Below are 56,599 nucleotides of genomic sequence, written 5' to 3'. Positions count from 1 at the left end.
ACCACCATCTGCGGGACACGCGTGTACGACTGCCGATCGGCGGGCCCGACCTCCAGCGTCTCCGACATGCTGTCCCAGGCGTCGGACGTGTCTCTGGAGCCCTCCGCCCAGCGCTCGGCCGCCATCTCGTGCAGCACCAGCAGCCGGTCCGCGTCGTCACCGCAGGCTTCGGCGATCGCCTCGACGGCCCCACGGGGGGGCAGTGACCCGCCGTTCAAGTAACGCTGCCACGATCTACCGCTGTACCCCGTCGCCGCGGCCAGCTGCCTCGTGCTCAGCTCGCTGCGGTCCTTCAACCTGCGTAGCCGCACGATCAACTGCCGTACGTGCGGATGCAGTTCCGCGGGCAGCTCATTCCAACGCGACACGTTCCCCCCACTACGTTCGGGATTTCCCCGTGTCGGCGCCATTGTGCACCACCTGTCAGGTCGAACACACGGGGTTGGTGCTGATCGTCTGGGCGGGACGTCCCGCCCAGACGGCTCGGCGCACCACGTTCCAGCAGGTCAGCGTGCGGGGTTTCGGCAAAAACGCCACTTCACCGACAGCGGTGCCGGTCGACCACCCGCCCATGACCCGGCTGAGCCGGGCCCAGAGGGACTCCGAGATCTCCCGGACCCCACAAGCCCTTGCCGACGCGGGCGACGGCAACCCCGGCTGTTCCGGCCGCCCTGCGGGGAGACCGACTCGACGCTGAGGGCCGTCGAGGCCACGTACGGGCTCACCGCGCGCCGCTCCCGGTCCGTCCGCCGTGAGCCGGTCGGCCGTACGCCGTGTGTCAGAGGCGTTCCGGCGTGCGGATGCCCAGCAGGGCCATGCCCCGGTGCAGGGTGCGGGCCGTGACGTCGCAGAGGAACAGGCGGTTCTCCACCTGCTCCGGGGACTCGGCCTTCAGGACCGGGCACTTGTCGTAGAACGTCGTGTACAGCGACGCCAGCTGGTAGAGGTAGGCGGTCAGCTTGTGCGGGGCGTACTCCCTGGCCGCCTCCGTGACCGCCTCCCCGAACGCGTCCGCGTGCAGGCCCAACGCGCGCTCCGCGTCGGACAGGTCCAGCTCCGGGTGCGCGGCCGGGCGGACCTCGCCCGCCTTGCGCAGGATCGACTGGATACGGGCGTACGCGTACTGGAGATACACGCTCGTGTCGCCGTTCAGCGAGACCATCTGGTCCAGGTCGAACTTGTAGTCCCGGTTCGCCGACGTCGACAGGTCCGCGTACTTCACCGCGCCGATGCCCACCTGCGTGCCGCGCTCGGCGATCTCCTCCTCCGAGAGGTCCTGCGCCTTCTCTCGGACCACCGTCGACGCGCGGTCGATCGCCTCGTCCAGGAGGTCGACCAGCCGGACCGTCTCGCCCGCACGCGTCTTGAACGGCTTGCCGTCCTTGCCGAGGACCGTGCCGAAGGCCAGCTGGACCGCCGTCACGTCCTCGTTCAGCCAGCCGGCCCTGCGGGCCGTCTCGAAGACCATCTTGAAGTGGAGCGACTGCCGGGCGTCCACCACGTAGAGGAGGGTGTCCGCCTTCAGGTTGAAGACGCGGTCGCGGATCGCGGACAGGTCGGTCGCCGCGTAGCCGTAGCCGCCGTCGGACTTCTGCACGATCAGCGGGACCGGCTTGCCGTCCGGGCCTTTGACGTCGTCGAAGAAGACGCAGAGGGCGCCCTCCGAGCGGACGGCCACACCGGACTCCTCCAGCAGGCGGCAGGTCTCCGCGAGCATGTCGTTGTAGCCCGACTCGCCGACGATGTCCGGGTCCCGGACCTCCATGTCCAGCTTCTCGAAGACGGAGAAGAAGTAGATCTTCGACTCGTCCACGAACTTCTGCCAGACGGCGAGCGTGTGCGGGTCACCGGCCTGGAGGTCGACCACCCGGCGGCGGGCCCGCGTCTTGAACTCCTCGTCGGAGTCGAAGTGCTTCCGCGCGGCCTTGTAGAGGCGGTCGAGGTTCGACATCGCCTCCTCGCCGCTCACCTCGCCGGCCTCGTGGTCCAGCTCGTGCGGGTGCTCGTCCAGATACTGGATGAGCATGCCGAACTGGGTGCCCCAGTCGCCGATGTGGTGCCGCCTGACCACCGTCTCCCCGGTGAACCCCAGCAGCTGGACGACCGAGTCGCCGATCACCGCCGAGCGCAGGTGGCCGACGTGCATCTCCTTCGCCACGTTCGGCTGCGCGTAGTCGATCACCGTCGTGCCCGGCCGGTCGGCGAACGGGACGCCGAGGCGGCCCGTGTCGTCCGCGTACCGCGCGGCCAGGTTCTCCGTGATCGCCCGGTCGGCGATCGTGACGTTCAGGAAGCCGGGGCCGGAGACCTCGATGTCCCTGATCGCGCCGCCCGACTCGAGGCGGGACACGACCTGGGCCGCCAGCTCGCGCGGGTTGGCCTTGGCCTTCTTGGCGAGCGCCAGGATGCCGTTGGCCTGGAAGTCGGCCCGGTCGCTTCGTCGCAGCAGCGGGTCCGCGGAACCGGCCTCCGGCAGGGCGGCGGCGATGGCGGACGCGAGGTGCTGCTGGACGGAGTCGCTGAGGGACGTGACCGAGGCCATAGGAAGGGGTGCCGTTCTCCTCGTGGGGATCGTGGGACACGCCCAGTATCCCATGGGGGGTAAAGCCGTTTTCGCGGTCACGCAACGGTCTGTGACAATGGGCCGTCACCCGTGACAATCCGGTGTCACCCGTTCAGAAAGAAGGACGTGCCGATCGTGGCTCAGAGCACCGAGACCACCGACTGGGTCTCCCGTTTCGCGGATGAGGTCATCGAGGAGTCGGAGCGTCGGGCCCCGGGCAAACCGGTCGTCGTCGCGTCCGGGCTCTCGCCGTCCGGCCCCATCCACCTGGGGAACCTGCGCGAGGTCATGACACCGCACCTCGTCGCCGACGAGATCCGCCGCCGCGGCCACCGGGTCCGGCACGTGATCTCCTGGGACGACTACGACCGGTACCGCAAGGTCCCGGCCGGGGTCGACGGCGTCGACGAGTCGTGGGCCGAGCACATCGGCAAGCCGCTGACCTCGGTGCCCGCGCCGAAGGGCTCCCCGCACGCCAACTGGGCCGAGCACTTCAAGGCCGCCATGATCGAGTCGCTGGCCGCGCTCGGCGTCGAGTTCGACGGCATCAGCCAGACCGCCCAGTACACCTCGGGCGTCTACCGCGAGCAGATCCTGCACGCCATGCGGCACCGCGGCGACATCGATGCCGTCCTCGACCAGTACCGGACGAAGAAGGCTCCCAAGGGGGCCGACGCTTCCGGGAGGAAGCAGCAGAAGCCTGTGGACGAGGCCGAGCTGGAGGCCGCCCAGGGCTCCGGCGCCGCGTCCGAGGACGACGGCAGCTCCGGCGCCGCCGGTTACTTCCCGTACAAGCCGTACTGCGGCAACTGCGAGAAGGACCTCACCACCGTCACCTCCTACGACGACGACTCCACCGAGCTGACCTACGCCTGCACGGCGTGCGGCTTCTCCGAGACGGTCCGGCTCGGCGAGTTCAACCGCGGCAAGCTGGTCTGGAAGGTCGACTGGCCCATGCGCTGGGCGTACGAGGGCGTGATCTTCGAGCCGAGCGGAGTCGACCATTCCTCGCCGGGGTCGTCGTTCCAGGTCGGCGGCCAGGTCGTCGGCATCTTCGGCGGCAAGCAGCCCATCGGTCCCATGTACGCGTTCGTCGGCATCAGCGGCATGGCCAAGATGTCGTCGTCGCGCGGTGGTGTGCCCACACCGGCCGACGCCCTGAAGATCATGGAGCCGCAGCTGCTGCGCTGGCTGTACGCCCGACGCCGCCCCAACCAGTCCTTCAAGATCGCCTTCGACCAGGAGATCCAGCGGCTCTACGACGAGTGGGACCGCCTCGACGCCAAGGTCGCCGACGGCTCCGCCCTGCCCGCCGACGCCGCGGCCCACGCGCGCGCCGTCGGCACCGCCGCCGGTGACCTGCCCAGGACACCGAGGCCGCTGCCGTACCGCACGCTCGCGTCCGTCGCCGACATCACCGCCGGGCACGAGGACCAGGCGCTGCGCATCCTCGGCGAACTCGACCCCGAGCAGCCGATCCGCTCGTTGGACGAGGTGCGCCCGCGCTTCGACAGGGCCGAGGCGTGGATCAACACGCACGTCCCGGCCGACCAGCGCACCATCGTCCGCGCCGAGCCCGACCACGCGTTGCTGAGCTCCCTGGACGAGTCCTCCCGGCAGTCCCTGCGGCTGCTGCTCGACGGGCTCGCCGGCCAATGGTCGCTGGACGGGCTGACCCACCTCGTGTACGGCGTACCGAAGGTCCGGGCCGGCTTCCCCGCCGACGCCACGCCCAAGGAACTGCCGCCGGAGATCAAGACCGCCCAGCGGACCTTCTTCGCGCTGCTGTACCACCTGCTGGTCGGCCGCGACACGGGTCCGCGCCTGCCCACGCTGCTGCTGGCGGTGGGGCAGGACAGGGTGCGGGCCCTGCTCGGCGCGTAACACGGCACAGGGGAGAGCCCCGGTCGGATTCCCGTCCGACCGGGGCTCTCCCCTGTGCGTGAGGCGTCCCTCAGGCGATGTGGTTCTCCTCCAGCTCGGCCGAGTGGCGCAGCTGGAAGCGCTCGTTCATCGCCTTCAGCTCCGCCGGCCGCAGCGTCCGGCCGTACGTCGCCTGGATGTTGTCGCCCAGAACGCGCGGCGTCGGATAGCTGCCGTCTATGGACTGACGGAAGACCTGGTAGTAGTCCTCTTCACCCGGCTCCGTGCCGCCGCCCTCGCCGAGGTCGCGGGTACCGCCCGGGCGGCCGGTCGGTACCGGGAACGTGCCGGTGTCCTCCGGGGACGGCTCCTGGACCGGCGGCTCCTCGTAGCGCCGCTCCTCCATCTGGAAGCGCTCGTACCGCTGCTGCTCCTCGTACCAGTGCGCGTACTGCTCCGCCGGGTCGTACGTCGGGTCGTACGTGCCCTGGTACTCGACCTCACGCGGGACGAACCACGGGCTGCGGTCCTCCCCGGGCGCCCCGTCCGCCCCGGGCGCGTCGTCCGTCCCGGGCGCCGCCTGCTCCTCGTTTTCCGCGTCGACCTGCGCCGGGGACGGCTGCTGGGACTCCAGCTCCGGGCGGCGGTCCGCCGGGAGCGCGGCGGGGTGCTGCTGCGGCGGCTGGTGCGTCCGGGACGGGGGCTGGACCTGAGGCTGGGGCTGCGGCGGGATGAGGGCCGGTTCTATGCCCGCCGCCGCCAGGCCCGCGGGGGCGGTGTCCGCCAGGGGCACCCCGTAGCGGGCGAGGCGCAGCGGCATCAGGGACTCCACCGGGGCCTTGCGGCGCCAGGCACGGCCGAAACGGGAACGCAGGCGGGCCTGGTAGACCAGCCGCTCCTGCTCCAGCTTGATGACCTGCTCGTACGAGCGCAGCTCCCACAGCTTCATCCGCCGCCACAGCAGGAACGTCGGGAGCGGGGAGAGGACCCAGCGGGTGAGGCGGACGCCCTCCATGTGCTTGTCCGCGGTGATGTCCGCGATCCGGCCGATCGCGTGCCGCGCCGCCTCCACCGACACCACGAACAGCACCGGGATCACCGCGTGCATGCCCACGCCCAGCGGGTCCGGCCAGGCCGCCGCGCCGTTGAACGCGATCGTCGCCGCCGTCAGCAGCCACGCCGTCTGCCGCAGCAGCGGGAAGGGGATGCGGATCCAGGTGAGGAGGAGGTCCAGGGCGAGCAGGACGCAGATGCCCGCGTCGATGCCGATCGGGAAGACGTAACTGAAGTGCCCGAAGCCCTTCTTCAGGGCGAGCTCGCGGACGGCCGAGTACGACCCCGCGAAGCCGATGCCGGCGATGATCACGGCACCGAAGACGACCACGCCGATGAGAATGCGGTGCGTCCGAGTCAGCTGCAGTGGCGCGGCCACCTGTACTCCCCTCCCTCGCGTGCGGTGTGCGCGCAACAGAGTGGCACATGCGTGCGGGCGGCGCGTTGCCGGGGACGGGCGGAGTCCGCTTCACGCGGGGGCCGGACTCCCGCAACGCGCCCTGCCGGGCGGCGGGTTGTGGCCCGGTGGGGCCTTTGCGGACCTCGAAGGGGTGGCGGGGGCCGGAGGCATCGAGGGGCTGCTTGACGGATCTCGAAGGGCTGCTTGACGGGCCTCGCAAGGTCATGGAAAGGGCCTCGGAGTGGTCCGTCGGCCCTTTCGCGTCGTCCGTCAGCCCTTCTTGGAGGGCGACTTGGAGGAACGGCCCGCGGTCGCCGACTTCGAGGCCGACGGGCTCTTGGCGGACGGGCTCTTCGAGGACTTCGAGCCCTTGCCGCTCGCGTCCTTGCCGCCGCCCGCCGGGTCGTTCGCCGACTCCACCGCGGCGACCGCCTCCTTGGCGGCCTTCTGCGCGGCCTTCACCAGCGTGCCGGCGTCCGGTGTCTTCTCGCCCGCGAGACCCGCGCCGTTGTAGTCGACCGTCACGACGACGTTCTCCACACGGGCCACGACCGTCTGCTGCTTGAAGGTGCCCTCCTTCTTCTTCAGGCCGTAGCGCACGGTCGTCGCCTCGTCGCCGATCCCCGACGCCGGCTCGGACGTGTGGTCCCTGGCGCCCTCGACGGACTGCGCGTCCCGCACCTGCTTCGCGTAGTACTTCTTCGCCAGGTCGTCGCCCGCGCCGCGCGTGACGTTGGACTCGAAGCGCAGCAGCGACACGTTCAGCCAGCGGAACTGCGAGCCCTTCACGCCGTTGTTGTCCAGGCTGCTCCAGGAGCAGGAGCCGCGCACGGTCACATCGTCGGACGTGCCCTCCTTGCCGGACTTGGCCTTCGGGACGAGGTCCTCCAGCGTGTCCTTCTTCAGGGCGTGGCACGGCTCGGGGAGCTTCTGGAACGCCGCCGGCCGCACGGTCGGGGACGGGCTCGCCGACGCCGAGGCCGCCGCGGAGGCCTTGTCCCCGTCGCCGTAGCCCGAGTCGGAGCCGGAGCCGGAGGAGCAGGCCGTGGCGACCAGCAGGACGGGGAGGCCCGCCGCGCCGACAAGGACGCGGGTGAGGCCCTTCGCTCGCCGGCCGGACTGGTCTCGCTGTGCTCGTCGCTGCATGGTTCCTTCACTCATGACGCTGGTGATTCCTGCGGGTCGGAACGGGTCCGAGAGGTCACGGTACGCGGTGAAGCCGGTCCGGCGTCCTTGTTCTGGAGCTTTCCGGAGCCGCGTGAAGGGGCCGTGAAGGGGGGTCAGCCGGACAGCGAGTCGTCCAGTCGCGCGGCCAGTTTCCGCGCCCTGTCCTGCATTTCCTTGCTGTCCGGGACCACGCCGACGGTCGCCGGCTGCTCCGCGTACTCGATCGTCACGATCACGTTCGACGTGCGGAACGCCACAGTCACCGTGCGCTCCTCGGCCGTCGAACCGGAGCTGCTGAGCACGTCGTCGAGGAACGCCTCGTCGCCGAGGTCGTCGAGGACGCGGGGCCGCAGATCGGCGAGGGGGACGGAGGGGGAGGCGGACGGGGAGCCGGAACCGGAGGGGGACTTCCCGCCGCTCGCGGGGGCCTTGGTGCCGGACCCGGACGGGGACTTCGTCGCGGGTCGCGTGGCCGGTCCGGTGGCCGTCGGGGCCGGGAGGTCCGCCGCCTCCCGCCGCGTCGCGAAGATGGTCTCGGCCTGACTGTCGTCGCTCACGGCGCTGTCGTACGACACCACTCGCTCGAAGTCGACGAGGACATGGTCGGTGGCGTCCGTCGACTCCACCTTCCAACGGCAGCCCACCTTGCGGTCGGTGTCGTACGTGAGCGTCGCCTCGCCTTCGTACGCGCGCTCGCGCCGCTCCCCGTCGGCGAGCTGCCGGATGCCGGGCAGCAGGGAGTTGAGGGTGTCGCGGCCCACAGCGCCGCAGGGCTCGGGGAGCGTGCGGTACCTGCCGGGCTCGGCCGTGGCCGAGGCGGTGCCGGGGTCGCCCGGGTTCGAACCGTGCGAGGTGGCGCCGTCCCCCGAGCCGCCGGTGCATGCGGCGAGCAGGGCCGCGAGGAGGGCGGCGACGCCGGGTACGTACGCCTTCCGTTGCACGGTCGGCTCCTCTCCACGGTTCCTACGGCGGTTCTTGCGGTGTCGGCGCAGGGGCCCCGGTGGTGCCGGTCGCCCGGTGCCCGCAGTGTCCCCGCTGGTTATTCGCTTGCCGCGCGAGGGCGGGCGCTGCAGACAATGTGTATCGCACGCACTGCCGTGACCGCCGGTCCGTTGTCCCATTCGTCGACCCTGGCGCCGGTTTTGCGCTTCTTGACTTCTGTTGCTGTTTCGGGGGAATGAGGACGACATGTCGTACGTGGAAATGCCGGGCGCGAAGGTGCCGATCCGGATGTGGGCGGACCCCGCGTCCATCGAGGAAGCGGCACTGCAGCAACTGCGGAACGTGGCGACGCTGCCGTGGATCAAGGGCCTCGCCGTGATGCCGGACGTGCATTACGGGAAGGGCGCGACCGTCGGGTCGGTCATCGCGATGCAGGGTGCGGTGTGCCCGGCGGCGGTGGGCGTCGACATCGGCTGCGGCATGTCCGCGGTCAAGACGTCCCTGACGGCGAACGACCTGCCCGGTGACCTGTCCCGCCTGCGGTCGCGGATCGAGCAGGTCATCCCGGTCGGGCGGGGGATGCACGACAGTCCCGTCGACCCGGGTCGGCTGCACGGCCTGGCCACGTCCGGGTGGGACGACTTCTGGGGGCGCTTCGACGGGGTCGCGGAGGCGGTGAAGTTCCGCGGGGAGCGGGCCGGGAAGCAGATGGGAACGCTGGGCGGGGGCAACCACTTCGTCGAGGTCTGCGTGGATACCTCCGGTGCGGTGTGGCTCATGCTGCACTCCGGTTCCCGCAACATCGGCAAGGAACTCGCCGAGCACCACATCGGCGTCGCGCAGAAGCTCCCGCACAACCAGGGCCTGGTCGACCGTGACCTCGCCGTCTTCGTCGCGGACACCCCGCAGATGGCGGCGTACCGCAACGACCTGTTCTGGGCGCAGGAGTACGCCAAGTACAACCGCACGATCATGATGGCGCTCCTGAAGGACGTCATCCGCAAGGAGTTCAAGAAGGCGAAGCCCGCCTTCGACACGGAGATCTCCTGCCACCACAACTACGTGGCGGAGGAACGCTACGACGGCATGGATCTGCTGGTGACCCGCAAGGGAGCGATCCGCGCGGGTTCCGGCGAGTACGGGATCATCCCGGGCTCGATGGGCACGGGGTCGTACGTCGTGAAGGGCCTCGGAAACCCGATGGCCTTCCACTCGGCGTCGCACGGCGCCGGGCGGCGGATGAGCCGCAACGCGGCGAAGCGCCGGTTCACGACGCAGGACCTGGAAGAGCAGACACGGGGCGTGGAGTGCCGCAAGGACTCCGGTGTCGTGGACGAGATCCCGGGCGCCTACAAGCCGATCGAGCAGGTCATCGACCAGCAGCGGGACCTGGTGCAGGTCGTGGCGAAGCTCAAGCAGGTCGTGTGCGTGAAGGGCTGAGGGACCGGGGGGCTGAGGGGCGGGGCGGCTGCTTTCCCGTGGCCGACGGCTACTTCGCGTGGGTCACCGCGTAGATCATGACGAAGGCCACGAGGTGGATGCCGAAGAGGAAGTAGCCGAGGTACCACCACAGGTAGCGCTCGTTCCTCCCCTCCTCCTCCAGGCGGCGCCGGTCCCGGGCCGACTCCGCCCCAGTCCCGTGCGACGCCGCCCGCGGCGTGTGGTCCGGCATCACGACTGCCGGTGGACCTTGGTGTTCGACGCCTGGGCCCGCGGGCGGACCACGAGGAGGTCGATGTTGACGTGGCTCGGCCGGGTCACCGCCCAGGCGATCGTGTCGGCGACGTCGTCCGCGGTGAGGGGCTCGGCGACGCCCTCGTACACCTTGGCCGCCCGGTCCGCGTCGCCGCCGAAGCGGGTCAGGGCGAACCCCTCCGTCCTCACCATGCCGGGCGCGACCTCGATGACGCGGACCGGGCGGCCGACGATCTCCAGGCGCAGCGTCTCGGCCAGGACGTGCGCGCCGTGCTTGGCGGCGACGTAGCCCGCGCCGCCCTCGTACGTGCCGTGACCGGCCGTGGAGGAGACGACCACGACCGTGCCGTCGCCGCTCGCCTCCAGCTTGGGCAGCAGCGCCTGGGTGAGGTTCAGGGTGCCGATGACGTTCGTCTCGTACATCTGCCGCCAGTCGGCAGGGTCGCCGGCCTCGACCGGGTCGGCGCCCAGTGCGCCGCCCGCGTTGTTGACCAGCACGCCGATCGTCCTGAACGCCGTCGCGAACTCGTCGACGGCGGCACGGTCCGTGACGTCCAGGGGGTACGCCGTCGCCTGGTGGCCCGCCGCGTTGATCTCCTCGGCGAGCGCCTCGACGCGGTCCTTGCGGCGGGCGGTCACGACGACGCGGTAGCCGGCCGCGGCGAGCTGCCGGGCCGTGGCGGCGCCGATGCCGCCGCTCGCGCCCGTGACGACGGCGATGCGGGAGGCGGCGGACGGTGCGGCGGTGGCCATGGCTGCTCCTGATTCGTACGACCGGGGTCGCCGCCCAGGGTAAGTCAGCCGGTCGTTCAGGCGCCCTGGCGCGGCGCCCACATGATCAGCGCCATGCCCGCGAGGCAGACCAGCACGCCCGCGGCGTCCCAGCGGTCGGGCCGGTAGCCGTCCGCGACCACGCCCCACAGGACCGACCCGGCGACGAAGATCCCGCCGTACGCGGCGAGGACGCGGCCGAAGTGGGCGTCGGGCTGGAACGTGGCGACGAAGCCGTACGCGCCGAGCGCGAGGACACCGCCCGCCGCCCACAGCCAGCCGCGCTGCTCGCGCACGCCCTGCCAGACCAGCCAGGCCCCGCCGATCTCCAGGAGCGCGGCGAGAACGAACAGCGCGGCGGAGCGGAGGACCGTCGGCATCAGCATGGGGGCAGCTTCGCACGGGTGGCGCGTCGCGTTCAGCCGGGCACGGGGGGTCGGCGGGGGAGGGAGGCGCGCGACGTTGAGCCGGGTACGGCGGGTCCGCGGGGTGAGTGGGCGCGCGTCTCGCGTTTGAGCCGGGTACGGCGGGTCGGCGGCGTGAGAGGGCGCGCGTCTCGCGTTGAGCCGGGTACGGCGGGTCGGCGGGGTGAGAGGGCAGTAAGAAGCCGGGGCGGTCAGGGGTCCGTCACGCGGCCGGCCGCGGCGGCTTGGCAGACTGGACCCGTGCCTCACACCGTGCTGCTCGCCGAAGACGACCGCGCCATCCGGCACGCCCTGGAACGTGCCCTGACCCTGGAGGGCTACGAGGTCACCGCGGTCGCCGACGGTGTCGAGGCGCTGGCACAGGCCCACCGCGGCCGGCCCGACGTGCTGGTGCTGGACGTGATGATGCCGGGCATCGACGGCCTCCAGGTGGCCCGGGTGCTGCGCGCCGAGGGCGACAGCACGCCGATCCTGATGCTGACCGCGCTGGTCGAGACCGCCGACCGGATCGCCGGCCTCGACGCGGGCGCCGACGACTACGTGGTCAAGCCGTTCGACGTCGAGGAGGTCTTCGCACGGCTGCGGGCCCTGCTGCGCCGTACGGGGGGCGGGAGTGGTGCCGGGGACGGGGGCCGGCCCGATGCTCCCGAGTCCCCCGGCACGCCCGGCACCCCCGGCACGCCGGACGGGGCGCCGCCCGCCGCGCCCGGCTCCGTGCCGCCCGGCGCGCCCTCCGGCGCCTCTCGCGGTGCGTCTTCCGGCGTCGCCGGGGAGCAGCCCGCCCGGCCCCACCTGCGCGCCGCCGGACTGCGGATGGACCCGCGGGCGCGGCGCGCCTGGCGCGGGGAGCGGGAAGTGGAACTGACCCGCACGGAGTTCGCGCTGCTGGAGCTGCTGGTCCGTAACGCGGGCGTCGTCCTGGACCACTCCACGATCTACGACCGCATCTGGGGCTACGACTTCGGTCCCGGTTCGAAGAATCTCGCCGTCTACGTCGGCTATCTGCGCCGCAAGCTGGACGAGCCGGGAGCCCCGCAGCTGATCCACACGGTGCGCGGTGTGGGTTACGTGCTGCGGGAGGACTGAGTGGGCGGCGGCCGGGGCGTCGGCTGGTCCGGCGGCCGGCCCGGGGGCCGGTTCGCGCGGCTGCTGGGGCGGCGGCGCTTCCGGCTGCTGTCGCTGCGGACCACGTTCGCCGTGTCGTTCGCGGCGGTCACGGCCGCCGTCACCGTCCTCGTCGGCATCCTCTCCTACAGCGCCGCCGCCCGGCTGGTGCGCGTGGACCAGCAGACGGTGTTCGACGAGGTCGTGCAGGACGTACGCAACGAGGTGCGGCAGGCCCGGATGACGCCGGGGGACTTCTCCTCCTCCGCGCCCGGACACGACCTGCTGCGCCCGGCCCGTACGGACGTGCAGGTGCTCGGGCCGGACGGCGCCGTCCTGGACCGGGGCAATCCGGGGCTGCCGGTCACGGTCGCCGACCGGGCCGTCGCGGGCCACGCCACCGCCGGACGGCTGACCGCGCACATGGACGTCGGCGTCGGCGGCGGCGTCTACCGCGTCGCGACCGTCGCCCTCGGGGGCGGCCGGGGCGCGGTGCAGGTGGCGCAGTCGTTCAGCGACACCGAGGACCTGCTGCGTTCGCTCCAGCAGCGCACGCTCGTCACGACCACCGCGGTGGTGGTCGGCGCAGGGCTGTTCGGCTGGTGGCTGGCGCGGCGCATCACCCGCCGCCTCGTGGTCCTCACGTCCGCGGCCGAGGACGTCGCCCGCACCCGGCGGCTCGACATCCAGGTGCCGGTGACCGGCTACGACGAGGTGGGGCGTCTCGGCCGCGCCTTCGACCGCATGCTGGGCCGGCTCGCCCAGTCCGAGGAGGACCAGCGGCGGCTGGTGCAGGACGCGGGCCACGAGCTGCGTACGCCGCTGACGTCGCTGCGTACGAACATCTCCCTGCTGCGCCGCATCGACGAACTCCCGCCCGCCGCCCGCGAGGAACTGGTCGCCGACCTGAAACAGGAGGCCCGTGAACTGACCGACCTGGTCAACGAGTTGGTGGACCTGGCGGCGGGACAGTCGGACAGCGAACCGCCGCAGCGGGTCGACCTCGCGGACATCGCCGAGGACGTGGCCGGTCTGGCGCGGCGGCGCACCGGCCGGGAGATCGTGGTCCGCGCGTACGGCGACACGGCCGCCGAGGGCCGGCCGGGCCTGCTGACGCGGGCCGTGTCCAACCTCGTGGAGAACGCGGCCAAGTTCGACCGGGAGGGCACGGCGCCCATCGAGATCGCCGTCGCCGGCCCGGCCGGTGACGGGATCCGGCCTCGTCCGCACGGGGGGACGCCCGGCGGCCCGGTCCGCGTCGAGGTGCGCGACCGAGGGCCCGGCATCACCGACGGTGACCTCGGTCATGTGTTCGACCGTTTCTACCGTGCCGCCGACGCGCGTTCCCTGCCCGGCTCGGGCCTCGGACTGTCCATCGTCCGCGAGGTGGCGCTGGGCCACGGCGGGGCCCCGTTCGCGTTCCGGCGGGACGGCGGCGGCGCGGTGATCGGCTTCACCGTGGGCGGCGGCGACGCGAGGACGGAGGGGGAGGGCGTGCGCGGTTCCGGGTGAGGGGCGCGGGGACGGGGCGTGAGCAACCTCACCAGTGCCGTTCCGGGCAGGGGAGTGCACAGTTCTGGCTGAGCCGCGGTGGACGGGCGAGCCCGGGAGAGTGAAGTCGATCGCTCCCGAGCAGACATGCGGAGGGGGCGGGCGGTCCGTCCGTCCCGTGACCGAAGGGGAGGGCCGACAGCGTGCTGAGCGACGACGAGGCCGCCGCGCTCGCGGCGATCGACGAGAAGGAACTCGTGCGGACCCTGCAAGAGTTGATCACCATGCCGAGCGTGACCGGCAGTCCCGCCGAGTCCGAGCTCCAGCATCAGCTCGCCGGGCGGCTGGAGTGGCTCGGCATGGACGTCGACCTGTGGTCCATGGACCTGCCCGAGCTGTACGCCGACCCGGGCTTCCCCGGTGCGGAGGCGCCGCGGGACGAGGCGTGGGGCCTGGTCGGCACGACCCCGGACGGTGGCGCCGACGGGCCGACGCTGGTCCTCCAGGGCCACGTGGACGTCGTACCGCCGGGCGACCTCGGGGCCTGGGAGGGCGACCCGTTCGTGCCGAGGATCACCGGGGACGTGGTGCACGGGCGGGGCGCCTGCGACATGAAGGCCGGTCTCGCCGCGAACCTGGGCGCGCTCACGGCGATACGGTCGGCCGGGATACGGCTGCGCGGCCGCGTCGCCGCGCACTTCGTCGTCGGCGAGGAGGACGGCGGGCTCGGCGCGTTCGGCACGCTGCGGCGCGGACACCGCGGTGACGCCTGCTTCATCTCCGAGCCGACCTCGGGCGCGGTCATCACGGCCAACGCGGGCGCGCAGACGTTCCGGCTGTCCGTGCCCGGCCGGGCGACGCACGGCAGCACGCGCGACGAGGGCGTCAGCGCGGTCGACGCGTATCTGCCGCTGCACCGTGCGCTGGCCCGCCTGGAGGCCGAACGCAACCTCGACCCGGACCCGCTGATGGCCCGGTACCGCATCCCGTACGCCCTGTCGGTCGGTACGGTCCGCGCCGGCGACTGGGCGAGCAGCGTGCCCGACCTGCTGATCGCCGAGGGGCGCCTCGGGGTGCGGCTCGGAGAGGACCCGGCCGAGGCGCGCGACGCCTTCGAGCGCTGTGTGGCCGAGACGTGCGCCGCCGACCCCTGGCTGCGGGACCACCCGGCGACGGTGACGTGGCCGGGCGGGCGCTTCGCCAGCGGCCGCCTGCCCGCCGGGCACCCGCTGACGGACCTCGTGCGCTCCGCCCACGCCGACACCGCCGGAGGCCCCGCCCTGCCGGAGCGAGGGGCGCCGTACGGCAGTGACCTGCGGTTGTACTCCGCGGCCGGCATCCCGACCCTCCAGTACGGGCCGGGCGACGTCCGGGTGGCGCACAGCCCCCGGGAGGCGGTGGCGGTACGCGAACTGGTGGAGGTGACGCGGGCGCTGGTGGTCGCGGTGCTGCGGGTGGTGGGGACGCGGTGAGGCGCCCCGGGCGTCCGGGCGGGGGCGGGTGACGTGACGTGGGGGCGGGCCCGGCGCTGTCCGGGGTGGCCGGCCCGCTGATCGCGGCGCCGGTGCCGGTGGCGCTGGTGCGTGTGCCGCCCCGGCGGCGGGAGTCCGGCGCCGCCGCCCGAAGTACGGCCCGGGGGGACGCCGCCCCCGCCATGTCGCGTGCGGCCCGGTCGTCAGCCGACGGCCGGGCTGCGGCGCTCCACGAGGACGACGTCCCGCCACCGGCCGTGGTGGTGGCCGACCCGTTCGCGGACTCCGACGACACGGAAGCCGGCCCGCTCGTGCAGGGCGAGGCTCGCGGTGTTCTCCGGGAAGATCCCGGACTGGATCGTCCAGATCCCCGCCGCCTCCGTCGACGTGATCAGCGCCTCCAGCAGCGCGGCGGCCACTCCGCGGCCCCGGGCGGCCGGGGCGACGTACACCGAATGCTCCACGACACCGGCGTACGCGCGACGGTCGGAGACCGCGGAGACCGCGACCCAGCCGAGCACCGCCCCACCCTTGTCCTCGTCGTCCGCGTCCGCGTCCCTGTCCGCGTCCAGGACGACGAAGCGGTGCTCGGGCAGCTTTGCCGCGTCGAACGCCCGCCAGGCGGGGGCCGTGGTCTCGAATGTGGCGTCGCCCTCGTCGATGCCCGCCTGATAGATCGCCAGGACCTCGCCGGCGTGCGCGGGGGACATGGGGATGACGTGGTGCGGGGGCGGCGAGGACTCCCGGGTCACGGGCGTTCCGGCATGAACGAGGGAGGTGAGCGCCGTGGCCGTTCGCGCCGGCCGGGGCATCACACCGGCCGTCGGGAGTGCCGGTGGGACCGCCTACGCACGGTGAAGAGGCAGGCGAGGCTGCCGAGGCCCCACGCGATGAGGAGGGCTCCCCACAGGGGCATGGTCACCATCGGAACGAGAAGGCGGATCTCGACACTCGTACGGTTCTCGAAGATGAAGACCAGGGCGATCGCGGTGATCAGGACGAACGGTACGAGGCGGCGGACGCCGGGGCGCGAAAGGAACGGCTCTTGTGCCTTGTCTGTGCTGCTCTGAGTCATGAGATGTCTCTCCATCACGTTGCCCCCACGTCCAGCGTCCCCGTGCGGCGCGGGGCACGCCACCGAAGTGACCGCCTCGTCCCGCCGGCCTCTGCCTCCCGGCCGTGGGCCCCTCGCGCCGGCCGCGGGTCGCGGGCGCAGGCCCGCCCGGTGGCGCCGGACGGGCCTGCGGGAGGCGGCAGCGCGGACAGGCGGGCGGGCGCGGCACGAGCCTCGCCGTGGACGCCTGCCACGCCTGGTCCGCCCGGACCGCCACCCCGTGACCTCACGTGTCGCCCCTTCCTCGCTGCCGCCCGGCGAGTCCGGTGTTCCCTGGACAGGTCCTGGCTAGAGATTGCCGCCGTGCCGCACCACGCACAAGGCCCAGATGATGAAGCCGGAGATGGCGATCATGATGACGGACCACACCGGGTAGTACGGCAGGGAGAGGAAGTTGGCGATGATCACGAGTCCGGCGATGGCGACGCCGGTGACGCGCGCCCACGTCGCCGTCTTGAGCAGACCGGCGCTGACGAGCACGGCCAGTGCACCCAGAACGAGGTGGATCCAGCCCCAGCCGGTGAGGTCGAACTGGAAGACGTAGTCGGGCGTGGAGACGAAGACGTCGTCCTTGGCGAGGGCCATGATGCCCCGCAGGACGTCGAGTACACCGACGAGGAAGAGCATCACGGCCGCGAAGACGGTCAGACCGGTCGCCCATTCCTGTTTCGCGCTTTGCCCCGAGTGGGTGTGTGTCGCCATCATCGTGGACCTCGTTTCGTGGGATGCGGATACTTCAGCGGGCGGAGACGCCGGTGCCGGACGTGCCCGCGTGGCCCGCCGGACCGTGCCCGGTCAGGACCAGTTCTTTCGCCCTGTGGAACTCCTCGTCCGTGATGGCGCCCCGGTCCCGGATCTCGGAGAGCCGGGCCAGCTCGTCGACGCTGCTGGTCCGGCCGTCGGCCACGGTCTTCCTGAGGTAGGCGTCGAAGTGCTCCTGTTGCGCACGGGCCTGTGCCGTCTCCCGGCCGCCCATGTTCTTGCCGCGTGCGATCACGTAGACGAACACACCCAGGAAGGGCAGGAGGATGCAGAACACCAGCCAGCCGGTTTTCGCCCAGCCGCTCAGTCCGTCGTCCCGGAGGATGTCGGCGATGACGCGGAAGAGCAGGATGAACCACATGATCCACAGGAAGATCATCAACATGGTCCAGAAGGCTCCCAGCAGCGGGTAGTCGTATGCCAGGTAGGTCTGTGCGCTCATGTCCGTCCTCCGTCCGGGAGCCCGGCAGTCGTGCGGGGCTGGCTTCAGAGTGGTCCCAGGACCCACCGTGCTGCCTCACCCGGTGCGGGTGAGTGTGGTCGCCGGTGGGCGTCCCTGCCCGCAAGCGGCGGCCGTTCACGGCTCTCGCCCGGTGCGCGGACGGGTCCGCCGGTCCGGCAACCGCCGCGAGGACCACCGGGACGATCAGGGCGGCCGACGCGATACCGGGGACCAGTGCCACCGCGGCGACCGTGGGGTTCCGGAGCAGCAGGGCCGGCGATCCTGCGGAGGGCCGGGGTCACGGCCGCTCCTTCCGCGGTCGTCACGGTCGCCGAGGTCGGGCCGTGGCGGCGGGTGCGCCCGGTCCGCGGGGGGTGAGTAGCGCGGAGCGCGGCCCGCAGGCCGAGGGCGACAGCACGGCCAGCGGCGGCCCGGGCAGCGGGCCGCAGTGCACGGAACTGACCGTTCCAGGATCAGGGCCGGCGCCCGGGCCCGGGTCACCCGTCAGGGGTGATCCCGCGATGCCGTCGGGGCAGCGAGGTGGGAAACGGGAACGATCGGCCCACTGGGCCCGGACGAGCCGAAGAGACGTGAGATGAGCGATACGACCACAGACGACGGGGGCCGCGGCGCGCCCGGGCCGTCCGCCCTCGGCCGGCTCCGTTCCCGGCGAGGCGCTGCGGTCGTCGCTCTCGTACGTGCCACGTTCATCGTCGTCGGCCTGGTGTCCGCCTACTATCTGCTGCCCCTGGACGAGCGCCGTACGGCCGGCGCGTCCCTGCTGCTGGTGGGCGGCCTGCTGGCGGTCTTCCTGGTGTTCGGGTGGGAGGTGCGGGCCATCACCCGCTCGCCCCACCCGCGCCTGAGAGCCGTCGAGGGACTGGCCGCCACGCTGGTGCTGTTCCTGGTCCTCTTCGCCGGCTCCTACTACCTGCTGAGCCGCCTTGCGCCCGGCTCCTTCAGCGAGGCACTCACCAGGACGGACGCGCTGTACTTCGCGCTGACCACGTTCAGCACCGTCGGCTTCGGAGACATCACGGCGCGCTCCCAGACGGGGCGGATACTCACGATGGCGCAGATGGTGGGCGGCCTGCTGCTCTTCGGCGTCGCCGCCCGGGTACTGGCGAGCGCGGTGCAGACGGGGCTGAACCGACAGCGGCGGGAGTCGGCGGCCCAGACCCGGCCCGGCGCCGGTCCCGCGGAGCCGGAGACCGGACCATGACCTCACGGCCGGGGGTCGGCGCACCGCACCGGACCCACCGCTGATCACCCCGCTCGGGGATCTCCCGGCCGACCCCCTGTGAGCCGGCCGGGAGGAGGACCGGCAGCGGCATCTTCCGCGGCCGGACCCACGGCACCGGCTTCGACGGGAGGGGCCGGGACTGAACGAACGCGGAGACGGAGCCCTGCGGGTGGCCCGCCGCTCCGACCGGATCACCGACGAGCAAGCCGTGGGGCCGGCCCGCCGAGGAACGGCCGGGGCGGCGCACACCGCCAGTGGCGTCACTCCGGCAGCTGCCGCATTTCCATGACGCGCAGGCCCAGTGACTGGCAGCGCGTGAGCAGCCCGTACAGGTGGGCCTCGTCGATCACCGTGCCGAACAGGACTGTCTGGCCGGACATCACCACGTGTTCGAGTTCGGGGAACGCGTTGGCCAGCGTCTCCGACAGGTGTCCCTCGACGCGGATCTCGTAGCGCACGAGTGGCACCTCCACCGGACGGGCTCGGGACACCGCCCGGTTGGTCAATGCGGACGGTGTCACTGTGACGATCGTCCGCCCTGTCGCGTCCCGGCGACCTCACCCGGTACAGGTGACTCGGGCCCGCCGGGTCCAGTGCGACACCGCGTTCTCGACGACGACGATGGGTGGGCCGAGCAGTACGCCGGCCGACGCGTTGGTGGCGACGAGCCGCCCCGGGGCTCCCGCGCAATGAGCAGCGGTGAGCCCGGTGACGGACCAGCCCACCCGCACGGCGACGGTGACGACGCAGGCCGCGGGCAGGGCTCAGCCCGCCGGTCCGGTCGTCCCGGCCGGGCCGGCGCCCGGAGCGGACCCGGACGGACGGCCCGCCCGGGCGGTCGGCAGACGGGTGGTGACCAGGAAACTGGCGAGCGCGACGCCGCCCGTCGCCAGGATCGCCGCCTTCAGCCCGTCCAGCTGAGCGGAGGCGTAGGAATCGGTGACGGCCTCGACTTCCGGCGGTGGCAGTCCGGCCCGCTCGGCCGCGGCACGCACCTGCCCGGTGGAGACGAAGGTGATGCCGGCCTCCAGGCGGACCCCGACCTGTTCGCGGGTCGCGGGGGACAGCCGCGGGTCGTCCGCGACCTGGTGGGTGAAGGCGTTGGCCAGCGCGCCCACCAGGATCGAGCCGATGAGCGCGGTGCCCAGCGCGGAGCCGAGATTCTGGGCCGTGAACTGGAGCCCCCCGGCCTCGCTGCGCTCGTCCTCGCCGACGCCGGACTGGACGATGTTGCCGAGCTGCGAGGCGAGGAGTCCGACGCCGACGCCCAGCACGGCCATCGCCCCGGCGAACTGTGCGTCGTCGATGACCGGATCGACGGTGGCCAGGAGCCACACGACGGCCGCCGTCAGAATCGCCAGGGCGAGCCGCACCACCCGGCGTGACCCCACCCTGCGCCCCAGCGAGGATCCGCACAGGGAGGTCACGAGCATGGTGGCGGACACGGGAAGCAGGCGCAGCCCGGTCTGGAAGGCGTCGAAGCCCTGCACCACCTGGAGGTACAGCGGGATGGCGAAGAACAGGCCGAGGAGGATGAGGTTCTGGCTCAGGAGGGTCGTCAGGCCGGCCCGCAGCACGGGCCTGTCCAGCAGAGCCAGGTGTACCAGAGGGTCGGCGCCCCGGCTTTCCCTCCGCCGCTCCCAGAGCCGGAAGACGGCCAGTACGGCGGTCCCGGCGCCCACGACGAACAGGGTGGGGGCGAAGCCGAGGACCGTGAAGGGGGGATTGCGTGGCTCCACCCAGCCCCAGGTGCTGCTCTGCAGCACCCCGAGCACGCCCAGCCCCAGCCCGGCGGCGGAGAGCAACGCGCCGACCCCGTCCAACCGGGGCGGCGTTCCGGCCGGGGCGGGTGTCGCGATCACCCGTCGGCACAGCAGCACGGCCACGACGACCAGGACCTCGCCGGCGAAGACCAGCCGCCAGGTGAGGTACGTCGTCATCCAGCCGCCGAGCAAGGGGCCGACCGCGATTCCCGCCCCGGCGAGGCCGCCGACGACCGCGTAGGCGACGGCCCGGTCCCGTCCGCGGTACGACTCCGCGACGAGGGCGGTCATGGCCGGCAGCACCATGGCCGCCCCGAGCCCTTCGACGACGGACCAGCCCAGCGTGAGGATCCACAGCGTGGGCGCCACGGCGGTCACGGCCGACCCGACACCGTAGACGGCGAGTCCCGCGAGGAACATGCGGCGCCGCCCCAGCACGTCGCCGAACCTGCCGCCGATGAGCATGAAAGCCGCCATGACCAGGGCGTACAGGGTGATGACGGCCTGGATCGCGGTGACCTCCGTGTCGAAGTCCTCGACCAACCGGCTGATGGACACGTTCATGACGGAGGTGTCCAGGACCATCAGGAACTGGGCCGTACCGAGGACCGCCAGGGCCCGCCAGCGCTTCACGTCGTCCCACCTCGCTCGGTCGGCCCGGTACGCCGGGCCGGGGACGTCCGCGCGGCCACCAGCGACCGCGCCGCTCCCGTCACCGCGTTCCGGCGTACGTTCTTTCCATCGGACCCGACGGCGGCGCAGGGTGCCTCACCCCTCGCGGGGGAGGGCCGCTGCGGCCGGCGACATGGACGGGGCCGCCCGCCGCGCGGTCCTTCGCCCGGCGGGCCGTGGTGCTGCGGCGGGCGGGGCCACGGACAGGGCACGTCCGCCGCGAGCGAGGCCGGCGCACGCGTCCCGGACGCTCTGTCACAGCAGGCCGAGGTCGCGCGCCCGGTGCACCGCGTCGCTGCGCCGGTTCACCGCCAGTTTCCGGTACGCGCTCTTGAGGTGGGTCTTCACCGTGTTGACCGACACGTACAGATCGGCTGCGATCTCCTCCGTGGTCATCATGCGGGCCAGCCGCCGCAGGACATCACGCTCGCGTCCGCTCAGCTCCACCGCCACCAGGGGCACGGGGCCGGCCCCGTGCCCAGGCCGTTCACCGTGCCGTCGCGGTCGGCCGACCTCGAGCCAGCCCTCGGCCAGTTCGTGCAGCGGGGCCGTGGCCAACAGGGGCTTGATCCAGTCCCCCGTCTGGAGGAAGGGGCGCCGCAGGCGCTCCCGCCGGGCGTCGAGAAGGGCCCGCGCGAGGAGTCTGCGGGCGGTGGCCGCATCTCCCGACTCCTGGGCGGCGCGGGCCTTCACCAGCGCCGTCCCCACGCCCACCGCAGGGCCGGTGCGTCCCTCGGCGCGGATGGTGCCGAGCAGGTCGACGGCGGCCCGGGGACGCCCCGCGGCGACCTGGATCGCCGCGGCTTCCACGGCGCACACCGGTTGATCGCCGCGGACGCCGTGGAGCACCCGGGCGGCCTCGTCCGGCCGTCCTTCGGCCAGGCGGGCGGCAGAGAGGACCACCGCCGCCTGGCTCTCCGCCCAGGGGGACACCACGGCTGTCGGAAGGGCGGGCGCCGCCGCCTCCACGGCGGCGGCGGCTTCACCGCTGTCGAGGAGGAGGCGCGACGTGGCAAGGGCCCGCCCCGCCGTCGGCACCGGATCGTGCACCCGGGCCGGGAGCGGGGCCGTCTCGTCGAGCAGGGCCCGGGCTTGGTCCAGTTCCTGGCGGTCCACGGCCACGGCGGCCAGGACCAGCCGGGCGAGGCTCACGCCGGGAGGCCGCGGCAGGCCCGCCCGTTCCCCCTCCGACACCGCGGCCAGGGCCCTGCGTTCCGCCCGGCCGAGCCAGCCGTTCAGGTAGTCGAGCAGGGCCAGGTGCCCCATCGACTCCGCCCGGGGCAGCGCGGTGGCAGCTCCGCCCGGGGCACCGGCCACCGTGGTCAGTACGGCACGCGCGTCGTCGAAACGCCCTGCCCAAAGCCGCGCCGAACCCACGTGTGTCATCAGCAGCGCGGTCAGTTCCGGGTGCTTGTTCAGCAGGCGCTCCGGCAGGTCCTGCCGCAGTGCCGCGGCGGTCGCGGCGGCCCGCTCGGCCCTCGGCGGGCATCCGGTGAGCCGGGCGGCGAGCGCTTCCAGCAGCGTGCAGCTCAGCCGGGCAGCCGCCAGGTCGGGAGAGTCGTCGGCGTCGGACAACTGCTTCTCCGCCCGGCGCAGGTGGGGCAGGCCGTGATCGAGGTCGCGCCGGGCCAGGGCGCCGGCCGCCCGCACGAGGTCGCTCGCCGGGCTTCCGGCGCCGGGTGCCATGCCGGCGAAGAGCCGGGCCAGGTCGCTGGAGTGCAACCCGGTGAAGAGGTGGCCGATCGCGAGGTCGTCGATGAGGGCGCCTGCGGTGAGGTCCCAGTCGCCACCGGCGGCACCGTGGGCGAGGGTCTCCGGGACGAAGCCGGAACGGCGCAGCCACCGCGCGGCCCGCACATGCAGTTCCTGCTCCACACCGGGCATGCGTTCGTGCAGGTGAGCCCGGAGGATCTCCCGGAAGAGCGGGTGCAGTCGATACCAGGAGTGCCCCAGCCGCTCGATGAAAGCGTTCTCCCGGTGCAGCTCGGCGAGCAGCAGTTCGGCGTCGGTCCGCAGGGTCAGGGCGTCGGCCAGGTCCGGACAGAAACGGTCCAGGACGCTGACGCGCAGCAGGAGGTCCTGGGTCGCGCTTGTCCTTCCTTTGAGAACCTCGGCCAGCAGAAAGTCCGCGACCGTGCTGTGGTCCGCCTCGAACTCCTTCAGGTACCGCTCGGGATCGGCGCTCTCCCGGGCCGCCAGGGCGGACAGGCGAAGCCCGGCGGCCCAGCCCCGGGTGCGCTCCACCAGGGCGGACGTGGCCTGCACGGAAAGGTGCAGGCCGTGAAGCCGCAGCAGCTCGTCGGCTTCCGCGGGAGTGAAGGACAGCTCGGAGCCGCGGATCTCCGTCAGCGCGTCGGTGGCCCGGTAGCGGTGCAGGGGGAGCAGCGGTTCGGTACGGGTGACGAGGACGAGACGCAGCCCCTGCCCGGCGTGGTGCGAGACGAACTCCAGCTGTTCCGCGATCTCGGGAGTGTTCATCCGGTCGTACTCGTCGAGCACGAGGACCGTGGGGTCGTCACGGGCGTTCAGCTCGGCGGAGAGCGCGGCCAGCAGCCCTCGTCCGACGCCGATCGAGTCCGCGGGGGCGCCGGCCACCCGCACCCCGCAGGCGCGCAGGGCCTCGAAGACGTAGGCCCAGAAGGTTCCGGGCTGCCGGTCTTCCGCCTCCACGGTCAGCCAGGCGACCGGCTCCCGCAGCCCGGCGGCCCAGTCGGCCGTCAAAAGGGTCTTGCCTGCCCCGGCCGCGCCGTTGACCAGCGTCAACGGCGTCGTGAAAGCCTGGTGGAGATGCCCGACGAGCCGCTGCCGCCGCAGGAACGTGGCCGGCCGCGCGGGAAGGGCGAACCGCGTGCGCAGAAAGGGATCCCCAGGGGGGTCGGCGTACGGGACGGCCGGGTTCGGGGCGTTGTCGTAGTACTCGGCCATGGTGCTCACCACCCTGTCCGTCTGCGTCACGTCGCGGGCGACGCTGTCCCTCCCCCCAGCTTCCCAGCACTCCCCGCCCGGTGCGCGACACGTCGCCCGGTGGCGGCCCTGTCACGGCCCGTACGGAGACCCGGCGCCGATCGGACCCGGCGAGCACGGGCCACAGCGTGCTCCGGTTCCCCGCGGGCGCGCGGCAGGGTGTCGTCCTCGGCGGCCGGAGTGCCGGCCTCCTCGTTCCGCGCGACGTCCCCCATGGTTCAGCGTGGTGCACGACACGGCGCGACCGGCACCCCGTCCGCCTTCGCCAACCGTCCTGTTCCCGGGGCGGCTTGTGCCGCGAGCACACCGGAAGCCCCGCAGCAGAAGTAGTCGTAGGTTCGTCCGGCGTGCCCCTGGGTGGGCCGGACGGGCAAGGTCCGGTCGATCACGACAGACCGTTCGGGCCGGCAGCGAAAAGGGCGAGCTCCGAAGACCCCGCCCGCAACCAGCAAAGCCCCGGCTCAGGGCCACACCAGGCAATAGGGCTGGTGCCCCGCCTCATGGAGGCGATGTGAGAAGTCCTGCCACTCGTGCAGCAACTGGTACACGTTGAACGCGTCCCGCGGCCCCCCGCGGTCCGGCACCGTGGACCAGATGAAGGCCGCCGCGCCGACCGTTTCCTCGCCTATGCCGCGCAGGGGGTCGACGACCGTCATGGGGAGTTTGACGACCGCGTAGTCGGGGTGGAGGACGACGAGCTCCAGGGGCGGCACGCGGTGGAGGGGGACGCCCTCTATGCCGGTCAGCACCATGGCGGCCATGGTCTCCGGCTTGATCTTGGTGAACATGCCGTTCATGCCGAGCTCGTCGCCGCCGAGTTCCTCCGGGCGCATCGAGATCGGGACACGGGCCGCGGTCGCGCCGTCGGGCGCACCGAAGTACTTGTACGTCACCCCCACCCGACCACCATTCCTGCCCCCCGTCGCCGGAGTCCCCGGACTTCCCGGCATTCCCGGAGTCCCCGGGCGCTCCGCCCTGCGGTCGATCAGCCGGTCTGCCGGCTCGGGCTCGCCCGGTACACCGTGTGTCTGACGTGCTTCGGTCGTTTCCTCCGCGTCGCGCCGGTGCCTGCCCCGCCGGGCACGTCGAGGACCCAGGTCGTCAGTCCCCTCGCCCAGTCCGCCACCGCGATGCATATCTCCACCCGACTGCTTTTCTAGGACGCGTGTCCCCCGCCGCGCAACCCGATCATCGTGTCAGTGACCTCCCCCACGTCCGTCCGCCGAAACGTACGCCGAAACATCAGTCCGTGGGGGGCCGCACGCGCGCGACGGCGGGTCATGAACACCATGCCGGGACGTCACGTCCCGCGTGACATCTCCGTATCGGACCCCAGTCTCGCAGATCAGCGGGGTCCCGGCCCGGGACTGGGGAAGGTCCGGGAAGCGCGGGGGCCTACTCTGATGAGGTCACTGGCAAGGGGGAGTCCGAAAGCAGTCGGGCCGGCGTCCGGAAGTAGTCGGCCGGGGTTCGGTCTCCTTCGGAGAAGGCCGTAAAAGGTTCGAAGAAGGTCGGAGAAGTCGCAGGTCATGAGCGAATCGGCATATCCATACGAAGCACCGGGCTCGCAGGCTCTGTTCGACCGTGCGGCGGCCGTCACGCCCGGCGGCGTGAACTCCCCGGTGCGGGCCTTCCGTGCCGTCGGCGGCACGCCCCGGTTCATGGTGTCCGGCACCGGTCCGTATCTGACCGACGCCGACGGGCGCGAGTACGTCGACCTGGTGTGCTCCTGGGGTCCGATGATCCTCGGGCACGCGCACCCGGAGGTCCTCGCCGCCGTGCAGGCGGCCGTCGCGCGCGGGACGTCCTTCGGCACGCCCGGCGAGGGCGAGGTCGCGCTCGCCGAGGAGATGACCGGCCGGGTCGGGCCGCTGGAGCAGGTGCGCCTGGTGTCCAGCGGGACCGAGGCCACCATGTCGGCGATCCGGCTCGCGCGCGGGTTCACGCAGCGCAGCAAGGTCGTCAAGTTCGCCGGCTGCTACCACGGGCACGTCGACTCGCTGCTCGCCTCGGCCGGCTCCGGCGTCGCCACGTTCGCCCTGCCGGACACCCCGGGTGTGACCGGGGCCCAGGCCGGCGACACGATCGTCCTGCCGTACAACGACCTGGACGCCGTGCGCGCCGCCTTCGCCGCGCACCCCGGTGAGATCGCCTGCGTGATCACCGAGGCCTCGCCCGGCAACATGGGCGTCGTGCCGCCGATGCCCGGCTTCAACCAGGGCCTGGCGGACCTGTGCGCCGAGCACGGCGCGCTGTACGTGTCCGACGAGGTCATGACCGGGTTCCGGACCAGCCGCGCCGGGTGGTTCGGCGTCGACGGGGTGGTGCCCGACCTCATGACCTTCGGCAAGGTCATGGGCGGTGGCTTCCCGGCCGCCGCGTTCGGCGGTCGCGCCGACGTCATGGCGCACCTCGCGCCCGCCGGGCCGGTCTACCAGGCAGGCACCCTCTCCGGGAACCCGGTCGCCACCGCCGCCGGGCTCGCCCAGCTGCGGCTGCTCGACGACGCCGCCTACGCGAGGATCAACGCGGTGTCGGCGCAGATCCAGTCGCTGGTGTCCGAGGCGCTGAGCAAGGAGGGCGTCGCGCACACCGTGCAGAGCGCGTCCAACATGTTCTCCGTCTTCTTCACCGACCGGCCCGTACGCAACTACGAGGACGCCAAGGCGCAGGAGTCGTACCGCTTCACCGCGTTCTTCCACTCGATGCTGGCGCAGGGCGTGTACCTGCCGCCGTCGTCCTTCGAGTCCTGGTTCGTCTCCACGGCCCACGACGAGCAGGCCGTGTCCAAGATCGCCGACGCCCTCCCGGCGGCGGCCCGCGCGGCTGCGGAGGCAACGGCGTGAGCGGGGCCAACGAGACCAACGGGACCAACGAGACCGAGGTCAAGAAGAGGGACGCCGAGCGCACCGTCGTGCATCTGATGCGCCACGGTGAAGTCGCCAATCCGGACGGGATCCTGTACGGGCGGCTGCCCGGCTACCACCTGTCCGAGCTGGGCCTGCGGATGGCCGACCGGGTCGCCGACCACCTCTCCTCGCGCGACGTCACGTACGTCGTGGCCTCCCCGCTGGAGCGGGCGCAGGAGACCGCGACGCCCATCGCGAAGGCGCACGGCCTCGATCTCGACACCGACGAGCGGCTCATCGAGGCCGACAACGTCTTCCAGGGCAAGACCTTCGGCGTCGGCGACGGCGCGCTGCGCAGGGCGGACAACTGGAAGCACCTGTTCAACCCGTTCAAACCGTCCTGGGGCGAGCCGTACCTCGACCAGGTGGTGCGGATGATGGGCGCGCTGCACTCCGCCAAGGACCGGGCGCGCGGGCACGAGGCCGTGCTCGTCAGCCACCAGCTGCCCATCTGGATCGTGCGGTCCTACGTCGAGAAGCGACGCCTGTGGCACGACCCGCGGCGGCGGCAGTGCACGCTCGCGTCCCTGACGAGCTTCACGTTCGAGGGCGACAGGATCGTTTCCGTCGGTTACACCGAGCCGGCCCGCGATCTCGTCCCGCCCCATCTCCTCGCCGGAGCGAAGCCGGTGAAGGGGAAAGGCAAGGCCTTCGGGGCGTAGCGGGTGCAAGGGGCATAGCGGCGGAGAAGGGGGCGCGCCGCCTTCTCCGTTGTTCATATCTCGTGAAAATCTGTTACGGATCCCGCGCATACGAACGGGAACGTCTGCGATCGTCGCGTCCTCTCAGTGAATGACCACTGAGGACGTGACGATCGGGGACACCATGCGCACTCTCTCCCGCCGGGGAATGCTCGGACTCGGCGCGGGGGCCGCCGCCGCGGCATCTCTCGCGGCGTGCGGCACGAACAAGGCGGGCGGCGCGACCCATGCCGGAGGTTCGGGCGACGGCCCCGACGGGTCGGGCACGCCCGGCCCGACCGCGCGGCCGATCGGCGACGGTTCCACCGCGTACACCGGCAAGCAGCCCCACGGACTCGCCGCGCCCGTGCCGCTGGAGCCCGGTGAGACCCCGCCGCAGTTCGTCGTCTTCTCCTGGGACGGGGCCGGCGAGGTCGGCAACGGCGTGTTCCCGCGCTTCCTCGACCTCGCGCGGGAACACGACGCCCGCATGACGTTCTTCCTCTCCGGCCTGTATCTGCTGCCCGAGTCGAAGAAGCGCCTCTACGACCCGCCGAACAACCTGCGGGGCGCCTCCGACATCGGCTACCTCTCCGACGACCACATCAAGCAGACGCTGAAGAACGTCCGCCGGGCCTGGCTCGACGGGCACGAGATCGGCACCCACTTCAACGGTCACTTCTGCGGCGAGGGCTACGGCTCCGTCGCCCACTGGACGCCGAAGCAGTGGCGCTCCGAGATCGACCAGGCCAAGCAGTTCGTCACGCAGTGGCGCACCAACACCGGCTGGACCGACCTGCCGTCCCTGCCGTTCGACTACGACAAGGAACTCGTCGGCGGCCGTACGCCCTGTCTGCTCGGCCGGGACAACCTGCTGCCCACCGCCCGCGAGCTCGGCTGGCGCTACGACGCGTCCTCGCCCGGCGGCCTCCAGGTCTGGCCGGACAAGCGGCAGGGGCTGTGGGACCTGCCGCTGCAGCAGATGCCGTTCCCGGGGCACAGCTTCGAAGTGCTCTCCATGGACTACAACATCCTGGCCAACCAGTCCGTGAACTCCACCAACGCGCCCGCCTACAACTACCCGGCCTGGCGCGAGCAGGCGGCCCAGGCCTACATATCCGGATTCAAGCGGGCGTACGAGACGAACCGCGCCCCCTTCTTCGTCGGCAACCACTTCGAGCAGTGGAACGGCGGCATCTACATGGACGCCGTCGAGGACGCCCTGAAGCACATCGCGCGGGAGCGGGACAAGGGCGCCGACATCCGGCTGGTGTCGTTCCGGCAGTTCACCGACTGGCTCGACGTGCAGCGGCCCGAGGCGCTGGCCCGGCTGCGCACCCTCGGTGTGGGGCAGGCGCCGGCCGGCGGCTGGAAGACCTTCCTCGCGGACGAGGGCGCCACCGCCTCCGGGACCCCCGCCACCCCCTGAAGCCACGCCGGTCCCTGAATCCTGCCGCCGTCCGGACTCCGCCGGGGAGCGCGTAAGCGCCGCCTGAAATGCGGGTTCCCACCCGCCAGGGGGGTGCCCAAGATCCCCGGAACGGACATGCGAAACTTTTCACATGAGTGCCGCCAGCCGCACCCCCCGGCGTTCCCACCGCACCGGCCGCGCCCGCCGCCGTACCGCCCTGACGACCACCGGCGTCGCCGCGGCAGCGCTCCTGCTGTCCGCGTGCGGCTCGGGCGGCACCACGGGCGGCGGCGGCAACACCGGCTTCGTCACCGGCAAGGACGGCATCGCCACCGTCAGGAAGGGCGGGCGGACCGCCGTGCCCGACCTGTCCGGGCCCACCGTCGACGGCAAGCGGGTCGACGTGGCGGACCACAGGGGCGAGGTCGTCGTGATCAACGTGTGGGGCTCCTGGTGCCCGCCGTGCCGCCTGGAGGCCAAGAACTTCGAGAAGGTCCACCAGGACCTCAAGGACGAGGGCGTCGCGTTCGTCGGCATCAACACCCGCGACAGCTCCGTCGGCCTGGCCCGCGCCTTCGAGAAGAACTACGGCGTCACCTTCCCGAGCCTGTACGACCCGACGGGCAAGCTGATGCTGCGCTTCGAGAAGGGCACCCTCAACCCGCAGGCCGTCCCCTCCACGCTCGTCGTCGACAGGGACGGGAAGATCGCGGCCCGCACGCTCCAGGCGCTCACCGAGGACCAGCTGCGCAAGATGATCGACCCGGTCCTCGCGGAGAAGTGACGTGACCCCGGTGCTGACGCTCGCCGAGGCGGGCCCCAACGGCACGGTGCTCAACGGCGCCCTGCTGGTCGCCCTGCCCATCGCGCTGCTCGGTGGCCTCGTCTCGTTCTTCTCGCCCTGCGTCCTGCCGCTCGTCCCCGGCTACCTGTCGTACGTGACCGGCGTCACCGGCACCGACCTCGCCGAGGCACGGCGCGGCCGGATGGTCGCGGGCTCCTCCCTCTTCGTCCTCGGCTTCACCGCCGTGTTCGTGTCCGGCGGCGCGCTGTTCGGCTACTTCGGCTCCACGCTCCAGGAACACCGCGAGATCCTGAGCAAGGTGCTCGGCGTGCTCATGGTCGTCATGGGCGTGTTCTTCATGGGCCTCATGCCGTGGCTGACCCAGCGCGAGTTCCGCCTCCACAAGCGGCCCGTGACCGGCCTGCTCGGCGCGCCGCTGCTGGGCGCGCTGTTCGGGATCGGCTGGACGCCCTGCATCGGCCCGACCCTGTCGTCCGTGCTGGCGCTCTCCTCCGACCAGGCCAGCGCCGGCCGTGGCGCCCTGCTGACCGTCGCGTACTGCCTCGGACTCGGCGTCCCCTTCGTCCTCGCCGCGGTCGCCTTCCGCAAGGCCCTCGGCGCCTTCGGCTGGGTCAAGCGCCACTACGTCTGGGTGATGCGCACCGGCGGCATCATGATGATCGTGACCGGTCTGCTCCTGCTGACCGGCGCGTGGGACAGCATCGTGCAGCACATGCAGACCTGGTCCAACGGCTTCACTGTGGGGATCTGACCGATGAGCGACACCACCACCAGCACCACCGACAAGGCCCCCGCCTCCGTCCCGGCCCCCGCGCCGGGAGAGGACCGGGAGCTCGGCGAGGCCGGTGCCCAGCTGTCCACCGCCCCGGCCGAGGACGCGCCGAACCTGCCCGCCCTGGGCGTCGTCGGCTGGATCCGCTGGTTCTGGCGCCAGCTCACCTCCATGCGGGTCGCGCTGCTGCTGCTCCTGCTGCTGTCGCTGGGCGCGATCCCCGGGTCGCTGATCCCGCAGACCGGCTCGGACGTCACCAAGGTGGAGGAGTTCCGGCAGCAGCACGGCACGCTCGCGCCGCTCTACGACAAGCTCGGCCTGTTCAACGTCTACAGCTCGGTGTGGTTCTCGGCGATCTACATCCTGCTGTTCGTCTCCCTCATCGGCTGCATCGTCCCCCGCACCTGGCAGTTCGTGGGCCAGCTGCGCGGCCGGCCGCCGGGCGCCCCGCGCCGACTGACCCGGCTGCCCGCCCACACCACCTGGCGCACCGCGGCCGAGCCCGAGGAGATCCGCGAGGCCGCCCTCGCACTGCTGCGCAAGCGGCGCTTCCGGTCCCACGTCGTCGGTGACGCCGTCGCCGCCGAGAAGGGCTACCTGCGGGAGACGGGCAACCTCGTCTTCCACCTCGCGCTGATCGTGATGCTGATCGCGTTCGCCTGGGGCCAGCTGTTCAAGTCCGAGGGCAACAAGCTGATCCTTGAGGGCGACGGCTTCGCCAACACCCTCACGCAGTACGACGACTTCAAGTCCGGCAGCCTCTTCACGCAGGACGACCTGGACGCGTTCAGCTTCGTCCTGGAGGACTTCACCGGCACGTACGCGCTGACCGGCCCCAACCGCGGCACGCCCCGCGTCTACAAGGCCAGGGTCACCTACAGCGAGGGCGCCTACGGCAAGGACAAGACGGCCGTCATCAACCCCAACGACCCGCTGGAGGTCGGCGGCTCCAAGGTCTACCTGGTCAGCCACGGCTACGCGCCGATCGTCACCGTGAAGGACGCCGGGGGCCACGTCGTACTCGACCGCACGGCTGTGCCGCTGCTGCCGCTGGACGGCAACGTGACGTCCTCCGGCGCCATCAAGGTCATGGACGGCTACCGCAACGCCGAGGGCGTCAGGGAGCAGCTCGGGTTCAACGCGTTCTTCCTGCCCACCCACGGCGGGAAGGGCTCGACGATGCTGTCCCAGTTCCCGTCGCTGCTGAACCCGATGCTGGCGCTGTCCGCGTACCACGGCGACCTCGGCGTCGACTCGGGCGTCCCGCAGAGCGTGTACCAGCTGAACAAGAAGAACCTGAAGGAGTTCAAGGACACCGACGGAGAGCTGTTCAAGAAGCAGCTCAAGATCGGCGAGACCATGACCCTCCCGAACGGTGCCGGCACCGTCACCTTCGACGGCGTCAAGGAATGGGCCGGCTTCCAGATCGCCCGGCAGCCGGCCAGCGGCTGGGCCCTGGCCGGCTCGCTCGCCGCGATCCTCGGTCTCGCCGGTTCCCTCTTCATCCAGCGCCGCCGCGTGTGGGTGCGCGCGGTCAAGGGCGCCGACGGCGTCACCGTCGTCGAGATGGCCGGGCTCGGACGCAGCGAGTCCGCCAAGGTGCCCGAGGAGCTCGGCGAGCTCGCCGGGATCCTGTACGAGCGGGCGCCGGGTCCCCCCGACCCCGAACCCGACCCCGAATCCTCCGATTCTCCTGCCGTACCTGCCGAAGGGGCTGAGAAGCAGTGACTCTCGCCGCCGCAACCGACCTGGCCGCCGCCACCAACGAGAACCTCGCGCACATCAGCAATGTGCTGATCTACTCCGCGATGGCCGTCTACACCCTGGCCTTCTTCGCGTACATCGCCGAATGGCTCCTCGGCAGCCGCAGCAAGGTCGGCCGCACCGCCGCCGCGCTGACCGCCGGGCCGGCCGAGGACAGGACCGGGGCCGCGGCCGGTGGTCCGGCCGTCACGGTGCAGAAGGCCGGCGGCACCGCCGTACTGGAGCGCCCCGAGGTCGTCGTCCGGTCCTCCTCCGGCGCGCGCGACGTGCCGGACGGGCCCGGCGCGCACGGCGGTGACGAGCAGGGCGACCTGTACGGCCGTGTCGCGATCTCGCTGACCGCCCTCGGGTTCCTGCTCGAAGCCGGCGGTGTGCTCGCCCGCGCGCTGTCCGTGGAGCGGGCGCCGTGGGGCAACATGTACGAGTTCAACATCACGTTCTCCACGGTCGCCGTCGGCGTGTACCTGGCGCTGCTCGGCCTGGGGAAGAACATCCGCTGGCTCGGCCTGCCGCTGATCACCACGGTCCTGCTCGACCTCGGACTCGCCGTCACCGTGCTCTACACGGCGAGCGACCAGCTCGTCCCGGCGCTCCACTCGTACTGGCTGTACATCCACGTCTCCACCGCGATCTTCTGCGGGGCGGTCTTCTACGTCGGCGCGGTCTCCACGCTGCTGTACCTGTTCAAGGACAGTTACGAGAACAAGATCGCGAACGGCGGCACGCCCGGCCGGTTCGCCGACTCGGTCCTCGACCGGATGCCCGCCGCGGCCTCCCTCGACAAGTTCGCCTACCGCGTCAACGCCGCCGTCTTCCCGCTGTGGACGTTCACGATCATCGCGGGCGCCATCTGGGCGGGCGACGCCTGGGGTCGCTACTGGGGCTGGGACCCCAAGGAGACCTGGTCCTTCATCACCTGGGTCGCCTACGCCTGCTACCTGCACGCCCGCGCCACGGCCGGCTGGAAGGGCCGCAGGGCCGCCTACCTGGCCCTGATCGCGTTCGGCTGCTGGCTGTTCAACTACTACGGCGTGAACATCTTCGTGTCCGGGAAGCACTCGTACGCCGACGTCGGCCTGGGCGTGCTGAGGTCCGCCGGATTCTGAGGCCCGGATTCTGAGGCCCGGACGGCGCGGCCCGGCCTTCGCGGCCCGGCTTTCGCGACGGACCGCGAGAGCCGGACCGCGGGATCCGGACCCCGAGACCCGATTCCCGGGGTCCGGATGCCGGGTCCGGAGGTGAGGAACCCCTTGTGCGGGGTCACTCGGGAACCATGACCGGATCCGTCGAACAGGGCACCAGCGACACCCACGGGAACACGCGCCTCCTGCACTTCCTGGTGCGGCTTCCCCGGCCCGTGGAGAAGGTCTGGCCCGCGCTCGCCACCGAGGTCGGGCTCGCCGCCTGGTTCACCCCGGCGGACGTCCTCGAACCCCGCCTCGGCGGCGAGGTCGCCCTGCGTGACACCGGGGCGGGGCAGGTCACCGCGTGGGACGTGGAGCGGGTCGCCGAGTACACCGTGGAGGGCGGCGGACGTCTCCGCTTCCACCTGGAACGCGACGGCGACACCGGCACCACCCTGCGCTTCACCCACGAGTTCCGCGGGTCCGGGCCCTTCGAGCAGCGCTGGCGGACCCGCTTCGAGCGGCTGGTCGAACTGCTGGAGGAACGGCAGCCGGGCGCGCCCCCGTCGTCCTGATCACGACGACGGCAGGCACTCCTTGCCGGGCGGCTCGTCGTCCTCCGGCCAGGCGTTGCGGACGAAGCGCGGCTTGACGTCCGGGGTGAGCTCCACGATCGGCACGGCCTTGTTGTACGGATTGCCGTGCACGTCCAGGCAGATCCAGCCGCTCGCGCCGCGCACCTTCAAAGAGCCCTTCACCAGCGACCACTGCAGCCCCACGTCCGCCAGCGGCGGCACCGTCCTGCCCTCGGGCGTGGCCCCGCGGACGCCGTGCACGGCCAGCTGCATGGCGTCGTACGCGATGATCAGCTGGCCGTCCTCCAGGGCGACCGGGCCGATCGGGCCGACCTTCTCGCGATCGCTCTGCGCCTGCGTCACCAGCCGTTCCAGAGTCTGGAAGTCCTTGGCGGAGCCGCCGGTCGCCGGTGTCTTCTCCCGCCACGCGTCCGGGTGGGCGAGCGTCGTGTAGCGCACGGTCAGGTGGGGGCTCAGCGCGTGGGGGTCGAGGTCCTGGTCACCGGTGAGGTACGAGCCCTCGTCGCCGGTCAGCAGCGTGAACTCGCGGTCCTCGCAGCCGCGCCCGCCGAGCGCGTTGATGAACTGCCGCAGCTGGGTGTGGCGTCCGGCGAAAAGGATCTTGTCGGTGCTCTTCGGGGTGTCGCACACCAGGTCCGTGATCTGCCGGAACGTGTTGGGGGTCGTGCCCTCCTGGCTGCGGTCGGCGGGCGGCGTGAAGGGCTGCGGCTCGTACGGCGAGCCCTTCAGCAGCTGCGCGAACGACGTCTTGAGCGTATTCGTGTACGGGTCGCCCGGCTTGTCGTACACCAGCAGCGCCTCGCCGGGCTTCACCTTCGCGAAGTGCGTGAGCGCGCGGGCCTGGTCGGTGTTGGTGGGGGAGACCCGGGCCAGACCGGGGAACGGGTCGGCGCCGTGCCGGCCGTTGGCGAGGTCGTCGGCCGTGATGGAGGAGCCGATCACCGGGATGCCGCGCCGGGTGAGTTCCCGTACGGCCTTCGTGGTGTTGTCGGTGCTCTGCCCTATCCCGGTCACCGCCCGCAGCCGGTCCGGGCCCTTCGTCATCCGCTCCAGCTGGTCGACGGTGTACTCCCAGTGCACCCCGCCCGCCCCCGGGTTGGCGAGGGCGAGCCGGATCGAAGGCGTCTGCCCGTTGGCGGAGTGGTTGGCCCGGTACTGCGCGAGATAGCTGCCCTGGAGCTGGTGCAGGACGTGGTTGACGGTGTCGCGGTCGGTCGCGGTGTACGGCTCCAGCAGCGCCACCGTGACGTAGTCGTCCGGCTTCAGCGACCTGTTCTCCCGGTCGATCGCCGCCACCAGGTCCCGCAGCCGGGGCTGGTCGAAGTCGTACGCCCCCGTCGCCACGCCCACGCACTCCGTGCTTCCCTCGGGCCGCACCACACCCTCGGCGCAGGAACGGTCCTCCTTGGTGACGGCGCGGACGGCGTAGAACAGCCCGGCCACCAGCGCCGCGCACAGCAGCAGTGCCCCGTACCGCCGCAGCGGGATCTCCCAGACGTGTTCCCGTAACCGCATCCTGAATCCGCGGACCATCATGCCTCCCCGTCCTGGCTGTCGTCGTCGTCCGGAACCGCCGGCGGCCGTCCGGCGAGCGCGGCCTCGGGCCACTCCCGGGAAGCCCGCCACAGCAGCGCGTTGCCCGCCGGCCGCAGGTTCGACAACTGCTCCAGTTCGAACCGCAGCCGGTCGCACACCTTCGGATCGGGCAGCGCGAGCGGGTCCGTGAGCAGCCACACCCCGTGCAGCAGCCGCCGCACCCGCAGATGCAGCGGCGCGTCCACCCCGTCCGGCACCGGGTGCTCGGCGTCGGTGCGGCCGAGCGCGACCGACGCGCGCCGGTCGGCGTGCCCGGCGAAGTCGTTGCCCTCGGCGTCGTGCGCGTGGAAGTAGGGCGCCGACGCGACGAAGCACAGGGTGCGCAGCCAGGCCCGGGTGTCCATCGTGAGGAAGGTGTCCCGCAGGTGGGCGACGGCCGTGTCCGGGGCGCCGAGGGCGAGTTCGTGGTGCAGCCGGTAGCGGGTCCGGGAGACCGGCTCCCCGGCGCCCGGGGAGCCGTCGTCCCCGTCTGCGTCGTCGGGTGGCGCGTAGTGGGTGATCAGTGTCTCGTGCGCCACCCGCCACCGCTCGTGGTCCGCGTCCAGGTGGTGCAGCCGCAGGAGCAGCAGGGTCCGTATGAACGGGTCGCCGACGAACTGCCCCGGCGCCGTCGGCAGCCCCTCCCGGGCCAGCCGCGCCTGGAGGGCCCGTACGTCCGCCGGGCCGAAGTCGTCCGGCAGCAGCGCCTCGGCCAGCGCGCACGCCGAGTCGTGGTCGTGCGCGGCGGCCAGCACCGTCAGCTCCTGGAGCCGGTCGGCGGGCACCAGCCGCGCCAGCAGCTCGCGGTAGGCGGCCATCCCCTCCTGGTCCGCGGCCGGCCGCAGCTCGGCCGTCAGCAGCCGGTTCAGCGAGCCCACCTCGGGCAGATGCTGTGCCGCCGCCCGCGCCAGCAGGGCTATGCCGAGCGGATTGCCGCCGGTCAGCCGGTGCGCGGCGTGCGGCAGCTGCGGCGGCACCGGCAGCTCGGAGCAGGCGCCGCCCACGATGTTCAGTGTGTCGTCGGGGCCGAGCGGCGGCAGCGACACCAGCAGTGCCCGCGACGAGGGGGCCGCCGGGTCCGGCGTCCAGTCGCTGCGCCGCGCCACCTCGGCCAGATCACGCCGGACGGCGTTGCGCAGTCCGGTGGTTCCCGTACCGCGCAGGGTGCCGATGAAGGCGACCTGGTCGGTGACACCGTCGGCGCGGTCCCGCAGTACGGCGTCGACCAGCCCGGGCCCGGGCGGGGCGTGCGTGTTGTCGAGGAGCACGAGGGGCCGGCCCAGCCGCCGCATCCGGGGCAGCACCCCGGCGTAGGCCTCGGTCAGGTCGGCGAGCAGCGCCCGCACGAGATACCGCTCGGCGTGCTGCCGCGAGGTGCCGCCCGCGCGGAAGTGCCCGGACAGCAGGATCAGCCCGCGCCGGGCGTGCCCGCCGGCGTTGGGGTAGTCCCGGTACCAGGTGGCGGCCCGCTGGTGGCGCCGGAGCACCACGCTGTCCGTCACCGAGTCCAGCGTCGCCTCGATCGCCGCCGCAAGCAGCGGTCCGGTGTCGCTCGCCTCGGCGGTCACCTTCGCCACGACCCGGCCCGCCCAGCGCGCGGCGAAACCGGCCAGTCGTAGGCCGCCCTCGTTCAGCAGCAGGATGCGTTCCACCTCGCGCCGGATCCGGTCGGAGTCGGCGTGCTCCCAGCCGCCCGCCGCCACCGCGACGAGCCCCGGCACCAGCCGCGGGAACTGCAGGCGCCCGGCGCCCGTCACCGGTTCCGCGAGCTGTTCTGCGATCACCAGCAGCGCCTGCGCCACCGGTGACCACGCCTCGGCGGGCCGCTGGGCGGGCGGCGCCGTGAACTCGCCGTCCTCGCAGTCGATCAGAGCGACCGGCGTGTGTCCCTTGTAGGCGTCCCGCAGCTCGCGGAGCACCGCGCTCTTGCCCAGCCCCCGGCTTCCGGTGAACACCACGAGAGGCAGCTCGCGCTCGTGCTCGTAGGGATGCGTGCGGTGCTGATGAGGGCGCAGGCCCACGAGCCGCGGGGCGAGACCGGCCGGGTCCATGTCGAACAACGCACCCCGCCCGTGCAACCGTCTGTGCACCGCTTCTCTCCCCCCAGAGTTTTCCCTACAGACTACGGAGTGTGAGTTGGTTCACACCAGCCGCGCGAGTCAGGCAAGTCCGCGTGCCACGCCCGTGATGACGTCCCTCAGCCGCTCCGTGTAGAGCCGGAGGTTCTTGTGCGCGATGTCGGTGTCCGGGTAGCGGCCCGCGAACCACAGCCCCTCGGGGAGCCTGCTCACCCACGCGCACACCTGGTCGCCGTACGACACCCGGATCAGCCCGTACGCCTTCAGCTCCGCCCAGCGTTCGGCGCCGGGCAGGGCGCGTGAGTCGACGTACGACACGATCGAGTACAGGTCGGGCGAGGTCGGCCGGAAGTCGGTGCCGAGCAGCCGCAATACCCGGGCCAGCGGCAGCCGGGCCAGGCGGCGGTTGGCCTGCAGCTCGGCGCGCACCGCCCGCAGCAGGGACGGGAAGCCGGGCAGGTCGGCGACCGGGATCTCCACGGGCGCGCCGCCGACGTACCAGCCGACCGAGTCGGCCCACCGGGACGTGGCGCGGGTGTGGAACGGCACGACCGTGCGGTAGACGGGCCCGCCGCCGATCTCGTGCACGATGAGGGCGGTCGCCGCCAGGAGCCCGACGAGGCTGCCGCCGTGGGGACGGCAGTACGCCTCGAACGCGGCGGCGTCGGCCGCGCCCACCAGCGGCTCGCTCAGCATCTTCTGCGGGGGCAGCGGGCCGCCCGGCTCCAGGCCGAGGTCGACGGGGAAGGCCGGCAGCCGGCCGTCGCAGCGGTGGATGAACTCCCGCCAGCGCGCCACGACGTCGTGGTCCTCGTCGACGCGGTCCGCGTCGGCGCGCTCGGCCTCGCAGAAGTCGACGTAGCTGCCCGTCGGCCGCTCCGCCACGGGCCGCCCCTCGGCCCGCGCCGTGTACAGCTCGTGGATCTCGGCCGGGAGACGGTGCAGCGAGTAGGCGTCGACGTTGCTGTGGTCGAAGGCCATGTACACGCTGGTGCCGTCGTCGCGGACGACCGCCGTGTAGATGAGGTTGGGCCAGCGCAGCGCGTCCGCCGTCTCGTCGAAGCGGCGCTGCAGATGCCGTACCAGTGCGGCGGCGTCGGTGAACTCCCCGACGTCCGAGCGCTGCAGGGACACCGCGTCCGCGTCGAGCGTGAAGCGGCGCATCTCGTCACCGGACTCGCCGGCCCAGCGGAAGCCGCTGCGCAGCGTCTCGTGCCGCAGCGTCCAGTCGCGCAGCGCCTCCTGGAGCGCGCCCAGGTCGACCGGGCCGGGGATGTCGAACGCGGCGCCGAGCCAGGTCGGCACGAACAGGCCGTCCTCACGCACCGAACGAGCGGTCCGGATGTGCGACTCCTGGATGTACGCCGGGGGCCGCGAGTCCTCCGGCAGGCCCGCCGCGGTCTCGACGGTCGCCGTGCTGAGGGTCCACTCGACGAGTCGTCCGGGCCGGACCTCGCAGCGCTGGATGTCGGTCGTTCGCACGGGGCGTCTCCGTTCGCAGTGGTGCACAGACCCGACCAAGGGAAGTGCGTGCGCGCGAGGAAGTACCGGGCGTGTCGCGGGTTTTCGGCGGAACGGATGGTGTCTCGAACGCCGGTCCGTCCACTTTTCCGGCCTTTGCGCGGGGACCCGTTACGGCCGCAGGGCCTGCCAGACGCGTCCCGGGAGCTCGCGGGACGCCTCGTCGAGGTCGACGTCGCCGTACCCCGCGAGCCAGCGGCGGGCGACCGCGACGACCGGACCGAGGATCATGGCCTCGATGAGCGGCTGGGGCAGTGGCGCGATCTGCCCCGCCGCCACGAGCGGGTCGAGCCACGCCGCGAGCGGTGACAGGCGGGCCTCCTGCGCGTCGCGGATCGCGCGGCCCTGCGCCCAGCCGAACCGGTCCGCGTACGACGAGTGCAGGAAGAGGGCGGCGTCCCGCTGCTCCCGTGTGAACCGCAGATACGACGTCACCAGGGCCTCGATGCCGGAGCGCGCGTCGGTGGCGCCCGCCAGGGAGCCGCCCAGCTCGTCCAGCATGCGGCCCAGCAGGCGCCCGCCGAGCGCCGCGAGCAGGCCGTCGATGCTGCCGAAGTGGTGGTAGAGGCTGCCCAGGCTCACCCCGCTGGCCCGGGTGACCGCGTTGACGGTGACCTTCTGCTCGCCCTCCTCCACGAAGACCCGCAGCGCCGCCTGAAGGAGCAGGTCGGCGGTCGCCTCGCCGCGCTGCTGCTTCGGGCTCATGGTCCGCCGTCCTTGTCCGTCCGGGTGCCGGCGCCGTGCGTGGGGCGGGCTTCCGCGCAGGTTAACCGTTGGTAGCCCGGCCCGGCAGCAGCGCCCCGGGAGGTTTCTGGAACTACTTTCTAGAAAGTTCTTCCAATCGCACGGTCGCGACGCCAGACTGGACGTCACCCGGAGCCCGCGTCGCGCATTCCACGGGGGAGCTTCGCGCGTCGCGGGCCCCAGGTGCAGGGGAACGTGGACGGGGAGACGTGAGCAGCGCGGACCGGTGGGACCTGGACGGCAGTGGAGCAGAGCCGCTCAAGGACGACGATCCTTCACACATCGGCCCGATACCCCTCCTGGGCAGACTGGGCGTCGGCGGCATGGGCCGCGTCTACCTCGGCGTCCACGAAGGGCGCTACGTCGCGGTCAAGCAGGTCCTGCCGTCCGTCGCCGGCGAGGACGAGGCCTTCGTCCGCCGCTTCGGGCACGAACTGGACAACCTCGCCCGGCTGCCCGCCGACTCCACCGCCGCGCTCGTCCTCAGCGACCCCGGGGCGGGCCCGCCCTGGTACGCCACCGACTACGTCCCCGGCCTCACGCTGCGCCAGGCGGTCGCCCGGAGCGAGGGCGGGCTGCCCGGCCAGGCGCTGTGGCTGCTGCTGCGGGAGGCCGCGGCGGGGCTGGCCGCCGTGCACGAGCTGGACCTGGTGCACCGCGACGTCAAGCCGTCCAACGTGATGCTGACGGTCGACGGCGCGACGCTCATCGACTTCGGCGTGGCCCGCGCGGCCGACCAGCGCGAGCTGACGCTGAGCGGCATGGTGGTCGGCACCCCCGCCTACATGTCGCCCGAGCAGGCCTCGGGGCGCAAGGGGCTCGGCGGTGCGACAGACGTGTTCGCGCTCGGCTCCGTCCTGACGTTCGCGGCGTGCGGCAGGCCGCCCTTCGGCGACGCGTCGGGCCCCTCGGTGCTCTACCGGGTGGTGCACGAGGCGCCCGACACCGACGCCCTGCGGGTCATCGACACCGAACTGGCCGAAATCGTCGCCGCCTGCCTCGACAAGGACCCGGAGAAACGGCCCACCGCGGCCGACCTGCTGCGCCGCACCGAGGGCCGGGTCCCCACCAGGCCGCCGCTGTGGCCGACGCCCGCCACGGAGGTGCTGGAGCGGCGCGCGGCGTTCGCGGCGACGGTGCCAGGGGCCGGTGATCCGCCCGAGGACGCCCCCGAGGGCGACACGGCACGTGCGGCGCGGGACGGCGCCGAGGGCGCGACGGACCCCGGGGAGCCGCCGGAACAGCGCCGTACGCGCGTCGTGTTCGACGTCCCGCCCGTCGTGGCCGTCGCCACCGGCGCCCTGCTCGCCTTCCAGTCGCTGCCCCACGTCTTCGGCCCGTAGACGCCCCGCCGGCCGGGCCGTCCGTCCCGGCCGCCGTCTCGGCGTACGCCGGTCCGACGGGCCCAAAGACACCCGGTCGTTCGGCGTCCGCGTCCGCGGATGCCGTCGCCGTCGAGACCGGGCCGGGCCGTGAGCCGTCCGGGGGAGCGGGGTCTGGGGCTCGGCCCCTTCCCCGACGGGGCCGGACGCTCAGTTCTCGTCCCGCTTGCCGTCCTCCGGCCGCTCGTCGCGGCCGGTGTCGTCGTCCAGGGACTTCAGGAAGTCGGGGTTGTCGTCGGGCGCGACCCACTGCCGGGAACGGCCCCCGCCCGCACCGCGCACCCCGGACCAGCCCTCGGCCGCCGGGCTGCGCCTCTTGCCCGCGATGAGCCAGGAGACCGAGCCGACCAGCGGGAAGACCAGCACGAGGATCGCCCACAGCGGCTTGGGCATGTGGCGGATGTCCTCGTCGGCCGTACTGATGCAGTCGATGAACGCGTACACGCTCAGTGCCAGGGGCACGAGGATCATCAGCACCCGCAGCATGGGGCCTCTCCAGCGTCACGGTCGGCGGGGCCGGGCCCGGCCCCCCCAGGTACACGGCCAGCGTAGCCCCTCGGGGATACTGGGCCCCATGGCTTACGACGATCTTCGCTCCCTGCTCAGGGCGCTGGAGCGCGAGGGTGACCTCAAGCGCATCAAGGCCGAGGTCGACCCCCGTCTGGAGGTCGGTGAGATCGTGGACCGGGTGCAGAAGGCCGGCGGTCCCGCGCTCCTCTTCGAGAACGTCCGCGGATCAAGCATGCCCCTCGCGATGAACGTGTACGGCACGGACCGGCGCCTGCTGAAGGCGCTCGGCCTGAAGTCGTACGGCGAGATCACCGACAAGATCGGCGGACTGCTCAAGCCGGAGCTGCCGCAGGGGTTCGTCGGGGTGCGCGAGGCGTTCGGCAAGCTCGGCGCGATGACGCACGTACCGCCGAGGAAGGTGAAGTCCGGCGCCGCGCCCGTGCAGGAGGTCGTGCTCACCGGCGACGACGTCGACCTCGACGCGCTGCCCGCGCTGTTCACCTGGCCGAAGGACGGCGGGTCCTTCTTCAACCTGGGCCTGACCCACACCAGGGACCCCGAGTCCGGCATCCGCAACCTCGGCCTGTACCGGCTCCAGCGGCACGACCGGCGCACCATCGGCATGCACTGGCAGATCCACAAGGACAGCCGCAACCACTACCAGGTGGCCGCCCGCCGCGGTGAGCGCCTGCCGGTGGCCATCGCCTTCGGCTGCCCGCCCGCCGTCACGTACGCCTCCACCGCGCCGCTGCCCGGTGACATCGACGAGTACCTGTTCGCCGGGTTCCTCGCGGGCAAGCGCATAGAGATGGTCGACTGCAGGACCGTTCCGCTCCAGGTGCCCGCGCAGGCCGAGGTCGTCGTCGAAGGGTGGCTGGAGCCGGGGAAGATGCTGCCCGAGGGCCCGTTCGGCGACCACACCGGCTTCTACACGCCCCAGGAACCGTTCCCCGCGCTGACCATCGACTGCGTGACGATGCGCAGGCGGCCGCTGCTCCAGTCGATCGTGGTCGGCCGCCCGCCCACCGAGGACGGGCCGCTCGGCCGGGCCACCGAGCGCTTCTTCCTGCCGCTGCTGAAGATCATCGTCCCGGACATCGTGGACTACCACCTGCCCGAGGCCGGCGGCTTCCACAACTGCGCGATCGTCTCGATCGACAAGAAGTACCCCAAGCACGCCCAGAAGGTGATGCACGCCATCTGGGGTGCGCACATGATGTCGCTGACGAAGCTGATCGTGGTCGTCGACTCCGACTGCGACGTGCACGATCTGCACGAGGTCGCCTGGCGGGCGCTGGGCAACACCGACTACGCCCGCGACCTCAGCGTCGTCGAAGGCCCCGTCGACCACCTCGACCACGCCTCCTACCAGCAGTTCTGGGGAGGCAAAGCGGGCATCGACGCGACGAAGAAGTGGCCCGAGGAGGGCTACACGCGGGACGGCGGCTGGCCCGAGATGGTGCTGTCCGACCCGGACACGGCGGCGAAGGTCGACCGGCGCTGGAAGGAGTACGGGCTGTGACGTCGGCTTCCGCGTCGATCCCGCGGCCGGGGCGCACGAGGGCGTTCCTGCGCCTGGTCATGATCGAGCACTCCGTCTTCGCGCTGCCCTTCGCCTACATCGCCTCCCTGACGGCGATGTACCAGCAGGACAAGAACATCCACTGGGCGCGGCTGCTCCTGGTCACGGTCTGCATGGTGGGCCTGCGCACCTTCGCGATGGCCGTGAACCGGATCATCGACCGGGAGATAGACGCACGGAACCCGCGCACGGCCCACCGCGAACTCGTCACCGGCGCGATGACCGTCAAGCACGCCTGGACGGGCGCGCTCGTCGCGCTCGTCGTCTTCCTCGGCTCGGCGGCCCTGCTCAACCCGCTGTGCCTGGCCCTCGCGCCGGTCGCCGTGATCCCGATGGTGGTCTATCCGTACGGCAAGCGGTTCACGGACTTCCCGCAGGCCATCCTCGGTCTCGCGCAGGCCATTGGCCCGGTCGGCGGCTGGCTCGCCGTCACCGGCGGCTGGTCCTGGGACGCGGTGATCCTCGGCCTCGCCGTCGGCATCTGGATCGGCGGCTTCGACCTGATCTACGCCTGCCAGGACGTCGAGACCGACCGTGCCGTCGGCGTCCGCTCGGTCCCCGCCCGCTTCGGCGTCCCCGCCGCGATCCGGGGCGCCCGCGGCTGCCACGCCGTCACCATGGCCCTGTTCGTCTGGTACGCGACGGCCACGGACGCCGGCGCCTTCTTCTGGCTGGGCCTGCTGATCGTCGCGGGCGCCTTCGTCTACGAGCACTCCATCGTCCGCCCGCACGACCTGTCCCGGCTGAACCGGGCGTTCTTCTCGGTCAACGGCTTCATCGGCATGGCCCTGTTCGTGTGCGCCCTCCTCGACCTGCTGGTGCGAGGGCTGACGGTCTGAATCATGTGAGCCGCCAGATAGGCTCAGCATCATGAAGCCAGGACAGACGCAGCGCACGCCTTGGATCGTGGGGGTGTCCGGGGCCTCCGGTACCCCGTACGCCGCTGCCGTGCTGCGGGCGCTTCTCGACGCCGGGGAGAGCGTGGACCTCGTCGTCAGCCGGGCCTCGCGGCTCACCCTGCTCGACGAGACCGGCATTCCCTTCCGGGACGCCCACTGGCAGGACGACCTGCGGGAATGGCTGTCCCGGGGCGCCGACGGCAGGCCCGGCGTCTTCGACGCGGACCTCACCGCCGTACGGCACTGGCCCGCGGGCGATCTCGCGGCGGGGCCGTCGTCCGGGTCGTACCCGGCCAAAGGCATGCTGATCGTGCCCGCCTCCACGGACTGCGTGGCGGGCGTCGCGCTCGGCCTCTCCAAGGACCTGCTGCAACGCGCGGCGAGCGTCACCCTCAAGGAGCGGCGCAAGCTGGTGGTGGCCGTGCGGGAGACCCCGTTGGGCGGCCAGACGCTGCGGCACCTGGTGACGCTGGACGACGCGGGCGCGAGCGTGGTGCCCGCCTCCCCGGCGTTCTACGCGGGGGCCACGCATATTCAGGACCTGGTGGACTTCGTCGCCGGGCGCGTCCTCGACTCGGCGGGCGTCGGACACTCGCTGTACCGGCGCTGGAAGGGCGAGCTCGGCGGCGGGGGCGGCCGCAGCACCTGACCACGGACGGCGCGACGCCCCTCAGCAACGTTCAGGACCCTCTTCAACAGACCTCTTCAGCGGAAGGCTTCGATCGCATGGACGCGGTGGACAGGCAGCTCATCCAGGCCCTGAGGGAGAACGGCCGGGCCTCCTACGCGGAGCTGGGACGCCTCGTCGGGCTGTCGGGACCCAGCGTCACCGACCGCATCAACCGGCTGGAGGCGGCCGGTGTCATCACCGGCTACCGCGCCACCGTGGACTCCGCCTCCCTCGGCCTCGGCGTCATCGCCCTCATCGGCATCTCGCTCTCCGACGCCGCCGACCACGAGGACGTGGCCGCCCGGCTGAAGGACCTGCAGGAGATCGAGGACTGCTGGTTCATCGCGGGCGACGACTCCTACATGCTCAAGGTGCGCGCCACCAACGTGGACGGCCTGGAGCGCATCATCCGCCGGCTCAGCGGCACCAAGGGCGTCTCCCGGACCCGTACCACGATCGTGCTCTCCACGAAGTGGGAGAACCGGGTCGGTGAGCTGCCCGAAGAGGTCTGACGGGCGGGGCGTACGGTGGTCGGCGTCGGGTGCGGGTCGTGGATCGGAAAGAGGTGTCGGCATGGACGTCGGGCTCAAGCGCGAGCTGGAGGAGAAGGTCCGCTCCGGTGAGCGGCTGACCCGCGAGGACGGGATCGCGCTGTACGAGTCGGACGACCTGGCCTGGCTCGGCGGACTCGCCCACGAGGTGCGCACACGGAAGAACGGCGACGTCGTCCACTTCAACGTCAACCGCCACCTCAACATGACGAACGTGTGCACCGCCTCGTGCGCCTACTGCTCCTTCCAGCGCAAGCCGGGCGAGAAGGACGCGTACACGATGCGCATCGAGGAGGCCGTCAAGCTCGCCACGGCGATGGAGGCGGAGAACCTCACCGAGCTGCACATCGTCAACGGGCTGCACCCGAACCTGCCGTGGCGGTACTATCCGCGCTCCCTGCGCGAGCTGAAGGCCGCCCTGCCGAACGTGTCCCTGAAGGCGTTCACGGCCACGGAGATCCACCACTTCGAGACGATCTCCGGGCTGAGCGCGAGCGAGATCCTCGACGAGCTCATCGACGCCGGTCTGGAGTCGCTCACCGGCGGCGGCGCGGAGATCTTCGACTGGGAGGTCCGGCAGCACATCGTGGACCACCGCACGCACTGGGAGGACTGGTCGCGGATCCACCGCCTGGCGCACGAGAAGGGCCTCAAAACCCCGTGCACCATGCTCTACGGCCACATCGAGGAGCCCCGCCACCGCGTGGACCACGTGCTGCGGCTGCGTGAGCTCCAGGACGAGACCGGCGGTTTCCAGGTCTTCATCCCGCTGCGCTACCAGCACGACTTCGTGGACATGAAGGACGGCAAGGTCAGGAACCGCCTCCAGGCCCGGACGCAGATGGCGACCGGCGCGGAGGCGCTGAAGACCTTCGCGGTGTCCCGGCTGCTGTTCGACAACGTCCCGCACGTCAAGGTGTTCTGGGTGATGCACGGCGTGCAGACCGCCCAGCTCGCGCTCCAGCACGGCGCCGACGACATGGACGGTTCGGTCGTCGAGTACAAGATCACCCACGACGCCGACAACTACGGCACGCCGAACAAGCTGACCCGCGAGGACCTCCTCGACCTGATCCGTGACGCGGGCTTCCGCCCGGTGGAGCGCAACACGCGGTACGAGATCCTCCGCGAGTACGAGGGACCCGACCCGGCGCGCCGGGAGTCGCCCCAGGCGATGCGGGTCTGACGCGGTCCTCCGGGTGAGGGTGGCACGGTTCCCCGGGGTGGGTAACCGGGCCGCATGCCCGCGAAGGTCCCCGAGGACCAGTACACCGCCGAGCCGGGGCTGCTGTCCGACCTGAAGGTGGCGGCACGGGTGCTGGGGTGAGCCCCCGAGCCGTCCGCCCGCTTTGGTGGGAACGCCGTTGAGACGAGTTTGCGGTAATGGCTAGGGTTGCCGCATGCCCCTTACCTTCCGTCTCGACCCCGCCGTCACATCCGAGCTGCGCGACGGGATCCTCGACCTGTGGACCGATGTGACCAACGCGGGCGGAGCCGTCGGCTTCGTACCGCCCGTGACGCGGGACGCCGTGCGGCCCGAGCTGGTCAGACAGTTCACCGCGATGGCCGAGGGCCGCTCGGGGCTCCTCGCCGGGCACGACGAGCAGGGGCGGGTGGCCGCCGTCGCCTTCCTCACCCGCAACACCCACCGGCTGATGACGCACTGGCTGTGGCTCTACACGGTGATGGTGCACCCGCGCCACCAGGGCAAGGGCTACGGCCGCGACCTGCTGGCCGCCGCTGCCGACGCCGCCCGCCGCATCGACGGCATCGAGGCGATACGGCTCACCTGCCGCGGCGGCCTCGGCCTGGAACGGTTCTACGGCTCCTGCGGCTACAAGGAGGTCGGCCGCGTGCCGGACGCGATCCGCGTCGCTCCGGGCGACGACCGCGACGACATCACCATGCTGCTGCCGCTGACCTGAGCGCGGCCCCGGGCCCTCGCGGTCCTCCCGCATCCCCCGCACCCGCGCCCCGCACCCCCGTACGGGACCCGCGTATCGGCGTGCTTCACTGGACAGTGCGCCCGGGGTGACGCCGGCCCCCGGAAGACCATTCGGAACGGAAGAGTGGATTGAGATGCTCCGCTACACACTGATGCGCCTCGGGATCTTCGTGGGCTGCCTCGTGGTCGTCTGGGGCCTCGTCCACACGGGTGTCTTCCCGCGCGGCCTCGGCGAGTCCAACGGCATGTGGATCATCCTGCTCTCCCTGCTGATCTCCGCCCCGATCAGCTTCGTCGCGCTGCGCAAGGAACGCGACCGGGCCTCCGAGCAGATCGTGGACAGGGTGGAGCGGGCGAAGGCCAACCTGGAGGCCAACCGCAGCCAGGAGGACGGCGCCGACGACGCGGCCCGCGCGCAGAGCCGGACCTCGTAGCGCACGCCGTGGGCGGGCCCCGTGACGGCCCGCAGGGCGAAGACGTTCACGCCCCGGTTTTCCCGGACATCCCCGGGAAAACCGGGGCGCTTTGCATTGTGGGAACAGACACTGAGGCACACCTCTCAAAGCCAGGCTATGGGTGTCTCAAAGCTCCGGTGTTAAAGTCGGCGTGATGAAGACCGCAGCCGCGCCCCACGGATCCCCGAGCGTCCCGCTCGTGGCGCGCCTGCATGTGGACCTCTGCCGGTGCGCGTCCGCGAGCTGTCGTCCCTGACGCTCGCCCCCTTCTTCTGCACCTGTACCTCCCCCTCCACGCCCGTCTCTCGTCCCAGTCCCCCTTCCGCGCATCGCGCCGCATCCCCAACGGAGCATGTCCGTGTCCACGAACACGAAATCCCTCACCCCGCCCAAGCTGCCCACGGTGCCCTTCTGGGCCCAGATACTCGGCGGCCTCGTCCTCGGTGTCCTGCTCGGCTGGCTCGCCCGCGGCCAGGACCTGTCCTGGCTGGTCACCACCCTCGACAAGATCGGCAGCACCTTCGTCGGCCTGCTCAAGCTCGCCGTCGCGCCCCTCGTCTTCTTCGCGATCCTCGTCTCCGTCACCAACCTGCGGAAGGTCAACAACGCGGCCCGGCTGGCCTCCCGCACCCTCCTCTGGTTCATGATCACGTCGCTCGTCGCGGTCGCCATCGGCCTCGTCATCGGCCTGGTCACCAACCCCGGCGCCGGCACCGGCCTCAGCCCCAAGGACGGCGCCGAGCCCGAGACGACCGGCTCCTGGATCGACTTCCTCACCGGCATCGTCCCGACCGACGTCATCACCCCGTTCACCGAGCTGAACGTCCTCCAGATCGTCTTCATGGCCGCCGTCGCCGGCATCGCCGCCCTCCAGCTCGGCGAGAAGGCCCAGCCGATCCTCACCCTGAGCGAGTCCGTCCTCGAACTCCTCCAGAAGGCCCTGTGGTGGGTCATCCGCCTCGCCCCGCTCGGCACGGTCGGCCTCATCGGCAACGCCATCGCCACCTACGGCTGGGACCTGATCGGCAAGTACGCCACCTTCACCGCCGACATCTACGTCGGCTGCGCGCTCGTCCTCTTCGGCGTCTACCCCGCGCTGCTCGCCACCGTCGCCAAGGTCGCCCCGCTGCAGTTCTTCAAGGGCGCGTGGCCCGCCATCCAGCTGGCCTTCGTCTCCCGGTCCTCCGTCGGCACCATGCCGCTGACCCAGAAGGTCACCGAGCGCCTCGGCGTGCCGAAGGAGTACGCGTCCTTCGCCGTGCCGTTCGGCGCGACCACGAAGATGGACGGCTGCGCCGCGATCTACCCGGCCATCGCCGCGATCTTCGTCGCCCAGATCTTCGACATCCAGCTCGGCCTCGGCGACTACCTGCTGATCGCGTTCGTGTCCGTGATCGGCTCCGCCGCCACCGCCGGCCTCACCGGCGCGACGGTCATGCTCACCCTGACCCTGTCCACCCTCGGCCTCCCCATGGAGGGCGTCGGCCTGCTCCTGGCCATCGACCCGATCCTGGACATGATGAGGACGGCGACGAACGTCGCCGGCCAGGCTCTCGTGCCCGTCATCGTCTCCGCCCGTGAGGGCATCCTCGACCGGGACGCCTACGACGCGGTCGACGGCTCGCCCGTGGACGGGCCGCAGCGTGTGACGGCGGCTGCCTGAGACGACGGCTCGTCCGGCGTGGCCACTGCCTGACAGGAGTGGCCGCGCCGGACGGCCCGGGGGCCGGCGGACCGTACGCTGATGCGCATGGGTGCCGTGAAGACCAAGCGGATGCCGCGTGCGGTCCGCGAACAGCAGATGCTGGACGCCGCCGTACGCATCTTCGGCCGCCGGGGGTACACGGCCGCGTCGATGGACGAGATCGCCGAACTCGCGGGCGTGTCCAAGCCGTTGGTGTACCTGTATCTCCACTCCAAGGAAGACCTGTTCACGGCGTGCATCCGCCGCGAGGCGACGGCACTCACCGAGGCGGTGCGCGCCGGGATCAGTCCCGGTACGCCCGCCGACCGGCAGCTCTGGGACGGGCTGCGGGCGTTCTTCACGCACACCGCCGGGCACCCCGAGGGGTGGGTGGTGCTGCATCTTCAGGCCCGTACGCACGGCGAGCCGTTCGCCGCCGAGTTCGCGGTGATGCGCGCGGAGATCGTCGCGTTCGTGACGCGGCTCATCGCGGCCGCCGCGCGGGACGCGCGCCGCGACCCGGACCTGCCCGAGGGTGAGGTCGCCGGACTCGCCGAAGCGCTCGTCGGCGCCGCCGAGTCGCTCGCCGACTGGGCCAACGCCACCCCGGGCATCACCGCCGGGCAGGCGGCGGCGACGATGATGAACTTCGCCTGGGCCGGGCTCGGGAACCTGATGGACGGGCGGCCCTGGCCGCCGCCCGTCGCCGAGTGCGCCCGGGGCGCTCAGAGCGGGGAGACCGTCCCCGTCAGGTGAAGGCGGGCCCCGCCGTCGCCGTCGTCGCCGCCGGTCAGGGCGAAACGGCCGCCGGCCGCGCCGTACGTCACCGTCCCCGGCAGCGGCACCGGCGCCCGGAACTCCGCCCGCGCCGTGACCGCGTCCGGTGTCCCGTGCTCGGCCAGGCACCTGGCCACCGTCCACATGCCGTGCGCGATGGGGCGCGGGAAGCCGAACAGGCGGGCGGTGAGCGGGTGCAGGTGGATCGGGTTGCGGTCACCGGAGACCGCGCCGTAGCGGCGTCCGAGGTCCGCGCCGAGACGCCACTCGGTCACCGGGGGCGGGACGGCGGGGCGTTCGGGGGATTCGCCCGACTCCGCGGCCCGGCCGGGCGTCCGGTGCCGGGCCAGGTACGTGCTGCGGGACTCCCACACCACCTCCCCCGCGAGGCGGGCCTGCGTGAGGACGGTCGCCTCGGTTCCGCGCCGGTGCGGCGCCAGGCCCTCGACCTCGACGGCGAGTTCGTAGGCCTCCGAGGCCGTCAGCCGGGCGCGGCGGGTGATCCCGACCGACGTGTGGACCAGCCCGAGCATCGGCAGCGGGAAGGCCCGGTCGCACATCAGGCGCATCGCGAGCGGGAAGCCGAGGACGTGCGGATACGTCACCGGCAGGGCGCCGTCACGCCGGCCCCCGGTGGTGGGGAAGCCGCACACCCGCTCGTAGGCCGCGAGCCGCGCCGGGTCGAGGCGCAGGCCCGGCAGGACGAGCCGGGTGCGGGGGAAGTCCGCGTCGGGCCGGGGGTGCTTGAGGGGCGACAGCAGGGCGCCGCGTGCGAGGAGCGGCGCCAGGGCGGGCGGTTCGGCGAGGACGGTGGAGGCGCCGGGTGCGGCGGGGCTGCCCATCACGCCCCCAGCAGGCTCTGGCCGCAAACCCGTACGACCTGGCCGTTGACCGTGCCGGACGCCGGGTGGGCGAGCCAGGCGGTGGTCTCGGCGACGTCGACGGGCAGGCCGCCCTGGGCGAGGGAGTTCATGCGGCGGCCCGCCTCGCGGATGAGGAGGGGTACGGCGGCCGTCATCTTCGTCTCGATGAAGCCGGGCGCCACGGCGTTGACGGTCACGCCGTGCTCGTCGAGGGCGCGGGGCGCGAGGGAGCGGACGAGGCCGACGATGCCCGCCTTGCTGGCGCCGTAGTTGGTCTGGCCGGAGTTGCCCGCGAGACCGGCGATGGACGCCGTCGCGACGATCCGGCCGCCGCGGCGCAGGGTGCCGGAGGCGAGCAGTGCGTCGGTGGTGCGCAGGACGCCGGCGAGGTTCACGTCGAGGACGGAACTCCAGCGCTCGGCGGGCATGTTGACCAGCCTGCGGTCGCGGGTGATGCCCGCGTTGTGGATGAGGACGTCCAGGCCGTCGGGGAGCGCGGCGGCGATGTGCTTTCCGGCGTCGGCGGCCGTGATGTCGAGGGGGAGGGCGGTGCCGCCGAGCCGTTCGGCGACCGCGCGGGCGTCGTCCTCGGCCTGCGGTACGTCGAGGACGACGACGTGGGCGCCGTCCCGGGCGAGTGTCTCGGCGACCGCCGCCCCGATGCCGCGGGCGGCGCCGGTGACGAGGGCGGTGCGGCCGGCGAGGGGGCGGTCCCAGTCGTCGGGGGCCGTGGTGGAGCCCTCGCCGACCTCCACGACCTGGCCGCTGACGTACGCGGACTTGGGGGAGAGCAGGAAGCGGAGGGTGGACTCGGCGGCGTCGGCGTCGGTGAGGCGTACGAGGTTGACGGTCCTGCCGCGGCCGATCTCCTTGCCGAGCGAGCGTGTGAAGCCCTCCAGGGCCTGCTGGGCGGCGGCCTGGTGGTGGTCGGCGGGGTCGAGCGGCGCGCCGAGCACGACGACGCGTCCGCTGTCGGCGATCGTGCGCACGACGGGGTGCAGGGCGGCGTGCACGTCGGCGAGCGTCTCGACGTCCCGTACGCCGGTGGCGTCGACGACGACCGCGGCGGGCCTGCCGGTGTCGTCGGTGCTGAGGCCCGTGCGGGCGAGGACCGGGCCGGGTTCGAGGCCGGACGTGCCCGCGGTGAGGTGGAGCAGACCGCCGCCGAGGGTGGGGCGTCCGGCCGACCAGCGTGTCAGCGCCGTCGGCCGGGGCAGGCCGAGGCGGCGGGTCAGGAAGCGGCCGGGCGCGGTGCCGGTGAAGCTCAGATAGCGGTCGGCCATGTCCAACTCCCGAGTTGCGTGGTCGTGCGGTCGGAGGGTCCCGAGGTTCCCAGCCTCGTTACTCTGCAGTAAGGTTACCGGAGGTAAGACTATGGCACGGCACGTGCGACGAGCACGTCGGGACGAGCGCATCGAGACCACCGGGTCATGACGGAACACGTCGGGACGACGAGACCGGGACGACGAGACGGGATGAGGAGATCGGGATGAGTGCCCTGCAGCCGCCGGCAGTACGGCGGGTCGCGGTCGTCGGGGGTTCCCGGGTGCCGTTCGCCCGCTCCGACGGGCCCTACGCCACCGCGTCCAACCAGCAGATGCTCACCGCCGCCCTCGACGGCCTCGCCGAACGGTACGGGCTCCACGCCCCGGGCGCGGTGGACGAGTTCGTCGCCGGCGCCGTGCTCAAGCACAGCCGGGACTTCAACCTGGCCCGCGAGACCGTCCTCGGCTCGACGCTGGACCCGCGCACCCCCGCGTACGACATCCAGCAGGCCTGCGGCACCGGCCTGCAGGCCGTGATCGCCGCCGCCAACAAGATCGCCCTGGGACAGGCCGAGGCGGCCGTCGCGGGCGGCGCCGACACCGCGAGCGACGCGCCCCTCGGCGTGAACGACCGGCTGCGCCGCATCCTGCTGGAGGCCCGGCGCGCCACGTCGGCGGGCGCCCGCCTGAAGGCCCTGGCGAAGATCCGCCCCGGTCACCTCGTCCCGGACATCCCGCGCAACGCCGAGCCGCGCACCGGCCTGTCCATGGGCGAGCACGCCGCGGTGACCGCCCGCGCCTGGGGCATCGGCCGCGAGGCGCAGGACGAACTGGCGGCGACCAGCCACCGGCGGCTGGCGGCGGCGTACGAACGCGGCTTCTTCGCGGACCTCGTGGTGCCCTTCCGGGGACTGGAGCGCGACCAGAACCTGCGCCCCGGCTCGACCGTGGAGAAACTGGCCGCGCTGAAGCCGGTGTTCGGCGTGGACCGGCCCGGGCCCACCATGACCGCGGGCAATTCGACGCCCCTGACGGACGGCGCGGCCGTGGTGCTGCTGGCGAGTGAGGAGTGGGCCGAGGCGCGCGGCCTCCGGCCGCTCGCGTACCTGACGGCGTACGAGACGGCGGCGGTCGACTTCGTGCACGGTGACGTCACCGGCGGCGAGGGCGGCCGGGGCGGCGAGGGCGGCGAGAAGGGTCAGGGCGGCGACGGTCTGCTGATGGCGCCGGCGTATGCCGTGCCGCGCATGCTGGAGCGGGCCGGGCTGGGCATCGAGGACTTCTCGCTGTTCGAGATCCACGAGGCGTTCGCCTCCCAGGTGCTGGCGACGCTGGCCGCCTGGGAGAAGCGCGGCCTGGCCCCCGTGGACCGGGCCCGCCTCAACGTGGCGGGTTCGTCCCTGGCCACCGGGCACCCCTTCGCCGCGACCGGCGCGCGGATCGTCGCGACGCTGGCCACACTGCTCGCCGAGCGCGGAGAGCCGGGACGCGGGCTGATCTCGATCTGCGCCGCGGGCGGCCAGGGCGTGACGGCGGTGCTGGAAAGGGACTGACCGGCCGGGGCGGGGCCGCCGCTCCCGCCTCCGGAGGACCGTCGCCGGGCGGGTGCGGGGGCGGGGTGCGAAGGGTGACAGACCATCCGCCAACCCGCGAGGCTGCACATTCCCGGCGCCGTCCCTTCCCGGGCCCCGCACACAGCCCCCACGCGCGGGCCGTACGATCCCCAGGCCCAACCCGTCGGTAACCCCCAAGCTCCCCCACTCGGAGGGGTTCGCCGGTGAACGCCTCCGCGCGCGAGGCGCGTACCTCACGCAGCACCCTCGCAGTACTCGCTGCACGCCACAGGAGCCGCCCCGTGACCACCCCGCTGCCCTCCTTCGCGGCCTCCGCCGCCTACGACGACGCTCCCGGACCCGTCCTCGTCAAGCCCGAGACCCGGCGCCTGGACGGGGTCGTGCGGGAGGCGTACGTCCCGCCCTTCGCACCGCCCGTGCGGCACGGTTCGCTCGCCGAGCTGCCCTTCGAGAACGCCGCGGCGGTGCCCGAGGCCGTGGTCCTCAGCCGCAGGGGCCGAGGCGGCGGGTGGGAAGACGTCACGGCGAAACGATTCGCCGCCGAGGTGCAGGCCGTGGCGAAAGGGCTCGTCGCCCAGGGCCTGACGCCGGGCGACCGCCTCGCGATCATGGCGCGTACGACGTACGAGTGGACGCTGCTGGACTTCGCCGCGTGGGCGGCCGGCCTGGTCACCGTCCCCATCTACCCCACGTCGTCCCCGTTCCAGACGCGCTGGATCCTCCAGGACTCCGGCGCCGTCGCCCTCGTCACGGAGACGGCCGCGCTGGCCGCGTCCCTCACGCCCGAACTCCAGCGCATGCCGGACCTGCGCCACCTGTGGGTCATGGAGAAGGGGCACGTCGACCGGCTCGCGGAGCTCGGCGCCGGGCTGCCGGACGGCGAAGTCGGCGTACGCCGGGGCATGCTCAGTCCCGAGACCCTCGCGACGCTGATCTACACGTCCGGCACCACCGGCCGCCCGAAGGGCTGCGCCCTGACCCACGGCAACTTCTTCGCCGAGGTCGACAACGCCGTCGAACTGCTCCACCCGGTCTTCAAGTCCCGCAGCGGCGAGGACGCGTCGGTCCTGCTCTTCCTGCCCATGTCGCACGTCTTCGGCCGCATGGTCGCCATCGCCTGCGTCCGCGCCCGGGTACGCCTCGGGCACTCGCCGAGCCTCAAGGCGGAGGAACTGCTGCCGGACCTCGCCGCCTTCCGGCCGACCTGCCTGCTGACCATTCCGTACATCCTGGAGAAGGTGTTCAACGCCGCCCGCGCCCAGGCCGAATCGGGCGGCCGGCTGTCGACCTTCGACCGCGCGGCGACGGCGGCCCGGCGCTACGGCGAAGCCCTGGAGGCCCACCAGGCGGGCATCGGCGGCGCGCCCGGCCGGGGCCGGCGCACCGCTCGCGCCCTCTACGACCCGCTGGTCTACCGGCGCATCCGCAACTCCATGGGCGGCAGGGTCCGTCACGCGATCTGCGGCGGTTCCCCGCTCGGCCGCCGCCTGGCCGCCTTCTACGCCGGCGCCGGGATCCAGATCTTCGAGGGCTACGGCCTGACCGAGACGACCGGCGCGGCGACGGTCACCCCACCGCTCAAACCCCGCCTGGGCACGGTCGGCTGGCCCCTGCCCGGCACCCGGATCCGCATCGCCGCCGACGGGGAGATCCTCATCTCCGGCGAACAAGTGCTGCGCGGCTACTGGGACCCGCAGGCGGGCGGCGTGGTCCCCGCCGCCCGCGACGGCTGGCTCGCGACGGGCGACATGGGCGAGCTGGACGACGACGGCTACCTCACCATCACCGGCCGCAAGAAGGAACTCCTGATCACGTCGGGCGGCAAGAGCGTCGCCCCGGCCCCCCTGGAGAACCGGCTCCGCTCCCACCCCCTGATCTCCCACTGCCTGGTCGTCGGCGACCGACGCCCCTACGTCACCGCCCTTCTCACCCTCGACCTCGACGGCGTCACCCACTGGCGCCGGATGAACGGCAAACACCCCGTGCCGCCGCAGTTCCTCGTGGACGACGAGGAACTGCGGGCCGTCCTGCAACGCGCGGTCGACGCGACCAACAAGCTGGTCTCCCGCCCGGAGTCCATCCGCCGCTTCGCCGTCCTGCCCACGGACCTCACCGAGGAGTCCGGCCATCTGACCCCGTCGATGAAAGTCCGCAGGGAGGCGGTGCTGCGGGACTTCGCGGCGCAGGTCGAGGGGCTGTACGCGGGGTAGTCCCTGTCGTGCGGATCGTCCCGCCGTCGCGGGGATCGGCACGCACCGCTGCGCCGTCGGGTCGTCCGTCCCCCGCCCCCGCCCCCGCCCCCGCCTCCCGGCTTACGGCTCCCGGCCTTCGACGTTGACGTTCGACTCCGCTCGTGCGGGCGGGACCCCACCGGGCCGACCCCACGCCCCGCCCGCCACTTGCGCACATCGGACCCCCGACACCGGATGACTCATCGATGCCGGAAGGACCCACACGAGAGGGCCTAGGTGTACTCGGTCATGGCGTTGGTGACAGTCGGCTGATCGGGGGTTGGCCTGCGAGCGCGGTGTGTCGGCGTTGAGTGTTGTAGAAGGTC

Annotated in this window: 50 protein-coding genes and 1 pseudogene (1 of these 51 cut by a window edge); 28 read left to right on the top strand and 23 right to left on the bottom strand. The window is 72.3% G+C overall.

The window, feature by feature from the left end:
* A protein-coding gene (locus ABZ354_RS23665; RefSeq protein ID WP_358659813.1) for a peptidoglycan-binding protein crosses the window boundary here: on the bottom strand, positions 1 to 368 show its 5' end (the start). 466 nt of this gene lie to the left of the window's left edge; 368 of the gene's 834 nt are visible here — the first part of the coding sequence; the start codon lies at positions 366 to 368; the stop codon falls past the left edge of the window.
* A 194-nt stretch (positions 369 to 562) separates the two neighbouring features.
* Between ABZ354_RS23665 and ABZ354_RS23660 the strand changes: the two are divergent.
* Positions 563 to 726: pseudogene (locus ABZ354_RS23660) on the top strand (polysaccharide deacetylase family protein); the annotation flags it as partial.
* Between the two features lie 52 nt (positions 727 to 778).
* On the opposite strand, the gene argS reads toward ABZ354_RS23660, so the two are convergent.
* Positions 779 to 2,542, bottom strand: a complete 1,764-nt coding sequence (gene argS / locus ABZ354_RS23655; protein WP_358659811.1) for an arginine--tRNA ligase — start codon at positions 2,540 to 2,542, stop codon at positions 779 to 781.
* A 147-nt stretch (positions 2,543 to 2,689) separates the two neighbouring features.
* Between argS and lysS the strand changes: the two genes are divergently transcribed.
* A complete protein-coding gene (lysS, locus tag ABZ354_RS23650; protein WP_358659809.1) occupies positions 2,690 to 4,447 on the top strand; it encodes a lysine--tRNA ligase in 1,758 nt (585 codons plus the stop codon).
* 70 nt (positions 4,448 to 4,517) lie between these two features.
* Here lysS and ABZ354_RS23645 read toward each other — a convergent pair whose 3' ends face one another.
* The 3 genes from ABZ354_RS23645 to ABZ354_RS23635 form a co-directional block, all read right to left on the bottom strand.
* Complete coding sequence (locus tag ABZ354_RS23645; protein ID WP_358659807.1) at positions 4,518 to 5,858, bottom strand: DUF2637 domain-containing protein; 1,341 nt, start codon at positions 5,856 to 5,858, stop codon at positions 4,518 to 4,520.
* Between the two features lie 291 nt (positions 5,859 to 6,149).
* Complete coding sequence (locus ABZ354_RS23640) at positions 6,150 to 7,040, bottom strand: DUF3558 family protein (RefSeq protein WP_358659805.1); 891 nt, start codon at positions 7,038 to 7,040, stop codon at positions 6,150 to 6,152.
* Between the two features lie 119 nt (positions 7,041 to 7,159).
* The gene (locus ABZ354_RS23635; RefSeq protein ID WP_358659803.1) at positions 7,160 to 7,987 is read right to left on the bottom strand and encodes a DUF3558 domain-containing protein; all 828 of its coding nucleotides are present in this window, start codon (positions 7,985 to 7,987) and stop codon (positions 7,160 to 7,162) included.
* Between the two features lie 247 nt (positions 7,988 to 8,234).
* Between ABZ354_RS23635 and ABZ354_RS23630 the strand changes: the two genes are divergently transcribed.
* Positions 8,235 to 9,428 carry an RtcB family protein gene (locus tag ABZ354_RS23630; RefSeq protein ID WP_358659801.1) on the top strand — a complete coding sequence of 398 codons (1,194 nt, stop codon included), beginning with the start codon at positions 8,235 to 8,237 and terminating at the stop codon, positions 9,426 to 9,428.
* Between the two features lie 49 nt (positions 9,429 to 9,477).
* Here the strand turns inward: ABZ354_RS23630 and ABZ354_RS23625 are convergent, their stop codons facing one another.
* The 3 genes from ABZ354_RS23625 to ABZ354_RS23615 are packed head-to-tail and all read right to left on the bottom strand — an operon-like array spanning position 9,478 to position 10,834.
* Positions 9,478 to 9,660: a hypothetical protein gene (locus ABZ354_RS23625; RefSeq protein WP_358659799.1), complete on the bottom strand. Its 183-nt coding sequence runs from the start codon at positions 9,658 to 9,660 to the stop codon at positions 9,478 to 9,480.
* Positions 9,660 to 10,436, bottom strand: a complete 777-nt coding sequence (locus ABZ354_RS23620; RefSeq protein WP_358659797.1) for an SDR family NAD(P)-dependent oxidoreductase — start codon at positions 10,434 to 10,436, stop codon at positions 9,660 to 9,662. The genes ABZ354_RS23625 and ABZ354_RS23620 overlap by 1 nt, the downstream gene beginning before the upstream one ends.
* A 56-nt stretch (positions 10,437 to 10,492) precedes the next feature.
* The gene (locus ABZ354_RS23615) at positions 10,493 to 10,834 is read right to left on the bottom strand and encodes a YnfA family protein (protein ID WP_358659863.1); all 342 of its coding nucleotides are present in this window, start codon (positions 10,832 to 10,834) and stop codon (positions 10,493 to 10,495) included.
* 285 nt (positions 10,835 to 11,119) lie between these two features.
* On the opposite strand from ABZ354_RS23615, the gene ABZ354_RS23610 reads away from it, so the two are divergent.
* The 3 genes from ABZ354_RS23610 to ABZ354_RS23600 all read left to right on the top strand — a co-directional run bounded on the left by ABZ354_RS23610 (position 11,120) and on the right by ABZ354_RS23600 (position 14,946).
* On the top strand, positions 11,120 to 11,965 hold the full coding sequence (locus tag ABZ354_RS23610; RefSeq protein ID WP_358659795.1) for a response regulator transcription factor: 846 nt from the start codon (positions 11,120 to 11,122) through the stop codon (positions 11,963 to 11,965).
* A 60-nt stretch (positions 11,966 to 12,025) separates the two neighbouring features.
* Complete coding sequence (locus ABZ354_RS23605; RefSeq protein WP_358659861.1) at positions 12,026 to 13,495, top strand: HAMP domain-containing sensor histidine kinase; 1,470 nt, start codon at positions 12,026 to 12,028, stop codon at positions 13,493 to 13,495.
* A 182-nt stretch (positions 13,496 to 13,677) separates the two neighbouring features.
* The gene (locus tag ABZ354_RS23600; RefSeq protein WP_358659793.1) at positions 13,678 to 14,946 is read left to right on the top strand and encodes an ArgE/DapE family deacylase; all 1,269 of its coding nucleotides are present in this window, start codon (positions 13,678 to 13,680) and stop codon (positions 14,944 to 14,946) included.
* Positions 14,947 to 15,149: 203 nt separating this feature from the next.
* Here ABZ354_RS23600 and ABZ354_RS23595 read toward each other — a convergent pair whose 3' ends face one another.
* From ABZ354_RS23595 to ABZ354_RS23580, 4 genes are all read right to left on the bottom strand, one after another.
* The gene (locus tag ABZ354_RS23595) at positions 15,150 to 15,656 is read right to left on the bottom strand and encodes an N-acetyltransferase family protein (protein ID WP_358659859.1); all 507 of its coding nucleotides are present in this window, start codon (positions 15,654 to 15,656) and stop codon (positions 15,150 to 15,152) included.
* 101 nt (positions 15,657 to 15,757) lie between these two features.
* Entirely contained in the window at positions 15,758 to 16,021 is a 264-nt protein-coding gene (locus ABZ354_RS23590; RefSeq protein ID WP_358659791.1) for a hypothetical protein, read from the bottom strand.
* Positions 16,022 to 16,348: 327 nt separating this feature from the next.
* A complete protein-coding gene (locus tag ABZ354_RS23585) occupies positions 16,349 to 16,765 on the bottom strand; it encodes a hypothetical protein (protein ID WP_358659789.1) in 417 nt (138 codons plus the stop codon).
* Positions 16,766 to 16,796: 31 nt separating this feature from the next.
* Positions 16,797 to 17,264 (bottom strand): SHOCT domain-containing protein, encoded by a 468-nt coding sequence (locus ABZ354_RS23580; protein WP_358659787.1) that lies wholly within the window; start codon positions 17,262 to 17,264, stop codon positions 16,797 to 16,799.
* Between the two features lie 595 nt (positions 17,265 to 17,859).
* Between ABZ354_RS23580 and ABZ354_RS23575 the strand changes: the two genes are divergently transcribed.
* On the top strand, positions 17,860 to 18,486 hold the full coding sequence (locus tag ABZ354_RS23575) for a potassium channel family protein (protein ID WP_358659785.1): 627 nt from the start codon (positions 17,860 to 17,862) through the stop codon (positions 18,484 to 18,486).
* A gap of 281 nt (positions 18,487 to 18,767) precedes the next feature.
* On the opposite strand, the gene ABZ354_RS23570 is transcribed toward ABZ354_RS23575, so the two are convergent.
* The 4 genes from ABZ354_RS23570 to ABZ354_RS23555 all read right to left on the bottom strand — a co-directional run bounded on the left by ABZ354_RS23570 (position 18,768) and on the right by ABZ354_RS23555 (position 25,042).
* Positions 18,768 to 18,965 (bottom strand): hypothetical protein, encoded by a 198-nt coding sequence (locus tag ABZ354_RS23570; protein ID WP_358659783.1) that lies wholly within the window; start codon positions 18,963 to 18,965, stop codon positions 18,768 to 18,770.
* Positions 18,966 to 19,271: 306 nt separating this feature from the next.
* The gene (locus ABZ354_RS23565; protein WP_358659781.1) at positions 19,272 to 20,903 is read right to left on the bottom strand and encodes an MFS transporter; all 1,632 of its coding nucleotides are present in this window, start codon (positions 20,901 to 20,903) and stop codon (positions 19,272 to 19,274) included.
* Positions 20,904 to 21,197: 294 nt separating this feature from the next.
* A complete protein-coding gene (locus ABZ354_RS23560) occupies positions 21,198 to 23,867 on the bottom strand; it encodes a LuxR C-terminal-related transcriptional regulator (protein ID WP_358659858.1) in 2,670 nt (889 codons plus the stop codon).
* Between the two features lie 500 nt (positions 23,868 to 24,367).
* Entirely contained in the window at positions 24,368 to 25,042 is a 675-nt protein-coding gene (locus ABZ354_RS23555) for a hypothetical protein (RefSeq protein WP_358659780.1), read from the bottom strand.
* 393 nt (positions 25,043 to 25,435) lie between these two features.
* Between ABZ354_RS23555 and hemL the strand changes: the two genes are divergently transcribed.
* From hemL to ABZ354_RS23515, 8 genes are all read left to right on the top strand, one after another.
* Positions 25,436 to 26,752, top strand: coding sequence for a glutamate-1-semialdehyde 2,1-aminomutase (gene hemL / locus ABZ354_RS23550; protein ID WP_358659778.1), 1,317 nt, complete (start codon positions 25,436 to 25,438; stop codon positions 26,750 to 26,752).
* Between the two features lie 77 nt (positions 26,753 to 26,829).
* The gene (locus ABZ354_RS23545) at positions 26,830 to 27,477 is read left to right on the top strand and encodes a histidine phosphatase family protein (RefSeq protein WP_358659857.1); all 648 of its coding nucleotides are present in this window, start codon (positions 26,830 to 26,832) and stop codon (positions 27,475 to 27,477) included.
* Positions 27,478 to 27,640: 163 nt separating this feature from the next.
* A complete protein-coding gene (locus ABZ354_RS23540) occupies positions 27,641 to 28,924 on the top strand; it encodes a hypothetical protein (RefSeq protein ID WP_358659855.1) in 1,284 nt (427 codons plus the stop codon).
* 133 nt (positions 28,925 to 29,057) lie between these two features.
* Entirely contained in the window at positions 29,058 to 29,690 is a 633-nt protein-coding gene (locus tag ABZ354_RS23535) for a TlpA disulfide reductase family protein (RefSeq protein ID WP_358659776.1), read from the top strand.
* A 1-nt stretch (position 29,691) separates the two neighbouring features.
* Complete coding sequence (locus ABZ354_RS23530; protein ID WP_358659774.1) at positions 29,692 to 30,462, top strand: cytochrome c biogenesis protein CcdA; 771 nt, start codon at positions 29,692 to 29,694, stop codon at positions 30,460 to 30,462.
* 3 nt (positions 30,463 to 30,465) lie between these two features.
* Positions 30,466 to 32,211 (top strand): cytochrome c biogenesis protein ResB, encoded by a 1,746-nt coding sequence (locus tag ABZ354_RS23525; RefSeq protein ID WP_358659772.1) that lies wholly within the window; start codon positions 30,466 to 30,468, stop codon positions 32,209 to 32,211.
* Positions 32,208 to 33,353, top strand: coding sequence for a c-type cytochrome biogenesis protein CcsB (ccsB, locus tag ABZ354_RS23520; RefSeq protein WP_358659771.1), 1,146 nt, complete (start codon positions 32,208 to 32,210; stop codon positions 33,351 to 33,353). The genes ABZ354_RS23525 and ccsB overlap by 4 nt, the downstream gene beginning before the upstream one ends.
* 167 nt (positions 33,354 to 33,520) lie before the next feature.
* On the top strand, positions 33,521 to 33,946 hold the full coding sequence (locus ABZ354_RS23515; protein ID WP_358659769.1) for an SRPBCC domain-containing protein: 426 nt from the start codon (positions 33,521 to 33,523) through the stop codon (positions 33,944 to 33,946).
* On the opposite strand, the gene ABZ354_RS23510 is transcribed toward ABZ354_RS23515, so the two are convergent.
* The 4 genes from ABZ354_RS23510 to ABZ354_RS23495 form a co-directional block, all read right to left on the bottom strand.
* Positions 33,947 to 35,482, bottom strand: coding sequence for a hypothetical protein (locus ABZ354_RS23510; RefSeq protein ID WP_358659767.1), 1,536 nt, complete (start codon positions 35,480 to 35,482; stop codon positions 33,947 to 33,949).
* A 17-nt stretch (positions 35,483 to 35,499) separates the two neighbouring features.
* Positions 35,500 to 37,632, bottom strand: coding sequence for a hypothetical protein (locus tag ABZ354_RS23505; protein ID WP_358659765.1), 2,133 nt, complete (start codon positions 37,630 to 37,632; stop codon positions 35,500 to 35,502).
* Positions 37,633 to 37,701: 69 nt separating this feature from the next.
* Positions 37,702 to 39,102: a condensation domain-containing protein gene (locus ABZ354_RS23500; protein ID WP_358659763.1), complete on the bottom strand. Its 1,401-nt coding sequence runs from the start codon at positions 39,100 to 39,102 to the stop codon at positions 37,702 to 37,704.
* A gap of 150 nt (positions 39,103 to 39,252) precedes the next feature.
* Positions 39,253 to 39,846 carry a TetR/AcrR family transcriptional regulator gene (locus ABZ354_RS23495; RefSeq protein WP_358659761.1) on the bottom strand — a complete coding sequence of 198 codons (594 nt, stop codon included), beginning with the start codon at positions 39,844 to 39,846 and terminating at the stop codon, positions 39,253 to 39,255.
* Between the two features lie 248 nt (positions 39,847 to 40,094).
* Here ABZ354_RS23495 and ABZ354_RS23490 point away from each other — a divergent pair, with 248 nt between their 5' ends.
* The gene (locus ABZ354_RS23490; RefSeq protein ID WP_358659759.1) at positions 40,095 to 41,228 is read left to right on the top strand and encodes a serine/threonine-protein kinase; all 1,134 of its coding nucleotides are present in this window, start codon (positions 40,095 to 40,097) and stop codon (positions 41,226 to 41,228) included.
* Positions 41,229 to 41,417: 189 nt separating this feature from the next.
* On the opposite strand, the gene ABZ354_RS23485 is transcribed toward ABZ354_RS23490, so the two are convergent.
* Entirely contained in the window at positions 41,418 to 41,753 is a 336-nt protein-coding gene (locus ABZ354_RS23485; RefSeq protein ID WP_358659758.1) for a PLD nuclease N-terminal domain-containing protein, read from the bottom strand.
* 88 nt (positions 41,754 to 41,841) lie between these two features.
* Here ABZ354_RS23485 and ABZ354_RS23480 point away from each other — a divergent pair, with 88 nt between their 5' ends.
* From ABZ354_RS23480 to ABZ354_RS23435, 10 genes are all read left to right on the top strand, one after another.
* Complete coding sequence (locus ABZ354_RS23480; protein ID WP_358659756.1) at positions 41,842 to 43,299, top strand: menaquinone biosynthesis decarboxylase; 1,458 nt, start codon at positions 41,842 to 41,844, stop codon at positions 43,297 to 43,299.
* Positions 43,296 to 44,198, top strand: coding sequence for a menaquinone biosynthesis prenyltransferase MqnP (mqnP, locus tag ABZ354_RS23475; RefSeq protein ID WP_358659754.1), 903 nt, complete (start codon positions 43,296 to 43,298; stop codon positions 44,196 to 44,198). The genes ABZ354_RS23480 and mqnP overlap by 4 nt, the downstream gene beginning before the upstream one ends.
* Positions 44,199 to 44,229: 31 nt before the next feature.
* Positions 44,230 to 44,907 (top strand): UbiX family flavin prenyltransferase, encoded by a 678-nt coding sequence (locus ABZ354_RS23470; protein WP_358659752.1) that lies wholly within the window; start codon positions 44,230 to 44,232, stop codon positions 44,905 to 44,907.
* 77 nt (positions 44,908 to 44,984) lie between these two features.
* A complete protein-coding gene (locus ABZ354_RS23465) occupies positions 44,985 to 45,440 on the top strand; it encodes an Lrp/AsnC family transcriptional regulator (RefSeq protein ID WP_358659750.1) in 456 nt (151 codons plus the stop codon).
* 61 nt (positions 45,441 to 45,501) lie between these two features.
* Positions 45,502 to 46,665: an aminofutalosine synthase MqnE gene (gene mqnE / locus ABZ354_RS23460; protein ID WP_358659748.1), complete on the top strand. Its 1,164-nt coding sequence runs from the start codon at positions 45,502 to 45,504 to the stop codon at positions 46,663 to 46,665.
* A 214-nt stretch (positions 46,666 to 46,879) separates the two neighbouring features.
* On the top strand, positions 46,880 to 47,404 hold the full coding sequence (locus ABZ354_RS23455; RefSeq protein ID WP_358659746.1) for a GNAT family N-acetyltransferase: 525 nt from the start codon (positions 46,880 to 46,882) through the stop codon (positions 47,402 to 47,404).
* A gap of 154 nt (positions 47,405 to 47,558) precedes the next feature.
* Entirely contained in the window at positions 47,559 to 47,858 is a 300-nt protein-coding gene (locus ABZ354_RS23450) for a DUF4229 domain-containing protein (protein ID WP_358659745.1), read from the top strand.
* A 175-nt stretch (positions 47,859 to 48,033) separates the two neighbouring features.
* Positions 48,034 to 48,135: a putative leader peptide gene (locus tag ABZ354_RS23445; RefSeq protein WP_358659743.1), complete on the top strand. Its 102-nt coding sequence runs from the start codon at positions 48,034 to 48,036 to the stop codon at positions 48,133 to 48,135.
* Positions 48,136 to 48,231: 96 nt separating this feature from the next.
* On the top strand, positions 48,232 to 49,542 hold the full coding sequence (locus ABZ354_RS23440; RefSeq protein WP_358659741.1) for a dicarboxylate/amino acid:cation symporter: 1,311 nt from the start codon (positions 48,232 to 48,234) through the stop codon (positions 49,540 to 49,542).
* Positions 49,543 to 49,629: 87 nt separating this feature from the next.
* On the top strand, positions 49,630 to 50,319 hold the full coding sequence (locus ABZ354_RS23435) for a TetR/AcrR family transcriptional regulator (protein WP_358659739.1): 690 nt from the start codon (positions 49,630 to 49,632) through the stop codon (positions 50,317 to 50,319).
* On the opposite strand, the gene ABZ354_RS23430 is transcribed toward ABZ354_RS23435, so the two are convergent.
* Complete coding sequence (locus ABZ354_RS23430; protein ID WP_358659853.1) at positions 50,289 to 51,182, bottom strand: MaoC/PaaZ C-terminal domain-containing protein; 894 nt, start codon at positions 51,180 to 51,182, stop codon at positions 50,289 to 50,291. The two genes, ABZ354_RS23435 and ABZ354_RS23430, sit on opposite strands and share 31 nt — an antisense overlap.
* Positions 51,182 to 52,486 (bottom strand): 3-oxoacyl-ACP reductase, encoded by a 1,305-nt coding sequence (locus ABZ354_RS23425; protein WP_358659737.1) that lies wholly within the window; start codon positions 52,484 to 52,486, stop codon positions 51,182 to 51,184. The genes ABZ354_RS23430 and ABZ354_RS23425 overlap by 1 nt, the downstream gene beginning before the upstream one ends.
* A gap of 206 nt (positions 52,487 to 52,692) precedes the next feature.
* Between ABZ354_RS23425 and ABZ354_RS23420 the strand changes: the two genes are divergently transcribed.
* Both ABZ354_RS23420 and ABZ354_RS23415 read left to right on the top strand, forming a co-directional pair.
* Positions 52,693 to 54,021, top strand: coding sequence for an acetyl-CoA C-acetyltransferase (locus ABZ354_RS23420; RefSeq protein ID WP_358659735.1), 1,329 nt, complete (start codon positions 52,693 to 52,695; stop codon positions 54,019 to 54,021).
* 302 nt (positions 54,022 to 54,323) lie between these two features.
* On the top strand, positions 54,324 to 56,252 hold the full coding sequence (locus ABZ354_RS23415; protein ID WP_358659733.1) for an AMP-binding protein: 1,929 nt from the start codon (positions 54,324 to 54,326) through the stop codon (positions 56,250 to 56,252).
* Positions 56,253 to 56,599 lie beyond the last annotated feature (347 nt).

Source organism: Streptomyces sp. NPDC005925 (genome assembly GCF_040638805.1).
GTDB lineage: Bacteria > Actinomycetota > Actinomycetes > Streptomycetales > Streptomycetaceae > Streptomyces.
The sequence above is the reverse complement of the archived record's forward strand: the minus strand, read 5'-3'. Positions and strand labels throughout refer to the sequence as shown.

Bases quoted from the DNA above. Each gene is read 5' to 3' on its own strand.
- argS (WP_358659811.1), bottom strand. From the start codon at position 2,542: ATGGCCTCGGTCACGTCCCTCAGCGACTCCGTCCAGCAGCACCTCGCG.
- ABZ354_RS23640 (WP_358659805.1), bottom strand. From the start codon at position 7,040: ATGAGTGAAGGAACCATGCAGCGACGAGCACAGCGAGACCAGTCCGGC.
- ABZ354_RS23630 (WP_358659801.1), top strand. From the start codon at position 8,235: ATGTCGTACGTGGAAATGCCGGGCGCGAAGGTGCCGATCCGGATGTGG.
- ABZ354_RS23625 (WP_358659799.1), bottom strand. From the start codon at position 9,660: ATGCCGGACCACACGCCGCGGGCGGCGTCGCACGGGACTGGGGCGGAG.
- ABZ354_RS23620 (WP_358659797.1), bottom strand. From the start codon at position 10,436: ATGGCCACCGCCGCACCGTCCGCCGCCTCCCGCATCGCCGTCGTCACG.
- ABZ354_RS23615 (WP_358659863.1), bottom strand. From the start codon at position 10,834: ATGCCGACGGTCCTCCGCTCCGCCGCGCTGTTCGTTCTCGCCGCGCTC.
- ABZ354_RS23595 (WP_358659859.1), bottom strand. From the start codon at position 15,656: ATGTCCCCCGCGCACGCCGGCGAGGTCCTGGCGATCTATCAGGCGGGC.
- ABZ354_RS23590 (WP_358659791.1), bottom strand. From the start codon at position 16,021: ATGACTCAGAGCAGCACAGACAAGGCACAAGAGCCGTTCCTTTCGCGC.
- ABZ354_RS23585 (WP_358659789.1), bottom strand. From the start codon at position 16,765: ATGATGGCGACACACACCCACTCGGGGCAAAGCGCGAAACAGGAATGG.
- ABZ354_RS23580 (WP_358659787.1), bottom strand. From the start codon at position 17,264: ATGAGCGCACAGACCTACCTGGCATACGACTACCCGCTGCTGGGAGCC.
- ABZ354_RS23575 (WP_358659785.1), top strand. From the start codon at position 17,860: ATGAGCGATACGACCACAGACGACGGGGGCCGCGGCGCGCCCGGGCCG.
- ABZ354_RS23560 (WP_358659858.1), bottom strand. From the start codon at position 23,867: ATGGCCGAGTACTACGACAACGCCCCGAACCCGGCCGTCCCGTACGCC.
- ABZ354_RS23555 (WP_358659780.1), bottom strand. From the start codon at position 25,042: ATGCATCGCGGTGGCGGACTGGGCGAGGGGACTGACGACCTGGGTCCT.
- hemL (WP_358659778.1), top strand. From the start codon at position 25,436: ATGAGCGAATCGGCATATCCATACGAAGCACCGGGCTCGCAGGCTCTG.
- ABZ354_RS23545 (WP_358659857.1), top strand. From the start codon at position 26,830: ATGCGCCACGGTGAAGTCGCCAATCCGGACGGGATCCTGTACGGGCGG.
- ABZ354_RS23540 (WP_358659855.1), top strand. From the start codon at position 27,641: ATGCGCACTCTCTCCCGCCGGGGAATGCTCGGACTCGGCGCGGGGGCC.
- ABZ354_RS23535 (WP_358659776.1), top strand. From the start codon at position 29,058: ATGAGTGCCGCCAGCCGCACCCCCCGGCGTTCCCACCGCACCGGCCGC.
- ABZ354_RS23525 (WP_358659772.1), top strand. From the start codon at position 30,466: ATGAGCGACACCACCACCAGCACCACCGACAAGGCCCCCGCCTCCGTC.
- ABZ354_RS23515 (WP_358659769.1), top strand. From the start codon at position 33,521: ATGACCGGATCCGTCGAACAGGGCACCAGCGACACCCACGGGAACACG.
- ABZ354_RS23510 (WP_358659767.1), bottom strand. From the start codon at position 35,482: ATGCGGTTACGGGAACACGTCTGGGAGATCCCGCTGCGGCGGTACGGG.
- ABZ354_RS23495 (WP_358659761.1), bottom strand. From the start codon at position 39,846: ATGAGCCCGAAGCAGCAGCGCGGCGAGGCGACCGCCGACCTGCTCCTT.
- ABZ354_RS23485 (WP_358659758.1), bottom strand. From the start codon at position 41,753: ATGCTGCGGGTGCTGATGATCCTCGTGCCCCTGGCACTGAGCGTGTAC.
- ABZ354_RS23480 (WP_358659756.1), top strand. From the start codon at position 41,842: ATGGCTTACGACGATCTTCGCTCCCTGCTCAGGGCGCTGGAGCGCGAG.
- ABZ354_RS23470 (WP_358659752.1), top strand. From the start codon at position 44,230: ATGAAGCCAGGACAGACGCAGCGCACGCCTTGGATCGTGGGGGTGTCC.
- ABZ354_RS23465 (WP_358659750.1), top strand. From the start codon at position 44,985: ATGGACGCGGTGGACAGGCAGCTCATCCAGGCCCTGAGGGAGAACGGC.
- mqnE (WP_358659748.1), top strand. From the start codon at position 45,502: ATGGACGTCGGGCTCAAGCGCGAGCTGGAGGAGAAGGTCCGCTCCGGT.
- ABZ354_RS23455 (WP_358659746.1), top strand. From the start codon at position 46,880: ATGCCCCTTACCTTCCGTCTCGACCCCGCCGTCACATCCGAGCTGCGC.
- ABZ354_RS23450 (WP_358659745.1), top strand. From the start codon at position 47,559: ATGCTCCGCTACACACTGATGCGCCTCGGGATCTTCGTGGGCTGCCTC.
- ABZ354_RS23445 (WP_358659743.1), top strand. From the start codon at position 48,034: ATGAAGACCGCAGCCGCGCCCCACGGATCCCCGAGCGTCCCGCTCGTG.
- ABZ354_RS23440 (WP_358659741.1), top strand. From the start codon at position 48,232: ATGTCCGTGTCCACGAACACGAAATCCCTCACCCCGCCCAAGCTGCCC.
- ABZ354_RS23435 (WP_358659739.1), top strand. From the start codon at position 49,630: ATGGGTGCCGTGAAGACCAAGCGGATGCCGCGTGCGGTCCGCGAACAG.
- ABZ354_RS23430 (WP_358659853.1), bottom strand. From the start codon at position 51,182: ATGGGCAGCCCCGCCGCACCCGGCGCCTCCACCGTCCTCGCCGAACCG.
- ABZ354_RS23425 (WP_358659737.1), bottom strand. From the start codon at position 52,486: ATGGCCGACCGCTATCTGAGCTTCACCGGCACCGCGCCCGGCCGCTTC.
- ABZ354_RS23420 (WP_358659735.1), top strand. From the start codon at position 52,693: ATGAGTGCCCTGCAGCCGCCGGCAGTACGGCGGGTCGCGGTCGTCGGG.